58 protein-coding genes, 1 tRNA gene and 1 riboswitch (1 of these 60 cut by a window edge) are annotated in these 55,807 nt (G+C 71.8%); of the genes, 20 read left to right on the top strand and 39 right to left on the bottom strand.

Annotation, left to right across the window (positions count from 1 at the left end):
- Positions 1-431, bottom strand: partial view of a PaaI family thioesterase gene (locus KAG51_RS10670; protein ID WP_290583453.1) — the 5' portion only. Its footprint begins 28 nt before the window's first position; only the first 431 of its 459 coding nucleotides appear in the window; its start codon is at positions 429-431; its stop codon lies off the left edge, out of view.
- Positions 432-485: 54 nt separating this feature from the next.
- Between KAG51_RS10670 and KAG51_RS10665 the strand changes: the two genes are divergently transcribed.
- Positions 486-959, top strand: coding sequence for a helix-turn-helix domain-containing protein (locus tag KAG51_RS10665; protein WP_290583451.1), 474 nt, complete (start codon positions 486-488; stop codon positions 957-959).
- A 36-nt stretch (positions 960-995) separates the two neighbouring features.
- Here the strand turns inward: KAG51_RS10665 and KAG51_RS10660 are convergent, their stop codons facing one another.
- The 9 genes from KAG51_RS10660 to KAG51_RS10620 form a co-directional block, all read right to left on the bottom strand.
- Positions 996-2,285: a GAF domain-containing protein gene (locus tag KAG51_RS10660; RefSeq protein WP_290583449.1), complete on the bottom strand. Its 1,290-nt coding sequence runs from the start codon at positions 2,283-2,285 to the stop codon at positions 996-998.
- 63 nt (positions 2,286-2,348) lie between these two features.
- The gene (locus KAG51_RS10655) at positions 2,349-2,900 is read right to left on the bottom strand and encodes a dihydrofolate reductase family protein (protein WP_290583447.1); all 552 of its coding nucleotides are present in this window, start codon (positions 2,898-2,900) and stop codon (positions 2,349-2,351) included.
- Positions 2,897-3,829, bottom strand: coding sequence for a helix-turn-helix domain-containing protein (locus KAG51_RS10650; protein WP_290583445.1), 933 nt, complete (start codon positions 3,827-3,829; stop codon positions 2,897-2,899). Before KAG51_RS10650 ends, KAG51_RS10655 begins: the two co-directional genes overlap by 4 nt.
- An 87-nt stretch (positions 3,830-3,916) precedes the next feature.
- Positions 3,917-4,618, bottom strand: coding sequence for a hypothetical protein (locus KAG51_RS10645; protein ID WP_290583443.1), 702 nt, complete (start codon positions 4,616-4,618; stop codon positions 3,917-3,919).
- Between the two features lie 27 nt (positions 4,619-4,645).
- Positions 4,646-5,830, bottom strand: a complete 1,185-nt coding sequence (locus KAG51_RS10640) for an ROK family protein (protein WP_290583441.1) — start codon at positions 5,828-5,830, stop codon at positions 4,646-4,648.
- Positions 5,831-5,840: 10 nt separating this feature from the next.
- Positions 5,841-7,115: an ABC transporter permease gene (locus tag KAG51_RS10635; RefSeq protein WP_290583439.1), complete on the bottom strand. Its 1,275-nt coding sequence runs from the start codon at positions 7,113-7,115 to the stop codon at positions 5,841-5,843.
- 34 nt (positions 7,116-7,149) lie between these two features.
- Positions 7,150-7,923, bottom strand: coding sequence for an ATP-binding cassette domain-containing protein (locus KAG51_RS10630; RefSeq protein ID WP_290583437.1), 774 nt, complete (start codon positions 7,921-7,923; stop codon positions 7,150-7,152).
- A 109-nt stretch (positions 7,924-8,032) separates the two neighbouring features.
- Positions 8,033-9,106, bottom strand: a complete 1,074-nt coding sequence (locus tag KAG51_RS10625) for a substrate-binding domain-containing protein (RefSeq protein WP_290583435.1) — start codon at positions 9,104-9,106, stop codon at positions 8,033-8,035.
- Between the two features lie 164 nt (positions 9,107-9,270).
- Positions 9,271-10,470, bottom strand: coding sequence for an ROK family transcriptional regulator (locus KAG51_RS10620; protein WP_290583433.1), 1,200 nt, complete (start codon positions 10,468-10,470; stop codon positions 9,271-9,273).
- Positions 10,471-10,534: 64 nt separating this feature from the next.
- Between KAG51_RS10620 and xylA the strand changes: the two genes are divergently transcribed.
- Together xylA and KAG51_RS10610 are read left to right on the top strand one after the other, a co-directional pair.
- Positions 10,535-11,716 (top strand): xylose isomerase, encoded by a 1,182-nt coding sequence (gene xylA / locus KAG51_RS10615; RefSeq protein WP_290583431.1) that lies wholly within the window; start codon positions 10,535-10,537, stop codon positions 11,714-11,716.
- 1 nt (position 11,717) lies between these two features.
- Entirely contained in the window at positions 11,718-13,124 is a 1,407-nt protein-coding gene (locus KAG51_RS10610; protein WP_290583429.1) for an FGGY family carbohydrate kinase, read from the top strand.
- Here the strand turns inward: KAG51_RS10610 and KAG51_RS10605 are convergent.
- From KAG51_RS10605 to KAG51_RS10550, 12 genes are all read right to left on the bottom strand, one after another.
- The gene (locus KAG51_RS10605; protein ID WP_290583427.1) at positions 13,076-13,969 is read right to left on the bottom strand and encodes an aldose epimerase family protein; all 894 of its coding nucleotides are present in this window, start codon (positions 13,967-13,969) and stop codon (positions 13,076-13,078) included. The two genes, KAG51_RS10610 and KAG51_RS10605, sit on opposite strands and share 49 nt — an antisense overlap.
- A gap of 10 nt (positions 13,970-13,979) precedes the next feature.
- Complete coding sequence (locus tag KAG51_RS10600) at positions 13,980-14,351, bottom strand: MmcQ/YjbR family DNA-binding protein (protein WP_290583425.1); 372 nt, start codon at positions 14,349-14,351, stop codon at positions 13,980-13,982.
- A gap of 282 nt (positions 14,352-14,633) precedes the next feature.
- Positions 14,634-16,265 carry a chaperonin GroEL gene (gene groL / locus KAG51_RS10595; RefSeq protein WP_290583423.1) on the bottom strand — a complete coding sequence of 544 codons (1,632 nt, stop codon included), beginning with the start codon at positions 16,263-16,265 and terminating at the stop codon, positions 14,634-14,636.
- Between the two features lie 224 nt (positions 16,266-16,489).
- Positions 16,490-17,755 carry a hypothetical protein gene (locus tag KAG51_RS10590; RefSeq protein WP_290583421.1) on the bottom strand — a complete coding sequence of 422 codons (1,266 nt, stop codon included), beginning with the start codon at positions 17,753-17,755 and terminating at the stop codon, positions 16,490-16,492.
- Between the two features lie 2 nt (positions 17,756-17,757).
- Complete coding sequence (locus tag KAG51_RS10585; RefSeq protein WP_290583419.1) at positions 17,758-18,177, bottom strand: hypothetical protein; 420 nt, start codon at positions 18,175-18,177, stop codon at positions 17,758-17,760.
- Positions 18,174-18,401 (bottom strand): hypothetical protein, encoded by a 228-nt coding sequence (locus tag KAG51_RS10580; RefSeq protein WP_290583417.1) that lies wholly within the window; start codon positions 18,399-18,401, stop codon positions 18,174-18,176. The genes KAG51_RS10585 and KAG51_RS10580 overlap by 4 nt, the downstream gene beginning before the upstream one ends.
- Positions 18,398-20,209 (bottom strand): hypothetical protein, encoded by a 1,812-nt coding sequence (locus KAG51_RS10575; protein WP_290583415.1) that lies wholly within the window; start codon positions 20,207-20,209, stop codon positions 18,398-18,400. The genes KAG51_RS10580 and KAG51_RS10575 overlap by 4 nt, the downstream gene beginning before the upstream one ends.
- Positions 20,210-20,400: 191 nt before the next feature.
- Positions 20,401-20,682 carry a ubiquitin-like small modifier protein 1 gene (locus KAG51_RS10570; RefSeq protein WP_290583413.1) on the bottom strand — a complete coding sequence of 94 codons (282 nt, stop codon included), beginning with the start codon at positions 20,680-20,682 and terminating at the stop codon, positions 20,401-20,403.
- A 28-nt stretch (positions 20,683-20,710) separates the two neighbouring features.
- Positions 20,711-21,994: a threonine synthase gene (thrC, locus tag KAG51_RS10565; protein ID WP_290583411.1), complete on the bottom strand. Its 1,284-nt coding sequence runs from the start codon at positions 21,992-21,994 to the stop codon at positions 20,711-20,713.
- Positions 21,995-22,004: 10 nt separating this feature from the next.
- Positions 22,005-22,112: riboswitch (SAM riboswitch) on the bottom strand.
- A gap of 109 nt (positions 22,113-22,221) precedes the next feature.
- Positions 22,222-23,031 (bottom strand): trehalose-phosphatase, encoded by an 810-nt coding sequence (gene otsB / locus KAG51_RS10560; protein ID WP_290583409.1) that lies wholly within the window; start codon positions 23,029-23,031, stop codon positions 22,222-22,224.
- On the bottom strand, positions 23,028-23,582 hold the full coding sequence (locus KAG51_RS10555; protein WP_290583407.1) for a LytR C-terminal domain-containing protein: 555 nt from the start codon (positions 23,580-23,582) through the stop codon (positions 23,028-23,030). Before KAG51_RS10555 ends, otsB begins: the two co-directional genes overlap by 4 nt.
- A gap of 4 nt (positions 23,583-23,586) precedes the next feature.
- Complete coding sequence (locus tag KAG51_RS10550) at positions 23,587-23,883, bottom strand: DUF3263 domain-containing protein (protein ID WP_290583405.1); 297 nt, start codon at positions 23,881-23,883, stop codon at positions 23,587-23,589.
- A 79-nt stretch (positions 23,884-23,962) separates the two neighbouring features.
- On the opposite strand from KAG51_RS10550, the gene KAG51_RS10545 reads away from it, so the two are divergent.
- Both KAG51_RS10545 and KAG51_RS10540 read left to right on the top strand, forming a co-directional pair.
- The gene (locus KAG51_RS10545; protein WP_290583403.1) at positions 23,963-25,399 is read left to right on the top strand and encodes a trehalose-6-phosphate synthase; all 1,437 of its coding nucleotides are present in this window, start codon (positions 23,963-23,965) and stop codon (positions 25,397-25,399) included.
- Positions 25,399-25,983 (top strand): GNAT family protein, encoded by a 585-nt coding sequence (locus tag KAG51_RS10540; protein WP_290583401.1) that lies wholly within the window; start codon positions 25,399-25,401, stop codon positions 25,981-25,983. Before KAG51_RS10545 ends, KAG51_RS10540 begins: the two co-directional genes overlap by 1 nt.
- Positions 25,984-26,124: 141 nt before the next feature.
- On the opposite strand, the gene KAG51_RS10535 is transcribed toward KAG51_RS10540, so the two are convergent.
- Positions 26,125-27,342, bottom strand: a complete 1,218-nt coding sequence (locus KAG51_RS10535; RefSeq protein WP_290583400.1) for an MFS transporter — start codon at positions 27,340-27,342, stop codon at positions 26,125-26,127.
- A 22-nt stretch (positions 27,343-27,364) separates the two neighbouring features.
- Here KAG51_RS10535 and KAG51_RS10530 point away from each other — a divergent pair, with 22 nt between their 5' ends.
- From KAG51_RS10530 to KAG51_RS10505, 6 genes are all read left to right on the top strand, one after another.
- Positions 27,365-28,063 (top strand): uracil-DNA glycosylase, encoded by a 699-nt coding sequence (locus tag KAG51_RS10530; RefSeq protein ID WP_290583398.1) that lies wholly within the window; start codon positions 27,365-27,367, stop codon positions 28,061-28,063.
- A gap of 9 nt (positions 28,064-28,072) precedes the next feature.
- Positions 28,073-29,266 (top strand): AI-2E family transporter, encoded by a 1,194-nt coding sequence (locus KAG51_RS10525; protein ID WP_290583396.1) that lies wholly within the window; start codon positions 28,073-28,075, stop codon positions 29,264-29,266.
- A complete protein-coding gene (gene folP / locus KAG51_RS10520; protein WP_290583393.1) occupies positions 29,263-30,135 on the top strand; it encodes a dihydropteroate synthase in 873 nt (290 codons plus the stop codon). The genes KAG51_RS10525 and folP overlap by 4 nt, the downstream gene beginning before the upstream one ends.
- Complete coding sequence (locus tag KAG51_RS10515) at positions 30,128-31,087, top strand: glucosyl-3-phosphoglycerate synthase (protein ID WP_290583392.1); 960 nt, start codon at positions 30,128-30,130, stop codon at positions 31,085-31,087. The genes folP and KAG51_RS10515 overlap by 8 nt, the downstream gene beginning before the upstream one ends.
- 52 nt (positions 31,088-31,139) lie before the next feature.
- Positions 31,140-31,943, top strand: a complete 804-nt coding sequence (locus tag KAG51_RS10510) for an enoyl-CoA hydratase-related protein (protein WP_290583391.1) — start codon at positions 31,140-31,142, stop codon at positions 31,941-31,943.
- A gap of 106 nt (positions 31,944-32,049) precedes the next feature.
- The gene (locus KAG51_RS10505; RefSeq protein ID WP_290583390.1) at positions 32,050-33,876 is read left to right on the top strand and encodes a phosphoenolpyruvate carboxykinase (GTP); all 1,827 of its coding nucleotides are present in this window, start codon (positions 32,050-32,052) and stop codon (positions 33,874-33,876) included.
- A 201-nt stretch (positions 33,877-34,077) separates the two neighbouring features.
- Here KAG51_RS10505 and KAG51_RS10500 read toward each other — a convergent pair whose 3' ends face one another.
- Positions 34,078-35,232 carry a serine hydrolase domain-containing protein gene (locus KAG51_RS10500; RefSeq protein ID WP_290583389.1) on the bottom strand — a complete coding sequence of 385 codons (1,155 nt, stop codon included), beginning with the start codon at positions 35,230-35,232 and terminating at the stop codon, positions 34,078-34,080.
- A 56-nt stretch (positions 35,233-35,288) separates the two neighbouring features.
- Between KAG51_RS10500 and KAG51_RS10495 the strand changes: the two genes are divergently transcribed.
- Entirely contained in the window at positions 35,289-35,705 is a 417-nt protein-coding gene (locus KAG51_RS10495) for a DUF6314 family protein (RefSeq protein ID WP_290583387.1), read from the top strand.
- A gap of 93 nt (positions 35,706-35,798) precedes the next feature.
- On the opposite strand, the gene egtD is transcribed toward KAG51_RS10495, so the two are convergent.
- The 3 genes from egtD to KAG51_RS10480 form a co-directional block, all read right to left on the bottom strand.
- Entirely contained in the window at positions 35,799-36,776 is a 978-nt protein-coding gene (egtD, locus tag KAG51_RS10490) for an L-histidine N(alpha)-methyltransferase (protein WP_290583385.1), read from the bottom strand.
- Positions 36,773-38,044 carry an ergothioneine biosynthesis protein EgtB gene (gene egtB / locus KAG51_RS10485; RefSeq protein WP_290583383.1) on the bottom strand — a complete coding sequence of 424 codons (1,272 nt, stop codon included), beginning with the start codon at positions 38,042-38,044 and terminating at the stop codon, positions 36,773-36,775. Before egtB ends, egtD begins: the two co-directional genes overlap by 4 nt.
- 165 nt (positions 38,045-38,209) lie before the next feature.
- Positions 38,210-38,285: transfer RNA gene (locus KAG51_RS10480), tRNA-Thr, on the bottom strand.
- 74 nt (positions 38,286-38,359) lie between these two features.
- On the opposite strand from KAG51_RS10480, the gene KAG51_RS10475 reads away from it, so the two are divergent.
- On the top strand, positions 38,360-39,520 hold the full coding sequence (locus KAG51_RS10475; RefSeq protein WP_290583381.1) for an amino acid deaminase/aldolase: 1,161 nt from the start codon (positions 38,360-38,362) through the stop codon (positions 39,518-39,520).
- Entirely contained in the window at positions 39,517-40,824 is a 1,308-nt protein-coding gene (locus tag KAG51_RS10470) for a D-arabinono-1,4-lactone oxidase (RefSeq protein ID WP_290583379.1), read from the top strand. The genes KAG51_RS10475 and KAG51_RS10470 overlap by 4 nt, the downstream gene beginning before the upstream one ends.
- A 13-nt stretch (positions 40,825-40,837) precedes the next feature.
- On the opposite strand, the gene KAG51_RS10465 is transcribed toward KAG51_RS10470, so the two are convergent.
- The 4 genes from KAG51_RS10465 to cysS are packed head-to-tail and all read right to left on the bottom strand — an operon-like array spanning position 40,838 to position 45,013.
- Entirely contained in the window at positions 40,838-42,082 is a 1,245-nt protein-coding gene (locus tag KAG51_RS10465; RefSeq protein WP_290583377.1) for a hypothetical protein, read from the bottom strand.
- Positions 42,083-42,140: 58 nt separating this feature from the next.
- Positions 42,141-42,620 (bottom strand): hypothetical protein, encoded by a 480-nt coding sequence (locus tag KAG51_RS10460; protein WP_290583375.1) that lies wholly within the window; start codon positions 42,618-42,620, stop codon positions 42,141-42,143.
- Positions 42,621-42,668: 48 nt separating this feature from the next.
- Positions 42,669-43,613 (bottom strand): 23S rRNA (guanosine(2251)-2'-O)-methyltransferase RlmB, encoded by a 945-nt coding sequence (gene rlmB, locus KAG51_RS10455; protein ID WP_290583373.1) that lies wholly within the window; start codon positions 43,611-43,613, stop codon positions 42,669-42,671.
- Positions 43,613-45,013: a cysteine--tRNA ligase gene (gene cysS / locus KAG51_RS10450; RefSeq protein ID WP_290583521.1), complete on the bottom strand. Its 1,401-nt coding sequence runs from the start codon at positions 45,011-45,013 to the stop codon at positions 43,613-43,615. Before cysS ends, rlmB begins: the two co-directional genes overlap by 1 nt.
- A gap of 81 nt (positions 45,014-45,094) precedes the next feature.
- Between cysS and ispF the strand changes: the two genes are divergently transcribed.
- A complete protein-coding gene (ispF, locus tag KAG51_RS10445; RefSeq protein ID WP_290583371.1) occupies positions 45,095-45,562 on the top strand; it encodes a 2-C-methyl-D-erythritol 2,4-cyclodiphosphate synthase in 468 nt (155 codons plus the stop codon).
- 187 nt (positions 45,563-45,749) lie between these two features.
- Here ispF and KAG51_RS10440 read toward each other — a convergent pair whose 3' ends face one another.
- On the bottom strand, positions 45,750-46,235 hold the full coding sequence (locus KAG51_RS10440) for a CarD family transcriptional regulator (RefSeq protein ID WP_290583369.1): 486 nt from the start codon (positions 46,233-46,235) through the stop codon (positions 45,750-45,752).
- Positions 46,236-46,443: 208 nt separating this feature from the next.
- On the opposite strand from KAG51_RS10440, the gene KAG51_RS10435 reads away from it, so the two are divergent.
- A complete protein-coding gene (locus tag KAG51_RS10435) occupies positions 46,444-47,004 on the top strand; it encodes a hypothetical protein (protein ID WP_290583367.1) in 561 nt (186 codons plus the stop codon).
- A 73-nt stretch (positions 47,005-47,077) separates the two neighbouring features.
- On the opposite strand, the gene phoU is transcribed toward KAG51_RS10435, so the two are convergent.
- On the bottom strand, positions 47,078-47,728 hold the full coding sequence (gene phoU, locus KAG51_RS10430) for a phosphate signaling complex protein PhoU (RefSeq protein ID WP_290583365.1): 651 nt from the start codon (positions 47,726-47,728) through the stop codon (positions 47,078-47,080).
- Positions 47,729-47,862: 134 nt separating this feature from the next.
- On the opposite strand from phoU, the gene KAG51_RS10425 reads away from it, so the two are divergent.
- Together KAG51_RS10425 and KAG51_RS10420 are read left to right on the top strand one after the other, a co-directional pair.
- Positions 47,863-48,999, top strand: a complete 1,137-nt coding sequence (locus tag KAG51_RS10425) for an ATP-binding protein (RefSeq protein ID WP_290583363.1) — start codon at positions 47,863-47,865, stop codon at positions 48,997-48,999.
- Entirely contained in the window at positions 49,000-49,680 is a 681-nt protein-coding gene (locus KAG51_RS10420) for a response regulator transcription factor (RefSeq protein ID WP_290583361.1), read from the top strand.
- On the opposite strand, the gene KAG51_RS14040 is transcribed toward KAG51_RS10420, so the two are convergent.
- The 3 genes from KAG51_RS14040 to KAG51_RS10410 all read right to left on the bottom strand — a co-directional run bounded on the left by KAG51_RS14040 (position 49,640) and on the right by KAG51_RS10410 (position 51,659).
- Positions 49,640-50,113 carry a TfoX/Sxy family protein gene (locus KAG51_RS14040; protein ID WP_363316163.1) on the bottom strand — a complete coding sequence of 158 codons (474 nt, stop codon included), beginning with the start codon at positions 50,111-50,113 and terminating at the stop codon, positions 49,640-49,642. The genes KAG51_RS10420 and KAG51_RS14040 overlap by 41 nt on opposite strands.
- 91 nt (positions 50,114-50,204) lie before the next feature.
- A complete protein-coding gene (locus KAG51_RS10415; RefSeq protein ID WP_290583359.1) occupies positions 50,205-50,951 on the bottom strand; it encodes a phosphoglyceromutase in 747 nt (248 codons plus the stop codon).
- A 27-nt stretch (positions 50,952-50,978) separates the two neighbouring features.
- On the bottom strand, positions 50,979-51,659 hold the full coding sequence (locus KAG51_RS10410; RefSeq protein WP_290583357.1) for a DsbA family protein: 681 nt from the start codon (positions 51,657-51,659) through the stop codon (positions 50,979-50,981).
- 89 nt (positions 51,660-51,748) lie between these two features.
- Between KAG51_RS10410 and KAG51_RS10405 the strand changes: the two genes are divergently transcribed.
- A complete protein-coding gene (locus tag KAG51_RS10405; RefSeq protein WP_290583355.1) occupies positions 51,749-52,285 on the top strand; it encodes a hypothetical protein in 537 nt (178 codons plus the stop codon).
- 61 nt (positions 52,286-52,346) lie between these two features.
- Here the strand turns inward: KAG51_RS10405 and KAG51_RS10400 are convergent, their stop codons facing one another.
- Positions 52,347-52,850, bottom strand: coding sequence for a YbjN domain-containing protein (locus KAG51_RS10400; protein ID WP_290583353.1), 504 nt, complete (start codon positions 52,848-52,850; stop codon positions 52,347-52,349).
- The gene (mshA, locus tag KAG51_RS10395; RefSeq protein WP_363316160.1) at positions 52,837-54,093 is read right to left on the bottom strand and encodes a D-inositol-3-phosphate glycosyltransferase; all 1,257 of its coding nucleotides are present in this window, start codon (positions 54,091-54,093) and stop codon (positions 52,837-52,839) included. Before mshA ends, KAG51_RS10400 begins: the two co-directional genes overlap by 14 nt.
- A gap of 140 nt (positions 54,094-54,233) precedes the next feature.
- Here mshA and KAG51_RS10390 point away from each other — a divergent pair, with 140 nt between their 5' ends.
- Positions 54,234-54,992: an SDR family NAD(P)-dependent oxidoreductase gene (locus KAG51_RS10390; protein ID WP_290583351.1), complete on the top strand. Its 759-nt coding sequence runs from the start codon at positions 54,234-54,236 to the stop codon at positions 54,990-54,992.
- A 22-nt stretch (positions 54,993-55,014) separates the two neighbouring features.
- Here KAG51_RS10390 and KAG51_RS10385 read toward each other — a convergent pair whose 3' ends face one another.
- The gene (locus tag KAG51_RS10385; protein WP_290583349.1) at positions 55,015-55,572 is read right to left on the bottom strand and encodes a TetR/AcrR family transcriptional regulator; all 558 of its coding nucleotides are present in this window, start codon (positions 55,570-55,572) and stop codon (positions 55,015-55,017) included.
- Positions 55,573-55,807 lie beyond the last annotated feature (235 nt).

Raw genomic sequence — 55,807 nt, 5'->3', positions numbered from 1 at the left:
GCGTGCGCCAGCAGGCGCCCCTCGGTGTCGAGGATCTGCGCCTCGGCCAGCGCCGTGCGCCGGCCTCGCTGCAGGACCGTGCCGCGCGCCTCGATGCGACCGGTCTGCGCCGTGACGGCACGCAGGAACTTCACGGTGAGGTCGAGCGAGGTGTATCTCTCCCCCACACCGAGCGTCGAGTGCACCGAGCAGCCCGCCGCGGTGTCGAGCAGGGTCGAGATGACTCCGCCGTGCACCGTGCCGAGCGGGTTGTAGTGACGCTGCTCGGGCACGAGGGCCACGCGCATCGCCCCGACCTCGCCGTCGAAGTCGATCATGCCGACCAGTGCGGAGATGGGCGCCGGCGGCATCCGGCCGTCGCGCATCGCGAGAAGCTGCTCGTAGCCGGTCATCGCGGCGGGGTCGAGGACGGGGTCCTGGGTGTCGGTCACGTCCTCAGCGTGGCGAACGCACCTGAGTCTGTCAAACAGACGTAGGGTGGCGCCATGAGCACGCCTGCAGCCCTCACGTGGTCCACCACCAACTGTCCGGTCGGCCGCGCGATGGACATCCTCGGCGAGTCGGGCACCGTCATCGTGCTGCGGGAGATCTTCAACGGCGTGCGCCGGTTCGACCTGATGCAGCGTCACAGCGGCCTCTCCCGCGCGGTCCTGAGCCACCGGCTGGCCCTGCTCGTCGAGCACGGCATCGTCCACCGCGTGGCCTACCGCGACCCGGGCGAGCGGGAGCGGCACGAGTACCGGCTCACGACCCGTGGTTTCGACCTGCAGCCCGTCATGGTGGCCTTGGCGGACTGGGGCGGGAAGCACCTCTCCGGTCCCGAGGGCCCCGCGGTCGAGGTCGAGCACCGCGACTGCGGCGCGCGCACCCACGTGGCCCTGGTCTGCGAGGAGGGCCACGTGATCGACCGCCTGCGGGACGTCCGCACCCGCCCGGGCCCCGGCGCGATGCCCACCTGAGAACCCGACCGGCGCGCGTGTGACGAGTCGCGCGCCTCAGCTCAGGGCGTCGTCGAGGCGGGCGACGTGGGTCTCGACCTGGGCGTAGCGGGGCGAGGAGACCGGGAGGATGTCGAGCGCGTGCTCCCACATCTCGAAGTCGTCGCGCCCGTGGGCGGTGTCGGCGAACGTGAGGATCGCATCGGCGTCGTCGCTGGCCAACAGGGACGACCGCACACGCAGGTGGAGCGCGTCGCGCAGCTCGACCACGGCGGGCGCGGTCGACTCCGGGAGCACGGGCCCGCGATAGGCCGCCACGGCCCGGCGCAGATGACCCGCCGACAGGTCGTCGCGCACCGCCGCGACGTCGGTGGCCACGGCGTTCGCGAGGCGGTACGGGCGCGATGCGAGCTCGACGGGCCCGAGCACGCCCCGCAGGCGGGAGATCTCGGCGCGAATCGTGACGTCAGCCTGCTCGTCGTCGCTCAGCGCGACGGCCAGCTCGCCGGCCCGCCAGCCCTCGAGCCGCTCGGTCAGCAGCAGGAACAGCTCGCTGTGGCGCAGACCGAGGCGCGACAGCGTGCTGCCGTGGCGGAAGGTCGCCCCTCGGGCGCCCAGGACCTCGAGCGTCGGCATCGTCCAACCCGCGCCGCTGACCGACGCGCTCGGCGCGGGCGGGCTGAGCCGCTGGATGCGCAGCTCGGCCTCGACCGCGGCGACCGTGGCGCGCACGAGCGACAGGCTCTGCACCGTGGCGACCTCCGCGGTTCCGGTCAGGTCGAGCACGCCCAGGACCGCCCCGGTGTCGGGATCGTGGATCGGCGCGGCCGAGCACGACCAGGGCGTGACGTTGCGCGAGAGGTGCTCGGGCCCGAAGATCTGCACCGGCTTGTCGAGGGCCAGGGCCGTGCCGGGCGCGTTGGTGCCCGCGCTGGCCTCGCTCCAGTCGGCGCCCGGCAGGAAGTGCATGCCCTCGGCGCGGGCCCGCAGGTCGTGCGACCCCTCGACCCACAGGAGCTGGCCCACGGCATCGCTGACCGCGACCAGATGACCGGCTTCTGCCGCCGACTCCACGAGCAGCTCGCGGATCACGGGCATCGCGATGGCGAGGGGGTGGGCGGCCCGGATCTCGGCGAGACGTTCGTCGTCGAGCACGATCGACGCCAGGGTGAACTCGGGGTCGATGCCTCCGGCGAGACTGCGCTGCCACGAGTCGTGGACCAGGGTGCGCAGGGCCGGATCGGCCAGGCCCGTCGAGACGAAGGCGTCGTGGGCGCGCGCGAGATACCGGGCGAGCTGCTCGGCATCGGCGCCGGGCGGCACCGCGAGGTCGTTGCTGCGTCCCATGCGCGAAGCGTACTCCGGCATGTGACGCGGGTCACGGGGCGAGCCTCGCTGCGTCGAGCGAGCTCAGGTGCGCCGCACGGCGAACCGCGCACACAGCATCTCCCCGTTGACCCCCGAGTCGAGCAGCTCGAGCTCGACGGGCCCGTCGAGCAGCGGCGCCCCCGAGCCGAGCGTGACCGGCGCGATCGAGACGACGACCTCGTCGAGCAGCCCGGCCGCGGCGAGGTCGGCTGCCACGCCCCCTCCCCCGACGACCCAGACGTCCGCGCCGTCGGCAGCCTCCACGAGCTCGCGGTGCACCTCGGTCACGTCGGCGCAGGTCGCACGCACGTCGGCGCCCTCCGGTGCGACCAGCTCGCGATGGGTCAGGACGAACGTCGGCTGCTCGTAGAACCACGGGTCACCCGACTGCGCGCGGTGCCGCTCGATCCAGTCGAACGTCGACCGGCCCATCACGAGGGAGCCCACGCCGGCCATGAAGCGGTCGTGCGACCACGGGCTGTCGTCGTCGAGCCGGCGCGACAGCAGCCAGTCCAGCGAGTGCTCCTCGGTCGCGATGAACCCGTCGAGGGACGTGGCGGTGACGTAGACGGTCCTGGTGCTGGTGCTGGTCATGGGCTGGGTGTGCTCCTTCGGGCGATCCACTCGAGGGGGTCACCCGCGTCGGCGGGAACCCCGGCGTCGCGCAGCATCGCGCGGACGAGCAGGCGGCGGTGGGCCGAGAACGTGAGGACGTGCGTCACGATGCCGCCGAGGACGAAGCTCTCCGGCGGGTCGCACAGCGCGTCGACGACCCGGTCTCCCCACGTCCCGGCCGACTCCGCGCTGCGGACCATCGCCAGCCAGCGTGCCGCAACCTCGTCGTGGTGGTCCAGCAGCTCCGGCACCTCTCGACGGACCTGGGCCGGCTGGTCGTCTCCCTCGATCGCGGCGAGCCAGACCTCCTTGGCCCAGACGATCGCTCGCAGCACCGCGTCGACCGACTCCTCAGGCCCGTCCCAGTCGAGGACAACCTGCCCGGGGTGGGAGTGGTTCGCGACCACCTCGGTCGGCAGCAGCGCGGCTCGCTCCAGCAGGGCTCGCGTGTCGGCCACGTCGTGGTGCACCTGCAGCTCGAGGACCTCGTGCCCGGCCGTGGCCGAACCGCCCTCGCTGATCCACAGGTGCATCGGCGGGTGGAAGTGCACGCCGTTCGGCGCCGGGAGCCGGTGCGGCGCACCTGCGGCCGTCGCGCCAGGTGGGTGCCCGAACGCTCGGGAGTAGGCGCGCGCGAATCCGTCGATGCTGTCGTAGCCCGCCTCGAACGCGACCTCGGTGACGCTCGCGCCCCGGCCGAGGCGCCACGCGGCGCGCTCCAGCAGGACTCGACGACGCAGCGACACCGGCGGCTCGCCGGCGCCTGCTGCCACCGAGCGGGAGAAGTGGAAGGGCGAGGAGTAGGCCGCTCCGGCCATCGCGTCGAGGCTCGAGCTCTCCTCGTCCAGGACGGCGTCCAGCAGCTCACGCAGGCGGTCGCGTGGCGGGGTCGGCGGCGGGGTCGTCACGGATCCAGTCTCACCGAGGCGGGCCCGTGACCGCCCGACCGTTCTTGCTCACCTGCCGCTCGCCGGGTCCAGCCGTTGACGGCCCGGTTACGGCGTGTCGTCGAAGCTCCAGGTCGTGCCCTCGCGGACCACGCGCGCAGGCACGCCCGCCACGACGGTGCCGGCCGGCACCTTCTGCCCCCGCACCAGGCTGCGCATCGCGACGCACGCGTCCTCGCCGATCTCCACGTGCCCCGTCACGACGGCCTCCCGACACAGCCAGACGTGACGGCCGATCCGGATCCGCGCCCCGAACGGGTTGATCCGGTCGCCCGTGGCGACGTCAGTCAGCCGGTGCATGTCGTCGGTCGCGAGGTACACGTCGGCCGCCCACAGCTGGTCGCCCTCGACGAGGACCGATCCCCCGTTGCGGGCGTCGATGACGGGCTGCCGCGTCGCCACGACGGGACCGTGGAGCACGACCTGCGAGTCGGCGCCGCAGTAGATCTCCCCGGCCGTCAGGACGACCCGCTCCCCGAGGAAGATCGTCGCGCGGTCACCGCCGGCCAGCAGCGAGGTCAGGTGCTCCATGGGCGACCCGATCGCGATCACGACGTCGCGCATCGGGAACAGCGTGAGCTGCTCCAGCACGCGGGGCGGCAGGTACGCGCCCGCGGCCAGGTACAGCGCGTTGTCGCAGTCGTGCCACCACGTCGGCAGGCCCTCGCCGAGCAGCCTCCAGGACTGCGCGTCGATGGCCTCCGCCCGGACGCCCGCCTCACGCAGTCGCTGCCGGTGTGCGTCCTTCATGACCGCATCATCGCGCACGGGCTGCCGTCACCCGGCGAGCACTCCCGCCGGGTCGGCGAGCAGCGCCTCGAACGCCGCCTCGGCCGCGCCCAGCAGCACCGAGTCCCGGCCGAGCGCCGGGCGCGTGAGACGCACCTGGGCTCCGGGCGCCGCCATGACACCGCGGCGCATCGCCGTGAGGATCTGGGGCTCGACCAGCCGGTGCAGCGAGGCCAGGTAGCCCCCGAGCACGACGACCTCGGGATTCAGGAGGTTGACGACGTTCGCGAGCCCGTGACCGACGTGCCGGGCGATCTCGTGCAGCGACTCCGACGGGCCGTCGAACGCGTCCAGCACGACGTCGAGCGTCGGCACGACATCGGCCGGTGCGCCGATCGCCCGCGCGATGGCCACGGCACCGATCTCGGTCTCCCAGCAGCCGCGATTGCCGCAGTGGCAGTGCCGCCCGTTCGGGTCGTAGGACATGTGGCCCATCTCGCCCGCAAACCCGCCCGCACCACCCAGGGGTCGACCGGCGGTGATGACCCCGGCACCGACACCGACGTCGCCGGAGACGTACACCAGGTGGCCGACGTCGACGCCGGCACCGCGCACGTGCTCGGCGAGCGCGCCGAGATCGGCGTCGTTGGCCAGCACGTGGGCCACGTCGAGGTCGAGCCGTTCGCGCACCAGCTGCTCGAACGGCACCTCGTGCCAGCCCAGGTTCGGGGCGAACAGCACGACCCCGTCGGACTGACGGACCACGCCCGGGACGCTGATGCCGATGCCCACCAGCGAGGACTCCGGCGGCGCGTCCGCGCGCACCGTGGCCACGAGGTCGACGATCGTCTCGGCGACGTGTGCCGGAGCAGGCTCCGGGGGCAGGTTCACCCGGGTGCGCACCTCGACGTCGCAGCCGAGCCCGACCCGCCCGACGACGACCCGGTCGACCCCCACGTCGATCGCGAGGACGTACGCGCGGCGCGAGACGACCTCGAGCCCGGCCGACGGCCGGCCTGCGCCGCTGCGGGACGTCACGGGCCCGGAGCTGCGCACCAGCCCCAGCTCCTCGAGCGTGGCTGCCAGACCGCCGATCGTGCTGCGGTTGAGGGCCATCTGGGTCGTGAGCGACGCCCGGGTCGTGCGGCCGGTGCGGTGCACCGAGCGCAGGACCGTGCCGAGATTGTGACGCCGCACGGCCTCCTGGTTGGTCCCAGTGCCCGTGCGCGTCACGCCGGGCACGTTAGCCCACGCCGGCGGCCGAGCGCCGACGCCGGGACACCGCGTCGACCGCGGCCGCGAGCAGCAGGACCGACCCGGTGACCACGAAGTTGATGTAGCTCGGCTGGTCGAGCAGTCCCAGGCCGTTGGTGATCGTCGCGATCACGAGGCCACCGATCACGGCGTCACGGGCCTTGCCACGCCCCCCGAACAGGCTGGTGCCACCGATCACGGCGGCACCCACGGCGTACAGCAGCGTGTTGCTGCCGCCCGAGGACGCCGAGACCTTGCCGGCGTTGGAGGCGGCGATGATGCCGCTGATCGCCGCCATCGACGAACCGATCATGAATGCCTGGACCCGGATGCGATCGACCGCGATTCCGGCCCGGCGGGCTGCCTCACGGTTGCCGCCGACGGCGTACAGGTGCCGGCCGAACGTCGTCCGGGTCAGCACGTACGTCCAGAAGATCAGCAGGAAGCCGACCAGGGGCAGCACCCACGGGATGCCCTCGATCGGGAAGTTCGGGTTGCGGCTGCGGTTGGCGTTGAGCACGGCGGTCAGGCCAAGCACCACCACGGCGAGACCGACGATCTTGACGACCACGACGCTGAGCGGCAGGTGCTGCAGGCTCTGACGCACCTGGTGGCGGTGCCGCAGCAGCGACAGCGCGGCGTAGACGGCCACGACGCCGCCCGCCAGGGCCCAGCCGCCGACGACCGACACGTTGTCGATCGAGATGCCGCGGATGACGTCGTCGTCGACGCGGACCGATCCGCCCTCGCCGATCATGCGGAGCAGGGCGCCCTGCAGGCCCAGGAAGAACGCGAGCGTGACGACGAAGGAGGGAATCCCGAGCTTGGCGACCAGCAGGCCGATGACCAGGCCGATCACGGCACCGGCGGCGATGCCCGCGAGAACGGCCACGGGCCAGCCCTGACCCTGGTCGCGGATCATCAGCGCCATGACCGCCGCCCCCGTCGCACCGGTGAACCCGGCCGACAGGTCGATGTCGCCCAGGAGCAGCACGAAGACCAGGCCCATCGCGAGCACGCAAATCGCGCCCGCCTGGGTGATGAGGTTGGCGATGTTGAGCTCGGTGAGGAACGTGTCGCTCGCGAGGCTGAAGCCGATCACGAGGGTCAGGAGGCCGAGCGTCGCCGGGAGCGCGCCCATGTCGCCGCCGCGGAGGCGGGTCAGGTAGTCGCGGCCGGCCTCGCGCAACCCGGTGGCGCTGTGGGCGTCCGACGCGAAGTCGGACCCGGCGAGCCCGGAGGTCGGGGTCGTGTCGGTGGACATCTGGTTCCTGCTCTCGAGGTCGAGGGTGGGCGGATCAGGCGTGCGTGGCGGACGGGGCGAGACCGAGGTCGCCGCTGCGACCGGCCGTGATGAGCTCCACGACCTGCCCGTGCGTCACGTCCTTCGTGGCGACGTCGGCCGCGACGCGACCCAGGTAAAGCGCCGTGATGCGGTCGGCGACCTCGAACACGTCGTTCATGTTGTGCGAGATCAGCACGACACCCAGGCCCTGGTCGGCCAGCCGGCGCACGAGGTCGAGCACCTGGCGGGTCTGCGCCACTCCGAGAGCCGCCGTGGGCTCGTCGAGCAGCACGACCTTGGAGTTCCAGAGCACCGCCTTGGCGATCGCCACGGTCTGTCGCTGCCCGCCGGAGAGGCTGGCCACGCCCTGGCGCACCGACTTGACCGTGCGGACCGACAGCGAGGCGAGCGTCTCGCGGGCTCGCTGCTCCATCGTCGACTCGTCGAGCGCGGGACCCTTCGTGAGCTCGCGGCCCAGGAACATGTTCTCGACGATGTCGAGGTTGTCGCACAGGGCGAGGTCCTGGTAGACGACCTCGATGCCGAGCGCGGCGGCCGCCTTGGGGCTCGTGATGTGGACCCGCTTGCCCTCGAAGTACTGCTCGCCGGAGTCGGCGGCGTAGATGCCCGCGACGGTCTTGACCAGCGTCGACTTGCCGGCGCCGTTGTCGCCGACGAGAGCCGTGACCTGGCCGGGGTGGACGGCGAAGTTCACGTCGTGCAGGACGTGGACGGCGCCGAAGATCTTGTTGACGTTGCGCAGCTCCAGGAGCGGGGTGCCGGTCATGCGGGCCTCCGAGACGGGGGTCAGGGGTGGGGGCGAGGGGCGGGAAGGGCGCGAGGTGCTCCGTCCCCCGAGGCGCGCGTCGCGCCTCGGGGGACGGAGCGGGGTGACATCAGGAGATGCCGGCCGCCTCGCAGAGGGCGGCGAAGTCGCCCGCGCAGACGTCCTCGGCCTTGGCGCCGCCGTCGTCGATGACCGACTTCACGTTGTCCTTGGTGATGGACTCCGGCGTCAGCAGGATCGAGGGCACGTCACGGTCGCCCTCGGAGTCCTCGGTCGTGCCGTTGGTGTCGGCGTCCTCGCCCTTGACGAGCGCGATCGCCGCGTCGGCCAGCGCGCCCGCCTCGAGCTTGGCGGACTTGTAGACCGTCATGCACTGGGTGCCCGCGAGGATGTTCTGCAGACCCTCGACGGTGGCGTCCTGACCCGTGACGGGCACCTGGCCCGCCTGGCCGTTCTTCTCCAGGATCGAGATGACCGAGCCCGCGAGACCGTCGTTGGCCGCGTAGACGCCCTGGACGTTGCCGCCGGCCTGCGTGTACAGCTGCTCGAAGATCGTCACGGCCTGCTCGTTGTCCCAGTCCGGCACGGCCTGCTCGCCGACCTTGGTGTAGGACGTGATCGGGTCGAGCACGCTGTGCGCGCCGGCCGAGAACAGCGTCGCGTTGTTGTCGGTGGGGCTGCCGTTGAGGTAGACGATGTTGGCCGACTCGTCACCGAGGCAGTCCGCCAGTCCCTGACCCTGCAGCTCGCCGACCTTGGTGTTGTCGAACGAGACGTAGTAGTCGGCCGAGCCCCCGAGGGTCAGACGGTCGTAGTCGATCGTCTTGACGCCCTGCGAGGCCGCCTTCTCCTGGATCGCCGCACCGGAGTCGGAGTCGAGGTTGACGATCGCGAGGACCGTGACGCCGTCGGCGATCATGCCGTCGGCGATCGTGGCCATCTTCTCGGCGTCGCCCTCGGCATTCTGGATCGTGTAGTCGACGTCGGCGTCCTTGAACGCCGCCTCCAGCGCGGGCCGGTCGGCGCTCTCCCAGCGGACCGAGGACTTGGTGTCGGGCAGGATGACGCCGATCTTGCCGTTCGACGCGTCACCGCTCTCGCCGCCGTCGTCACTGCCGCAGGCCGCGAGCGACAGCGTCGCTGCCATCGCGACGGCCACCATGATGTTGCGCGTTCGCTTCATGCGGACGCCTCCTAGCTCTGTGGTGCGAGTGGGATGTCGGGCCCGCGGAACGGAGCTCGACGTGAATTGTTGTGTCGCACAACATATGCAGGTGATCGGGGTCACGTCCAGTGTTTCGGACACATTTCCTCCGCGAAGTTCCCCGCCGAGGCCCGCCGGGCCCGCTAGACCCAGGTCGCCGGGCGGGCCACGACATCGGCGAGCGCCCGGTGCGCGGCGCCCGTCGCGGCGGCGGCGTGGTCTCCTCGGGCGACCGTGACCTGCACGGGCTTCCAGCGCGACCCGATGACCCGCGCGTCCAGGCGCGCCCGGATGGCCTCGATCGTGGCCGGGTCGAGCGCGGCGAGGTGACCGCCCAGCACGACCGAGGAGATGCCCACGACGTTGACGACGCTCGCGAGGGCGACGCTGAGCGCGTGCGTGACCTGCTCGACCGCGGCGACACAGCGCGGGTCGCCGGCCGCCGCCCCGGCCGCGAGTCCGGTGGCGACCCGGTCGCGGGGCAGGCCCGACACCTCGGCCACGGCGCGCAGGCCCACGTACTGCTCCAGACATCCGGTCGACCCGCAGCCGCAGGCCGGGCCCGAGGGGTCGACGCACACGTGCCCCAGCTCCCCCGCGGCCCCGTGCTCACCCGCCACGACGCGGCCACCCGACACGATCGCGCCCCCGACCCCGACCGCGGCCGAGACGTGGACGAAGTCGGTCCACGGCCCGAGTCGCCCCGGCCGCGGCTCGGCCTCCACGAGGGCGGCCATGTCCGCCTCGTTCGCCACCAGCACGCGATGGCGACCCCCGACCGAGGCCAGGATCCCGGCGACGTCGACGTCGTTCCACCGCAGATTCGGGGCGCGCAGGAGACGACCGTCGTCGTCGACGATCCCCGGCAGCGCCACGCCGACGCCCACGAGGCGCCGCCCCTGGAGCCCGCGACGCACCTCCCGGGCCTGGTGGGCCAGAGCGTCGAGCACGGACTCGGCGTCCCCCGCACTGGAGCCCACGACGCGTTCACCCACGACCCGGCCCCGCAGGTCGACCGCCCGGACGAGCAGCCGGTCGGTCTCGACCGCGAGACCGAGCCCCACGATCCCGGTGCCGGGCAGCAGCCCCTTGGCCGGGCGGCCCCGTGCCCCCTGCGACCGGTCGACCTCGTCGACCACGCGGGCCGCCACGAGCTCGTCGACCAGGCGCCCGGCCGTCGCCCGCGTCATCGACAGCTCGGCGGCGAGGTCGGCCCGCGAGGGCGGGACCTCCGCACGGCAGACCGCCGCGACGATCGCCGCGAGATTGCGCTCCCGCAGGCTCGACTGGCGCACCGCGACGGGCGCGGGTGCGCTCCAGGGCGTGGCACCCGGCTCGACCATGCGTTGACAGTACCGGACCGAGCGACTTAAGTTCACTCATCAAACTAATCTCGAGGAGCTTCTCATGACGGTCCGCCGCCCCACCCCCGACGACCGCTTCTCCTTCGGTCTGTGGACCGTGGGCTGGACCGGCACCGACCCCTTCGGCTCGGCGACGCGGCCGGCGCTCGATCCCACCGAGTACGTCTCCCGGCTCGCTGATCTCGGCGCCTGGGGCATCACGTTCCACGACAACGACGTGTTCGCCTTCGACGCCGACGAGGCGGAGCGCGAGCGCGCCGTCAGCGCGGTCAAGGACGCGGCCGACGCCGCGGGCCTCGTGATCGAGATGGTCACCACCAACACGTTCAGCCACCCCGTGTTCAAGGACGGCGGGCTGACCTCCAACGACCGCGGCGTGCGGCGGTTCGGCCTGCGCAAGGTCCTGCGCGCGGTCGACATCGCCGCCTCCGTCGGCGCGTCGACCTTCGTCATGTGGGGCGGCCGCGAGGGCTCGGAGTACGACGGCTCGAAGGACGTCCACGCCGCCCACGAGCGGTACAAGGAGGGCCTCGACACTGTCGCGGGCTACATCAAGTCCCAGGGCTACGACCTGCGGATCGGCCTGGAGCCGAAGCCGAACGAGCCGCGCGGCGACATCTTCCTGCCGACCGCCGGCCACGCGTTGGCGCTCATCTCCGAGCTCGAGCACGGCGACATCGTGGGGCTCAACCCGGAGACGGGCCACGAGCAGATGGCGAACCTCAACTACACGCACACGCTGGGCCAGGCCCTCTGGCACGACAAGCTGTTCCACATCGACCTCAACGGCCAGCGCGGCCTCAAGTACGACCAGGACCTCGTGTTCGGCCACGGCGACCTGATCTCGGCCTTCTTCACGGTCGACCTGCTCGAGAACGGCTTCCCGGCCACCCCGGACGGTCCGCGCTACACGGGTCCGCGTCACTTCGACTACAAGCCGTCGCGCACCGAGCACATGGACGGCGTCTGGAAGTCGGCCGAGGCCTGCATGAGCACCTACATCGCCCTGGCCGAGAAGGCGACGGCGTTCCGGGCCGATCCGCGCGTCCAGGAGGCCATGGCGCACGCCGGGCTCTTCGAGCTCGCCGAGCCGACGATGGCGCCCGGCGAGACGGTGGCCGACCTGCTGGCCGGCGACGACGACTTCGACCCCGAGGTCGCGGCCGAGCGCGACTTCGGCTTCGTCGCGCTCCAGCAGCTCGCCGTCGAGCACCTCGTCGGCTGACGTGACGCTCGTCGCCGGCGTCGACTCCTCGACCCAGTCCTGCACCGTCGTCGTGGTCGACGCCGCGGACGGTCGGGTCCTGCGGACCGGCCGGGCGCCGCACCCGGACGGCACCGAGATCGACCCGGAGCACTGGTGGCAGGCCCTGACGGACGCGATCGCCGCGGCGGGGGGGCTCGACGACGTCGCGGCACTCTCGATCGGGGGCCAGCAGCACGGGCTCGTGGCGCTCGGCAGCGACGGCGCCGTGCTGCGCCCGGCCCTGCTCTGGAACGACACACGCTCTGGACAGGCGGCTGCCGATCTCGTGCGGGAGCGAGGTGCGCAGGCCTGGGCCGAGGACACCGGCACGGTGCCGGTCGCCTCGATCACCGCGACCAAGCTCCGGTGGATGGCCGATCACGAGCCAGAGCTCGCCGCGCAGATCGCGGCGGTGGCGCTCCCGCACGACTGGCTGACCTGGCGACTGCGCGGCACCGGCCGCCTCGACGACCTGACGACCGACCGGTCCGACGCCTCCGGCACGGGGTACGTCGACACCGCGGGCCACTACCGCCGCGACCTCCTGGCGCACGCCCTGCGCCGCGCCGATGCCGACGCGATCACGCTGCCCCGCATCCTGGCTCCGTCCGAGGGGCAGAGCGCCGGACGCCTCGTGCTGGGCCCCGGCTGTGGCGACAACGCCGGGGCCGCCCTCGGCCTGGGTCTGCGGCCGGGCGACACGAGCATCTCGATCGGGACGTCGGGCGTGGTCGCGACGGTCGCCGAGGACGCGACGCACGACGCGTCCGGGCTCGTGGCCGGGTTCGCCGATGCGACCGGCCGGCACCTCCCGCTCGCGGCCACGCTGAACGGCGCGCGGGTGCTCGATGCCACGGCGCGCCTGCTCGGGGTCGACCACGACGGCCTGACCGCCCTGGCCCTCGCCGCGGAGCCGGGCGCGGGCGGCCTCGTGCACGTCCCCTACCTCGAGGGCGAGCGGACCCCGAACCTGCCCGGGGCGTCCGGCTCGCTGCACGGCATGAGCCTGCGGTCGATGACGCGTGAGAACCTCGCTCGCGCCGCGGTCGAGGGACTCTGGTGCCTCCTGCACGGCGCGCTCGACGCCGTGCGGGCGCAGGGCATCACGATCGAGACCGTCACGCTCGTGGGTGGCGCCGCCCGCTCGGCCGCCGTCCGCGAGGTGGCACCGTCGGTGCTCGGCCTGCCCGTCACGGTGCCCCCGCCGGGCGAGTACGTCGCGATCGGCGCCGCACGCCAGGCCGCCTGGGTGCTGGCGGGCGGCGCCGAGCCCCCGGCCTGGGCCCTGGCCAGCACCACGGTCGTGACCGGCGAGCACCGGCCCGAGATCGCCGATCGCTACCGCGCGTCGGCCGCCGCGTACGTCCAGCGGGTCGAGGAACGATAGGTCTGCCCCGGTCGCAGGACGACGTCGACGCCCGGCCGGTGCGGCCCGTCGGGCACCTGCTGGGCCTCGATCGCCACCCCGCCGGCGGAGCCGCCGGTGTACACCTGCACGCTCGGCCGGTCGCTCAGGACCTCGACGCGCCGGGAGCCGTCGGCCGCGGCGAGGGACGCCATGACCCGGGCGTCGTGACCTGGCACGAGCCAGGCGTGGTCGAACCCGCTCTCGCGGCTGACGCTGACCCCTCCGCGCAGGTCGAACGGTGTGCCGTCGACGGGCGCCGATCCGGGCAGCGGGACGCCGCGCTCGTCGACCGGGAGGTACAGCTCCGCGGGCACCGTGACGACGGGCTCGGGCCCCAGGTCGAAGTACGGGTGACTGGCCAGGCTGACGACCGTCGGCGCGTCGGTGACGGCCGAGAGGACGACGTCGACCGATGCGTCGTGGAGCCGGTACTCGGCCGTGGCGACGAGCCGGCCGGGAAAGCCCTGGTCGCCGTCCGGGCTCTCCAGCCGCAGCACCAGCCGGTCGGGCGCGCGGTCGACGACCTCCCACGTGCGCCGGTCGAAGCCACCGGCTCCGCCGTGCAGCGTGGAGGAGCCCTCGTTCGCGTCGAGCCGGTGCTCCACGCCGTCGATCGTGACGACCGCGCCCGCGATGCGGTTGGCGTACCGGCCCACGACAACACCGCAGTACGGCGCCGCCGCGGCCACCCGGTCCGTCGGCGCCCGCGAGACCACGAGGCTCGCACCGGCGCCCGGAGCCGGCACCCAGGCGTCGACCGCCGCACCATGGTCGAGCACCGACATCCGGGCCCCGCCGGGACTGGTCAGCTCGAAGCGTTGCACGACCGCGACGCTACTCCCCCGGCCGGTCCACCAGCGCCGCGAGCGCGGCGGGCGCCTGGCGGCAGTAGGAGTCGGTCAGCAGCTCGGCGAGCTCGGCCAGGTCGGTGCCCTCGTCAAGGATGAGACCGACCGCGTCGGAACCCCAGCCACCCACCCGGAACCGAGGGCCGCCCAGGTGCACGAAGGCCGCGACCTCATCGGGATCGGCCCGGAACGTGACGCGCAGCAGCTGGTCCTCGCCGCCGAACACGTGGGCCACCGTGGCGCCCCGCACGCGCCACCGCGTGCCGGCCCAGGCCGCCTCGGCCACGCACTCGGGGAAGGCCGCGCAGATCGCGTCGATGCGCTCGACCCACTCGTCAGGGACCTCGGACCTCGCCACGGCTCCCACCCTGCCAGCGACCACCGACAGCGCGAAAGCGGGAGCCACCGTGTCCTCGCGGCCGCCACGTCTCAGCGCGGGGTCGAGGACACGCAGCCCGGACGACCCGGTCGGGAGGTGACCTGCTCGTCCATCGCGGGGCGGGAGGTGACCTACTCGTCGATCAGCACGATCGATGGACGAGTAGGTCACCGCTCGATGACCGCTCGCTGCCAGCGGGAGCGACGCAGGGCCCCGGACCTGTCGGTCCGGGGCCCTGCGTTCAGCGTCGGTGGCTGGGGCTCAGAAGCCCATGCCGCCCATGTCGCCCATGTCGGGCGCGCCGCCACCGGCGGGGACCGGCTCCGGCTTGTCGGCGACGACGGCCTCGGTCGTGAGGAACAGCGCCGCGATGGACGCCGCGTTCTGCAGCGCCGAGCGCGTGACCTTGGCCGGGTCGATGATGCCCGCGGCCAGCAGGTCGACGTACTCGCCCGTGGCAGCGTTCAGGCCGTGGCCCGGCTCCAGGTTGGCGACCTTCTCCGCGACGACGCCGCCCTCGAGACCGGCGTTGACCGCGATCTGCTTGAGCGGGGCCGACGACGCCTTGCGGACGATGTTCGCGCCCGTGGCCTCGTCACCCTCGAGGTCGAGCTTCTCGAACGCGACCTTGGTGGCCTGGACGAGCGCGACGCCGCCACCGGCGACGATGCCCTCCTCGACGGCCGCCTTGGCGTTGCGCACGGCGTCCTCGATGCGGTGCTTGCGCTCCTTGAGCTCGACCTCCGTGGCCGCGCCGACCTTGATGACGGCCACGCCGCCGGCCAGCTTGGCGAGACGCTCCTGGAGCTTCTCGCGGTCGTAGTCGGAGTCGGAGTTCTCGATCTCGGCCCGGATCTGGCTGACCCGGCCGGCGATCTGCGCCTCGTCGCCGCCGCCCTCGACGATCGTCGTCTCGTCCTTCGTGGTGACGACCTTGCGCGCGGTGCCGAGCAGCGTGATGTCGGCGTTCTCGAGCTTGAGACCGACCTCCTCGCTGATGACCTCGCCACCGGTGAGGATCGCGATGTCGGTCAGCATCGCCTTGCGGCGGTCACCGAAGCCGGGGGCCTTGACGGCGACCGACTTGAAGGTGCCGCGCATCTTGTTGACGATCAGCGTCGCGAGGGCCTCGCCCTCGACGTCCTCGGCGATGATGACGAGCGGCTTGCCCGACTGCATGACCTTCTCCAGGACCGGCACGAGGTCCTTGATCGAGCTGATCTTGCTGTTGACGATGAGGATGTAGGGGTCCTCCAGGACCGTCTCCATGCGCTCGGGGTCGGTCACGAAGTAGCCCGACAGGTGACCCTTGTCGAAGCGCATGCCCTCGGTGAGCTCCAGGTCGAGGCCGAACGTGTTCGACTCCTCGACCGTGATGACGCCCTCCTTGCCGACCTTGTCCATGGCCTCGGCGATGATGTCGCCGACCGTGGTGTCGGCGGCCGAGATGGACGCGGTGGAGGCGATCTGCTCCTTGGTCTCGACGTCGACGGCCATCGCGAGCAGCTGCTCGCTGACGGCGGCCACGGCGGCCTCGATGCCCTTCTTCAGGCCCATCGGGTTGGCGCCGGCGGCGACGTTGCGCAGACCCTCGCGCACGAGCGCCTGGGCCAGGACGGTGGCCGTGGTGGTGCCGTCACCCGCGACGTCGTCGGTCTTCTTGGCGACCTCCTTGACGAGCTCGGCGCCGATCTTCTCGTAGGGATCCTCGAGCTCGATCTCCTTGGCGATGGAGACGCCGTCGTTCGTGATCGTGGGGGCGCCCCACTTCTTCTCCAGGACGACGTTGCGACCCTTGGGGCCGAGCGTGACCTTGACGGCGTCGGCGAGCTGGTTCATACCGCGCTCGAGGCCGCGCCGGGCTTCCTCGTTGAATGCAATGGACTTGGCCATGGTGCTGTCTCTCCGCGTCAGTTGCGTGGATGGGGATCGGTCGGGGGTGCCCGCGACGGACGGTCTCCGGCGGTCGGGGAACCCTGCTCCCCTGCGGCGGCGACCTCACCGGTCCGACCGATGGGTTCTGGCACTCTCAGCATACGAGTGCCAATGTCGAAGTTAGCACTCGCCCCGGGCGAGTGCAAAGGGGTGGGGCAAGGGCGGGCCGGCGGGCGCGCACCTCACACGCTGAAGAGCAACCAGAGGCCCGTGAAGGTGAACGCGATCATGACGAACAGCATCGCGAGCTGACCGCTCAGGCGGTGGCTGCGCGGCAGCACCACGAGGGCGCGGTCGTGCGCGGCCAGCACCGCGAGGATGTGCCCCACGACGACCGCCGTGACCTTGAGCGAGGCCAGGAGCTCGGGATCGCGCGACAGGATGTACGACGCGCTCAGCTCGCCGAAGGGTTGCCAGCCTCGACCGAAGGGATCGAGCAGGAGGATCAGGGTCTCCTGCCCCTTCTCGACCAGGTACGTCGCGTAGTGCGCCACGATGTAGCCCACGACGATCGGCACGAGGGTGTGGGCGAGCTGGCCCGGCAGGGCCCGGCGCTCGGCCGTCGACACGCCGCCCGTGGCCGCGGCCGCGGCGGCGAACAGGCCGCCGGCGACCAGGCAGAAGCCGACGAGCACGGCGGTCTGCTCGAGGTCGCCGACGTCGCGGCGCTGCCAGAGCGGGGACGCCGAGAACGAGTCGAAGGCCGTCGATCCCAGCAGCACGCCGAGCACCGCGACCAGGCCCGGGGCCACCGGCACCTGCGTCAGGCTCCGCATCGGGTTGTGGAGCTTCCACCGCCCGTCCAGCACGAACGGCGAGAGCCGTGCGACGACGGCGCTGTAGACGTCGAACGGGTCGGCGCGGTCGAACCACGTCGGCCCCACGACGACCCCGCCGACGATCATGGCGGCGCCGTAGACCCCCACCCACCAGCGCACGGCCTCGACGCTGCCGGGATCCGGGGACGCCAGCTCGAGCCACACGAAGGCGAGCAGGCCGAGCGCCGCCGGCCAGTAGCCGAGCCGGGCGGGCCAGGCCACGAAGCCCTCCGGTCGACCGAGCGCACGACCCACCAGGGCCTGGATCGTGCGCCAGGGCGACAGGTCGCGCCAGACGTGGCCGAACATCAGCGCCAGCGGCACGAGCCCGACCCACACCCAGACGTACGTGCCGCCCAGGCCACCGTTGGAGGCATCGCTCGGGCCGGCGAACAGGGCGGTCAGCACCCAGACGGTGAGCAGCAGGCCGAGCACGGCGAGCCAGGGGCGTCGCGGCGGTGGCTGTGCCGCCGGGCCGCCGGCCTGGAGCCGCGGCTCCTTCCACGCCAGGGCCAGGACGGCGAACGAGATCGTCAGGGCCCACGACGCACCGATGACCGCCGCGGTGAACGGGATGGGCAGATCGGTCGCCCCACCGATGCCATGGGCCGGGAGGACGACGGCGGCCACGCTCACGAGACGACGAGCTGCACGATGACCGCGTCGGCGTGGTGCGACTCCACGGCGACCTGACCGGGACGGTCGACCGTGAACTCCAGCTCGCCCGAGGCCCCCGCGGGGACGTCGAGCGAGTGCTCGGGGTCGGAGTGGACGTGCACCTCGTCGGCCTCGCTCGACCGGTTCGACACGACGAGCCGCACCGGCTGGCCGATCTCCACCTCGACGCGGTCGCCACGCGGCGTGGGGCCGTCATCGGCCAGCGTCACCTCCACGACGACCGTGTCGTCAGCCGGTTCCGCGGTGCCGCTCGCCGGGGTGCTCGGACTCGGGGCCGGATCGGCGCTGGCCCCGGCGTCCCTGTCCCCGCCGTCGCCGCAGGCCCCCAGGACCAGCACCAGCGTGGTGACGGCCGCAACGGCGATCGTCCTCATCGGTCCCCCTGCTCGTCGTCGATGTTCTTCAGGTCGTCCGGGATCTCGTCGAGACCGCGCTCGAGGAGCTCCTGCTCACGACGTTCGTCGAGGCGGTCCTTGCGTGCCACGTAGACCACGACCCCGACCACGACGATCGCCGGCACGAACGCCGGGATCGCCAGGAGCAGCGGGTGGTGAGCCCGGTCCACGACCTCCGCGGCGAGCTCGAGCGATCCGGTCATCCCGAGACGGTGTCATGAGCCGCCGCCTCGGCCGCCGCCCGCTCGCGCAGCCGGGACGAGAAGCGCGAGACCGAGACGCAGATGCCGATCAGCACCGCGAGGCTCGTGACCAGCACGACGAGGTTCGCGACACCCCACAACCAGGCGGGAGCACTGAAGTCGCGCTCGCGCTGCAGGATCTCGATCTCGGGCACGAACTGGACCGGCTCGCCGTCGGTGGCGCTGAACTCCTCGGCGTCGATCGCCTCGTCGGGCGCCAGGTAGATCGGCGCCGCCGTGAGGGTGCGGCCGTCCTGCACGCGCAGCAGCGTCTTCCAGGTGCCGCCCACCGGGACCGGGATCGTGGACTCGTAGGTGTTGTCGCCGACCTTCGCGAGGTTGTCGGTGACAACGCCCTCGCCGCCGCCCTGCCACGCCGTGATCTGGACCCAGGTCGGGTCGCCGTCGACCAGGCCGTCCGACAGCGTGGCGGTGACCGTCATGACGTCGCCCGCAGGCGTCGACATCCGTGTCGTCTCGAACGTGGCCGTGGCGTCGTCGGGAACCGTGGCCCACAGGCCGTTGGCGACGGCCGCCGACGTCACGAGGACCGAGGCCGTGACGATCGTGCGACCCACCGCGCGTGACGGGAGACGTCCCTGCAGCCCGAGCGCGAACAGCGCGCCGCACAGCCCCGACCCGATCGCGACGGGAACGGTCATCGCCAGGCCCTCGAGCCACATGTCCTGGGTCCAGGCGAACGGGAAGACCTGGTCGTTCCAGACCTTCTCGATCGCGGTGCCGACCGTGCCGATCAGCAGACCGGCGACGGCACCGAAGGCGAGGTAGTGGCGCCGCAGTGCCGTGAGGGCGAGCAGCTCGACCAGCAGCGCGCTGCCGAGGTAGAGCGGGAAGACGTGATCGGCCTGCCCGAAGACCGGCCCCACGATGAAGGAGACGAGCCCGCGCATGCCGAGGAAGAACGACGCCGCGAACAGGGCGGCGCCGGGGCCGACGAACAGCCGGGCCGCGACGAGCGTCAGACCGGCGGCCGCCGCGATCATCATCGGGGCGAAGACCATGCGGAACTGGGCGATGCCGAAGTCGAACTCCGCCTGGAAGACCGACAGGCCGATCAGGAGACCACCGAAGGCCGCGCCGTAGGTGAGGAACCGGGCCAGACCACCGCGGTCCTGGTGCTCGGCCGAGAACTCGCCCTCGCGGCGCAGGAGGATGATGCCGGCGGTCGACAGGCCGGCGCCGCCGATCAGCATCAGGTGGGTGGGGCCCCAGAGGGTGACGTCCTGACCGAAGAGGCGGTGCCACACGTCGTCAAGCGGGAAGCCGATCAACGCGTAGAGGCCGCACGCCGCGATGTAGATGCCGGCGACCGGGGCGTACCACTGACGGGTGATCTTGACCGACGCGATGCCGGGCTTGATCCCGTCGCGCGGCCACACGACGGCACTCATGCCGGCGATGAACAGCGCAAAGAGCCCGTAGAGGATCAGGTAGTGCGCCGGGTTGGCCAGCGGACCCTCGTCGCGTCCGCGTCCGGCGTGCAGGCTCACGTCCCAGAGGAACCCGAGCAGGGCCACGATCAGCGAGCTCGCGACGAAGGCCGTCGCAATGGCCGACCAGCCCGGTTCGCCCAGACGCCGATTGAGCTCCTCGCCGAGCTTCTGGAACCACTCGATGCGGTGCGTGCGATGCGCCCACGCGATCCACAGCAGCACGAGCGAGACGACACCCGCCGCGACGGAGAGCCCGAAGACCTGGTCGAGCGCGGCGCCGCCGACGGGTGCGGTGTCCTGTGCCTGGAGAACCATACCGGGAGTATGGCGTTTCGGATGTGACATGGCAACTGTTTCGTCACACTCCCGTCACGCGGGCTCGGTCACACGACTCGACAGCCGTCATCGTGACGATGTCGCGCGTCACGCGGACCCCGAGCGGTGACCTGGCGACCGTTCCGCTGTCTCGAACGGAGGCAGAGGCACCGCTCGCTGTCGCGCACGGCTCAGCGGTAGCCGCCTGCCACGGCGGGAATGATCGAGATCTGGGTGCCGTCGGGGGTCGTGGTGTCGAGGCCCTGCGCGAAGCGCACGTCCTCCTCCGCGACGTAGATGTTGACGAAGCGGCGCAGCTTGCCGTCCTCGTCGACGACGCGCGCCTTGAGGCCCGGGTAGCTCGACTCCAGCGAGTCGAGCACCTCGGCGAGGGTCGCCCCCTCGGCCGTGACCTGAGAGGAGTCCCCGGTGTACGAGCGGAGGATCGTGGGGATGCGGACGGAAACGGACACGGGATGCTCCTCGGAACTGGTGGGGCGCTCAGGCGAGCTGGGCGGCGACGAAGGCGTCGTAGGTCGGGGCGATCGTGGCGGCCGGACCCACGGCGCCCGACACGGCGTCGAGCGTCTTGAGGCCATGACCGGTGTTGATGAAGACGGTCTCGAGCTCGGGGTCGAGCTGACCGGTCTCGACGAGCTTCTTGAGCACCGCGAGCGTCGTGCCGCCGGCGGTCTCGGTGAAGATGCCCTCCGTGCGAGCGAGCAGCACGATCGCGTCCCGGATCGCGTCGTCGTCGACCTGCTCAACGCCGCCGCCGGTGGACCGGGCGATGTCGAGGACGTAGATGCCGTCGGCCGGGTTGCCGATCGCGAGCGACTTGGCGATCGTGTCGGGCTTGACCGGACGGATCGCGTCGTGCCCCTCGGCGAACGCCGTCGCGACCGGGTTGCAGCCCGCCGCCTGGGCGCCGAAGACCTTGTAGGGCTTGTCCTCGACCAGGCCGAGCTTGATGAGCTCCTGGAACGCCTTGTGCACCTTGGTGAGCTGCGAACCGGACGCGACCGGGATCACGATCTGGTCGGGCAGCCGCCACCCGAGCTGCTCGGCGATCTCGTAGCCGAGGGTCTTGGAGCCCTCGGCGTAGAACGGGCGGACGTTGACGTTGACGAAGGCCCACCCGTCCTCCTCGCCCGCGATCTCGCTCGCGAGCTTGTTGACGTCGTCGTAGGTGCCGTCGACCGCGACCAGGTTGTCGGTGAAGACCGCGGAGTTGACCTGCTTCGGGGTCTCGAGGTTGCTGGGGATGAAGACCACGGTGCGGATGCCGGCTCGCGCCCCGGCCGCGGCGACCGCATTGGCCAGGTTGCCCGTGGACGGGCAGGCGAAGACCTTGCTGCCGAGCTCACGGGCGGCGCTCAGCGCGCACGCGACGACGCGGTCCTTGAAGGAGTTCGTGGGGTTGGTGCTGTCGTCCTTGACCCAGAGCTTGGCGATGCCGAGCTCCGCGGCCAGGTTGCGAGCCTCGAGCAGCCGCGTGAAGCCCGGCTCGAGGTTGGGGCTGGACTCGATGTCGTCGGGCACCGGCAGGAGCGCCTTGTAGCGCCAGATGTTGGCCGGACCGGCCTCGATCTGCTCCCGGGTCACGTCGCCGAACTGGTAGGCGATCTCGAGCGGACCGAAGCATTCGTGGCACACGTAGTGCGGGCCGAGCTCACGGGTCGCGCCGCACTCGCGACAGACCAGCCCTACGGCGGGACCGAAGGCACCTTCGCGCAGGCGGGGCGCGCTGTCGGTGGCGGGCGGAGTGGGGGCAATGATGCTCATGGAGCCTCCTCGTTCATCTTCCCCGGATGCGAGCCGGGCCGGACGGAGCACCTGGTCGAGATCCGACTGGTTGCTGGGGCTTCGGCGGGCCGTGTCCCTCCACCCCTCATGATGAGTGGGACAAGCCTACGAACGCGTCTCGCGATGTGTCCAATCGGTCCGGATGGTGGACGTCCTGACGGCGTCACCATCTGCCCTGCCCTGTTTCGCCGGCGGAGCGGCGAACCTCAGGCCGGAGGGTCGACGAGGTCGGCGAGCGCGACGAGCCAGTCGGCGATGCCCTCGGGTCCGTCGAGGACCAGGTCAGAGCGCGCCACCAGGGCGTCCTGCTCGCTGGAGGCCGAGCACACCTTGACCGTCGCGACGCCCCGGCTGGCCAGCTCGTCGAGAGCGTCGAACGCCGGCAGGTCTCCGAGGTCGTCACCGGCGAACACGACGGTGTGCACCGCGAGCCCGCCGACGACGTCACGCAGCGCCTCGCCCTTGGTGATGGAGGCGGCGCGGAGCTCGAACACCTGACGGCCCGGCTCGAAGGTCAGGTCGAGCGAGGTCGCCAGGTCGCGCAGCGGCCCGACGACGGCCTCGGCCGCCGACGGGGCCAGGCCGCGGGTGTGCACCGCGACCGCGAGACCCTTGTCCTCCACCAGCGCTCCCGGCGCGCCCCACGCGTCGAGCAGGCCCGGCAGGTCGGCGACGAGCCGGTCGACGACCTCGTGGCGGTCGGCTCCCTCGACGACCCCGGTCTCCGGCGTCCACCGCTCCGCGCCGTACTGACCGCGCACCTCGAGCGACTTCAGGCCCGGGCGCGTGTCGAAGTGGCCCAGCTCCCGCACCTGGGCCACGGGGCGACCCGTGATGATCGCCAGGCCCCCCAGGCGGGGTCCGAGCCGGTCGAGCGCGGCGATCGAGCGCGGGTGCACGGCAGCCGCGGCGGGGTCGTCGACGATCGGCGCGAGCGTGCCGTCGAAGTCCAGGGCGAGCAGGACTCCGGCGGGGTCGTCCGCGACGATCTGGAGCAGGTCGTCGGCAGTGGTCACGACAACGATGATGGACGACTGATCAGCACGGCCGTCAGCCGGTCGTCCCGCATGCCGTCGACGCTCGGTCGAATGCGCGTGATCCCGAGGTCCTGCGCGAGCGTCTGCGCCTGCGCCTCGAGCTGCGGCGGGTAGTAGACGGTGTTCTCCGGATACGTGCCGCGGGTGTCGCCCGTGCGCAGGTCGTCCCAGCCGAGGTCGCCGAGCAGATCGGCCGCATCGCCCGCCAGGCCGTTGACGCCCGAGCCGTTCAGGATCGAGACACCGGGCGACCGGTCGGCCACCGGCTCGGGCTCGGGCTCGGCGGAGGGCGGCGGGGCCACCGTGGTGGGTGCCGCGGTGGTGGGTTCGGAGCTCGTGGCGGCGGGGGTCGGCGTGGCGGAGGCCGACTCGCTCGCCGAGGCGACCGACTCCGGGTCCGACCCTTGTGTGGCGTCCCAGGCCAGCCAGCCGAGACCCGCGGCGCCGACCACGATCGCGATGAGGGCCACGACGATCAGCCAGACCGGTGGGACGAACGCCCGACGGCCGACCGTGCGACGGTGGTCCATGACCTCAGACGTCGATGCCGAGCCGCCGCGCCGTGCGCGACCGCGCCCGGTCGGCCCGCAGCCGGCGCAGCCGCTTGACCAGCAGCGGGTCGAACGCCAGGGCGTCCTCACGGTCGAGGAGGGCGTTCAGGACCTGGTAGTACCGCGTGGCCGACATGTCGAACTTCTCGCGGATGGCCTGCTCCTTGGCACCGGCGTACTTCCACCAGGTGCGCTCGAGATCGAGGATCTCGCGTTCGCGATCATCGAGGGACCCGGCGGGCGTGCCGTGGCTCTCCTGGGATCGGGGCGCAGCGCTCATGCCGCCATCGTAGCGGCGAATCACACGCGTGTCATTCGTTCCGAGCGCGTCTCGCCCGAGGTCTCGCTAGGGTGGCTGCATGGCCTCCGGCAGCAGGACCTTCGGCACCGCGGAGTTCGTCGTGATCGCCAACCGTCTGCCGGTCGACCGCGTCAAGGCCCCGGACGGCACCACGACGTGGCGCACCTCGCCTGGCGGCCTCGTCACCGCGCTCGAGCCCGTCATGCGGCGCAAGGGTGGCGCCTGGATCGGCTGGCACGGCGCCCCGGACGAAAAGCTCCGCCCGTTCACGCACCAGGGCCTCAAGCTCGTGCCGGTGCACCTGTCGGAGTCGGAGGTCGTCGAGTACTACGAGGGCTTCTCCAACGGCACCCTGTGGCCGCTGTACCACGACGTCATCGCCCCGCCGGCGTTCCACCGCGAGTGGTGGGACGCCTACGTCACGGTCAACCGCCGCTTCGCCGAGCGAGCCGCCAAGGTCGCCGCCGAGGGCGCGATCGTGTGGGTGCAGGACTATCAGCTCCAGCTCGTGCCGGCGATGCTGCGCGAGCTGCGACCCGACGTCAAGATCGGCTTCTTCCTGCACATCCCCTTCCCGCCCACCGAGCTGTTCCAGCAGCTGCCGTGGCGGCGCGAGATCCTCGAGGGCCTGCTCGGGGCCGACCTCGTGGGCTTCCAGCTCAACGGCGCGTCGGGCAACTTCATCCGCCTCGTCCGCCAGCGCGTGGGACACAAGACCCACCGCGACTCCGTCTACCTGCCCGACGGCCGTGTGGTCCGGGCCAAGGCCTACCCCATCTCGATCGACGCGAAGGGCTTCGAGGAGCTCGCCCGCGACCCGGCCGTCGTGGCCCGTGCGGCCGAGATCCGCGAGAGCCTCGGCAACCCCGCCACGATCGTGCTGGGCATCGACCGGCTCGACTACACCAAGGGCCTGCGCCAGCGCATCCGCGCGTTCGGTGAGCTCATCACGGCCGGGTCGGTGCACCCTGACGACGCGGTCTTCGTGCAGGTGGCCACGCCGTCGCGCGAGCGCGTCGACCAGTACCGGCTCCTGCGCGACGACGTCGAGCGACTCGTGGGCCGCATCAACGGCGACGTCGGGCGCATCGGACGCCAGGCCATCACCTACCTCCACGCGTCCTACCCCCGCGAGGAGATGGCGGCGCTGTACCGCGCCGCCGACGTCATGGTCGTCACGCCCCTGCGCGACGGCATGAACCTGGTCGCCAAGGAGTACATCGCCTGCCGCTACGACGAGCGCGGCTCGCTCGTGCTGAGCGAGTTCGCGGGTGCCTCGGGCGAGCTCAAGCAGGCGTACCTGGTCAACCCGTACGACATCAACGGCATGAAGGCCGCGATGCTCGAGGCGATCAAGGCCGGTCCGAAGGAGCAGGGGCGCCGCATGAAAGCGCTGCGCAAGCAGGTCATGGAGAACGACATCGACCAGTGGGCCAACGACTTCCTCGTCGACCTGGCGCCCGAGACCCACACCAAGCGCACGCGACCGGTCTGATGTCCGACGCCCCCTGGCGCGATCGGCCCGTCCTCGCCGGTGAGCAGGTCACGCTGGTGCCGCTGCAGCCCGAGCACGCCGGCGGCCTCCTGGCGGCGGCCGACGACGACGAGGTCTTCCGCTGGCTGCCGGTGCGCCGACCGGGCGACATCGGTCAGATGCGCGCCCTGGTCGCCGAGATGCTCTCCCGCGATCCCGCCCAGCTCGCCTGGACCCAGACCGCGACCGCCACGGGCGAGATCACCGGCTTCACGACCTACTACGACATCGACCCCGCGCAGCGCACCGTCGCGATCGGCTGGACCTGGCTCGGCAGCCGCTTCTGGCGCACCGGCCTCAACACCGAGGCCAAGCTGCTCCTGCTGGGGCGGGCCTTCGACGACCTGGGCTGCGTGCGGGTCGTGTGGCACACCGACGTCAACAACGAGCGCTCCCAGGCCGCGATCGCCCGGCTCGGCGCCACCCGCGAGGGCCTGCTCCGCAAGCACAAGCGCCGCCCCGACGGCTCCTGGCGCGACACCGTCCTCTACTCGATGCTCGACTCCGAGTGGCCGTCAGCCCGAGAGCGCCTCCTGCGCCGCTGACCCCCACCCCTCCCGTGCCGCTCGCGAGAGACTTTGTTGGTGCCGACGAGAGACTTTGTTGGTGCCGAGGAGCGAGTGTGTTGGGGCTCGGGCCAACAAAGTCTCTCCTGACCACCAACAAACTCTCTCGGCAGCGGTAATTCAGGTGCGGCGGGTGCGGGCGAGGAGGATCAGGGAGACCGCGAGGGCCAGCACGGTCGCGGTGAAGGTCACGGCGAACGCCGGGGTGTGACCTCCGTCCGGGGCGATGCCGGGCACGCCGTCGGCCAGACGGCCCGCGAGCGACGAGCCGAGGGCGTAGCCCACGCCAGTCGCCCCGGCGAGAAGTGTCATCGCGGTGCCCACCCGGTCCGGGGCCACGATCTGGCCGGCCGTCGCGAAGGTGCTGATCATGAACGGCGCCACCGCGAACCCGAGCAGGGCGATGACCGCCACGAGCTGGCCCACGGTCTCGACGAGCAGCAGGGGCGCCGAGAGCACCACGAGGCCGGTCGCCGCCGCCACGAGCCGCTGCGGGTAGCCGATCTGCTCTGGAAGGGCCGCGACCGCGAGGCCCGCGATCGCGCTGCCGATCCCGAGCGTCGCGTGGATGACGCCGGCCAGGCCCGGTTGCCCCTCGGCCGTCGCGAGCACGGTCGACCCGGTCTGGGTGGCGCCGAACAGCATCCCGATCAGGAGCTGAGCGGCCGCCAGAATCAGCAGCAGACCCGTGAGGAGTCGGCCCGTGGAGGCCACGGCGCTCGGGTCGGGCCGGGTCAGCGCCGCGGTCGGGTGGAGCGCGAACGCCGAGCCGAACAGCGCCAGCACGACCGCCGCCAGCAGGAGCGCCTCGGACGGATCGACGAGCACCGCGAGCAGCCCGACCGTGGCCGGTCCCAGCACGAAGGAGAGCTCGTCCGCGGCACCCTCGTACGAGAACGCGGCGTCGAGGAGCCTGCGCCGGTCGCGCGTGCCCACGAGGACCGGCCCCCAGCGCACCCGGGCCAGCGGACCGATCTGCGGGATCGCGAGACCCGCGAGCGCCGAGGTCGCGATCACCAGCGGCGACGGGGCGTCGCTGACCGCCACGAGCACCAGCAGCACGAGCCCGGCACCCCCGACGAGCGACTGCCCCAGCACGACGGGCCGCTGGCCCGTGCGGTCGGCCAACGAGCCGAACACCGGCGCCCCTACGGCGTTCGCCACCGCGAGCGCACCCGCGGCGCCGCCCGCGACGGCGTAGCTCCCGGTCGTGTCGCTCACCAGCAGCAACGTGCCCATCTGGCTCATCGCGAGCGGGACGCGTCCGAGGAAGGCGATCGCGACGTACACCGGTCCCACGGTCCGGACCAGCAGGCGGTAGGACTGCAGCGCACTCACGGACCGAGGCTACGCTGCCGACGTGCCCCGCCCGCTCGCCGACATCATCGCGCCCGACTGGGCCGAGGCGCTCGCCCCCGTCGTCGACGACGTCGCGGCGATGGGCGAGTACCTCCGCCAGGAGATCGCCAAGGGGCGGCGCTACCTGCCGGACGGCGAGCACGTGCTGCGCGCGTTCACCCGACCGCTCGCCGACGTGCGTGTCCTCGTCACGGGCCAGGACCCGTACCCCACCCCAGGCCACCCGATCGGGCTGAGCTTCGCGGTGGCCCCCGACGTGCGCCCCCTCCCCCGGAGCCTGCAGAACATCTACACCGAGCTGCAGAGCGACCTCGGCGTGCCGCCCGCCGCCCACGGCGACCTCACCGCGTGGGCCGAACAGGGCGTCCTGCTCCTGAACCGGGTGCTCACGGTGCGGCCCGGCAATCCGGGCAGCCACCGGGGCAAGGGTTGGGAGCGCGTCACCGAGCAGGCCATCCGCGCCCTCGTCGCCCGGGGCGGGCCGCTCGTGGCGATCCTGTGGGGCCGCGACGCGCAGAGTCTCGCCCCGATGCTGGGCGAGGTCCCCCAGATCACCTCCTCTCACCCCAGTCCGCTATCGGCGTCACGCGGATTCTTCGGCTCGCGACCGTTCAGCCGCGCCAATGAGCTCCTGGAGGCCCAGGGCGCCAGCCCGATCGACTGGCGCCTCGACCGAGGGACCTCGCCGCCTGCCAACTAGGCTGAGCGCATGACCGACCGCGCGCCGTCCTCCCGTCCTGTCAAGGACCGCGCCGTCGTGATCGACCGCGGCTTCGCGATCTTCCAGCGTTGGGCCCTGCGCGCCGTCGTGATCGCTGCCGCCGCGTACGTTCTGGGGTGGGTCATCGGCCACACGTGGATGATCTGGTTCCCGGTCGCCCTGGCGCTCGTGATCTCCACGGTCCTGGCCCCGCCCGTCACGTGGTTGCGCCGGCGCCGCGTGCCCTCAGGGCTTGCCGCGGCTGCCGTCATGATCGGGTTCATCGGCATCATCAGCACGACGATCGCGATCCTGGCCCCCCAGGTCGCCGGTCAGGCGCCGGACATCGCCGACAAGGCCGTCAGTGGCCTGTCCGAGGTCCGCGACTGGCTGCGCAACGGCCCGTTCGAGGTCACCGACAACCAGATCACCAACGCCATCTCCGCCGTGCAGGAGCAGATCCGCACGAGCGCGTCCGCCATCAGCGCCGGCGTGTTCTCCACGATCGGGGTCGCCACGGGCGTCGTCCTCAACATCGTCGTCACCTTGATCCTGACCTTCCTGTTCATCAAGGACGGCCACCGGTTCCTCCCGTGGGTCGGCGCGCTCGCGGGCCAGCGCGCCGGCGTCCACACCGTCGCGGTGCTGGGACGGGCCTGGGACACGCTCGGCGGATTCATCCGCACGCAGACCTTGGTCTCCCTCATCGATGCCGTCATCATCGGCATCGGCCTCCTGATCGTGGGCGTGCCGCTCTGGGTCCCCCTGGCGGTCATCACGTTCTTCGGCGGGTTCATCCCGATCATCGGCGCCTTCGTCTCCGGCGCGCTGGCGGTGCTGGTGACGCTCGTGACCAACTCGCCGCAGGACGCCCTCATCGTCCTGCTCATCGTCTTCGCGGTACAGCAGCTGGAGGGCAACGTGCTCTCGCCCTGGCTGCAGGGCAAGACGATGAACCTGCACGCCGCCGTCGTCCTGCTGTCGGTGCTGGCCGGCGGCTCCCTGTTCGGCATCACCGGCGCCTTCCTCGCGGTGCCGGTCGTGGCCACGGTGGCCACGGTGCTGCGCTACGTCAACGAGCAGATCGACGCCAACGTCGACATCGCCGCACCGCCGGGAGACTCCGCGGCCTCGGCGCGCAGGCACCAGGACGACGAGGACGTCGAGCCTGCTCACGACGTCGCCGACGCCGGCCGACCGTGACCCTGCCCCACCTGACCGTCCGCGGGCGGTCCCTGCGACGTGACCGCGCGCTGATCATGGCGATCATCAACCGCACCCCCGACTCCTTCTACGACCGCGGCGCGAACTTCGCCGACGACGCCGCCCTCGAGGCCGTGCGCCGCGCGGTCGCGGAGGGAGCCGACGTGCTCGACGTCGGCGGGGTCAAGGCTGGCCCCGGTGACGACGTCGACGCGACCGAGGAGCTGCGCCGCACCGCCGGCTTCATCGGGGCCGTCCGCGAGGAGCACCCGGACGTCGTCCTCAGCATCGACACGTGGCGGGCCGAGGTGGCCCGCCGGTGCCTGGAGGCCGGGGCCGACCTGGTCAACGACACGTGGGCCGGCGCCGATCCCCGCCTGCGCGACGTCGCGGCCGAGCACGGCGCGGGATTCGTCTGCTCGCACACCGGAGGCGCCGTGCCCCGCACCCGCCCGCACCGCGTGCACTACGACGACGTCGTGGCCGACGTCATCAGCACCACGACCCGGGCGGCGCAGGACCTCGTCGCGGCCGGGGTCCCGCGCGAGGGCATCCTGATCGACCCGACCCACGACTTCGGCAAGAACACCTGGCACAGCCTCGAGCTCGTGCGGCGCACCGATGCGCTCGTCGCCACGGGGTGGCCGGTGCTCATGGCGCTGAGCCGGAAGGACTTCATCGGCGAGACGCTCGACCTGCCCCCTGAGGAGCGGCTCGAGGGAACCCTGGCGGCCACCGCCTGGGCGGCCCAGGCGGGTGCGGCGATGTTCCGCACGCACGACGTCGCGGCCACCCGCCGGGTCCTGGAGACCGTGGCGACGATCGCCGGGGACCGGCGTCCGACGAGGACGGTGCGCGGTCTTGCCTGAACACGAACGACCGGGCCCCACGGCCGTCGACGACTGGTTCGCCCGGCGCACCCTGGCGGCCACCGAGCACGACCCCGCCGAGCTGGCCGCCCGCAAGGACGGTCTCCGGGTCGCCGCGGTGCTGCCGGCCCGCGACGAGGAGGCCACCGTCGGTGACATCGTCCGCGCCCTCGGGGCAGGCCCGCTCGACCGGCACGGACTTCTCGACGAGATCGTGGTCGTCGACTCGCACTCGCGTGACGCCACGGCAGACGTCGCCGCGGCGGCGGGGGCACGCGTCGTGCGGTGCACGGCCGATCCGCAGGACGGCAAGGGCGGAGCGATCCGCAGCGGCCTGGCCGGGACCGACGCCGATCTCGTCGTGTTCCTCGACGCCGACGTCGAGTCCTTCCGCGAGGGCTACGTCACGGGGCTCCTGGCTCCCCTGCTCGACGACCCGACGCTCGCGCTCGCCAAGGCGTTCTACGACCGTCCGTTCCGGCCCGAGGCCGCCCGTGGCGTCGGCGACGGCGCGTCAGGGGGCCAGCGCGCCAACGGAGGCGGCCGGGTCACCGAGCTGGTGGCACGCCCCTCGATCGCCGAGCGCGCCCCCGAGCTGGCCGGCTTCGCCCAGCCGCTGGCCGGGGAGTACGCGGTGCGCCGGCGGGCCGTGGCCGGGCAACCCGTCGTCTCGGGCTACGGCGTCGACCTGGGGCACCTGCTGCTGACCTGGCGCGCACACGGGCTCGACGCGATGTGCCAGGTCGATCTCGGGCACCGGACGCACCGCCACCACGACCTCGACGCGCTCGGGCGCATGGCGGCCCAGGTCCGCGCGGCGTTCCTGCTCTGCCTCGACGGTCAGCGTGAGGTCCGGACCTCCCACACGCGCTTCGCGCGCGACGCCCAGGACCGCCTGGTCCGGACGCGGGAGACGGTGACGACCCGGCTCCTGGCCCCCGTCGGCCGCTGAGGCCGGCCCGATCAGCCCGTACGGTCACCCCTGACTGCGTTAGGGTGCCAGCATGACCGACCTCACTCCAGGCACGCGTTCGGGCGACTCGATCGGCTGGGCCGTCGACCATGGGGTCCTGACCCTGTGGCTGCGTCGCGCCACCACCTTGAACGCGATCGACGGCGCGATGCTGGAGGACCTCGCCGACGTCGTGGAGCAGGCCACCGACCACGGTGCCTCCGTGATCGCTCTGCGCGCCGAGGGCCGCGGCTTCTGCTCGGGGGCCGACATCGGGGGCGACCCGACTGCTGACGACGGTCCGGCCAAGACCGACACGATCGTCGCCGGCGAGCGCCTCGTGCGCGCCATGACGACCTCCCCGCTGCCGGTCGTGTCGGCCGTCCACGGCCCGTGCGCCGGCATCGGCGTTCCGCTCGCGCTCGCGGCGGACCTCACCCTGGCCAGCGACCAGGCGTTCTTCATGCTCGCGTTCACCCGGATCGGCCTGATGCCCGACGGCGGGGCCACGGCGCTCGTGGCGGCCGCGGTCGGCCGCGCCACCGCGATGCGCATGGCGTTGCTGGCCGAGCGCATCACGGCGGCAGACGCCGCCGCGCAGGGGCTCATCGCCTCGGTCTCGCGCGCCGACACCTTCGACGCCCACGTCAACGACGTCCTCGCACGGCTGGCGGCCGGCCCGTCGGTCGCGTACGCCCTGACCAAGCAGGCCGTGAACGACGCGACCCTCGCCAGCCTCGACCACGCGTTCGAGGTCGAGCTCGAGGGTCAGGCGGGGCTGCTGGTCGCCGCCGACTTCGTCGAAGGCACGACGGCGTTCCGCGAGAAGCGCGCCGCGGTGTTCACGGATCGCTGACGGCAGACCCCCCGACGCTGCCGGACGCCGCGTCGCCGGGATGTGGCACGATGCCCTGCAAGGTGCCCGAGGATGGCGCCGCGCCAACGAGAGGAACCCACGGGCGATGACCGACGTCGACGCAACTCTGGACGCTGCCGGACTCACCAACACGCACGTCCGCGAGTACGTGAAGCACTGGTTCGAGATCACGGGCGCCGAGCGCCTGGAGGTCGTCAACGCCAGTGACGACGACCGCCTCGTCGCCGAGGCGGTCGAGGCCGGGGAGCTCCTGCCGGTCGGCCAGGGCCGCTACTACTCGCGTTCCTACTACAAGGACACCGCGCGTGCCGAGGAGCGCACGATCGTCGCCACGAGCGACGAGGGCGACAAGGGCGTCTACAACAACTGGCGTCCCGCCGCCGAGATGAAGGACAAGCTCGTCGGCCTCATGACCGGCGCGTCCGCCGGCAAGACGATGTACGTCATCCCCTACCTGATGGCGCCCCCCGGCTCGCCGCTGGAGAACTTCGCCGCCGGCGTCGAGCTCACCGACAACCGCAACGTCGTCATGCAGATGATCCGCATGGCCCGCGTCGGCGTCGACCACATCAACGATCTCGGCGACTCCTTCGTGCGCGCCGTGCACGTCACGGGCGACCTGCCGAACCTCGGTCAGGGCACCCCGGACGACCAGCGCTACTTCGTCACGGTCGCCGACGAGCGCACGATCCTGCACTACGGCTCCTCCTACGGCGGCAACGCCCTCCTGGGCAAGATCGCCCACGGTCTGCGTCAGGGCGCCTACGACGGCTGGAAGAACGGCTTCCTGGTCGAGCAGTTCATGCTGCTGGGCGTCGTCGACAAGGAGACGGGCAAGAAGTACCACATCTGTGGCGGCTTCCCGTCGGCCTCGGGCAAGACCAACCTCGCCATGACGCTGGCGCCCGACGCCCTGGGCGACCGCTACTACGTCGAGTTCTACGGCGACGACATCGCGTGGCTCTGGGTCGGCGACGACGGCAAGCTCTACGGCATGAACCCCGAGAACGGGGTCTTCGGCGTCGCCAAGGACACCAACGAGAAGACCAACCCCACGGCCGTCGACTCGATCGTCGAGGGCACGGGCGCGATCTTCACCAACGTCGCCTACAACGCCAAGACCCAGGAGGTCTGGTGGGAGGGCAAGGGCCCCAAGCCCACCGACCTGGACGGCTGGGAGGACTGGAAGGGCGATCTCATCGCCGACCGCTCGGGCGAGGAGGTCGACGCCCCGTGGGCGCACCCCAACAGCCGGTTCACCACGACGCTCGCCAACGTCCCCAACGTCGCGAAGGACTTCGAGGACCCGGCCGGTGTCGAGATCCACGGCGTCATCTTCGGTGGCCGCACGCGTGACCGCGAGCCGCTCGTGCGCGCGATCACCGACGTCGCCGAGGGCGTGTACGACGGCCTGACGCTGGGCGCCGAGGCCACGGCCGCGGCCGACGGCCTGGAGGGCGTGCTCCGCTACGACCCGATGTCGATGCGTCCGTTCATGTCGTACGCCGAGGCCGACTACGCGGCGCACTGGCTCGAGGTCTTCAGCCGCACCACGACCAAGCCGATCTTCGCGCACGTCAACTGGTTCCAGCGCGGCGACGACGGCCGCTTCCTGTGGCCCGGCTACCGCGAGAACCTGCGCCCGCTCGTGTGGCTCATGCAGTACAAGAACGGCGAGGTCGAGGGTGTCGAGACGCCCGTCGGCGTCATCCCGAAGCGCGAGGAGCTGCTGCTCGACGGGCTCGACGAGCAGGCGCTGGCCGATCTCGACACGGTGCTCACGATCGACACCGACCGCTGGAAGCAGGAGATGGGCCACCGCGAGAAGCACCTGGCCCAGTTCGACGGTCTGCCCGAGGAGATCTGGGAGGCGCACCGCCGCGTCGCCGCCGCCCTCGAGGCCTCCGAGTAGGCAGCGCACTCAGCACCGACGCCGTGGGGCGGGCCCGTTGATCGGGTCCGCCCCACGGCGTTCTGCCGTCCTCTGGCGGTGAGTCAGCAACCTCTCGCGGGCATGAGCGGTTGCCAGCCCACCGCTCCGCGACGCGGGCGGTGAGCCGGCAACCTGGTGAGACCGGTGAAGGTTGCCTGCTCACCGCCCGGCCACGACGCGTCAGACCGCGTGCACCGCGGCGAAGAACGCCTCCACGTAGTCGGCACCGGTCGTGCCGCCCATCCCGTGCTGGGTCAGGATCGCGGCGCCGACCCCCGCGCTCGGGTCGACCCAGAGGGAGGCGCCCGTGCCACCGTGCCAGCCGAACCGACCCGCGTGAGATCCCGGGAACCGGGGCTCGAGATCGATGGCGACACCGTGGCCCCATCCCAGTGTGGGCCCGAGGTCGGCCACCGCCATCGGTCGCGCCCCCGCTCCGAGGCGGTCCTGGCCCAGGTGCCGCACGGCTGCCGCGGGCAGCACTCGGCCACCCGGGGCGTCCCCCTCGTCGAGCAGCAGCTCGATGAATCGCGCCAGGTCCGCGGCCGTCGAGAGCAGCCCGGTGGCCGACGACCGGAAGGCGGGGAGCTCGACCAGGCTCGGATCGGCGGGCGGAGCGACCTCGACCCGTTCGCCGACCCGGTTGGGGAAGTACTGCGCGGGCACCCGGCCCAGCTGAGCCGGACCCACGCTCCATCCGGTCTCGGTCATGCCGGCCGGCGTGAGCAGGCGATCGCGCAACAGCTCGTCCAGCGGGGTCGCCGTGGCCCGCTCCAGCACGACGGTCAGCAGGTCGTACGACATCTGGTAGAGCCATCCCTCCCCCGGCTGGTGCGCCATCGGCACCGAGGCCAGGCGTCGCACCCACTCGTCGGGGTTCACGGGGCTCGGCAGCCACGTCGACTCCAGCTGCTGCTCGGCCTGGGCCCGCTGGAGCGGCGTGCCCTCGAGCACCGGTCCCCACCCGAGGCCGGCACCCATCTCCAGCACGTCGCTCACGGTCAGGGACCTGGCCGGCGGCACGACATCGTCCAGCTCGGCGTCGGGTGCGCGCAGGACCTGCCGGCCGGCGAGCTCCGGGACCCAGCGCTCCACCGGGTCGTCCAGGCCCAGCACGCCGTCGCAGGCGAGGGCCGCGGTCAGCACCGCCACGATCGGCTTGGTCAGCGAGGCGACCCGGAAGATCGAGTCGTCGGCGTAGCGGCCGAGGGACTCGACGTGCACGGTCCGGTCGTCGCCGGAGCCACGCACGATCGCCCAGGTGGCGCCCGGGATGTCGTGGTTGGCGGTGAGCTCGGCCACCCTGCTTCGGACACGGTCCTCGAGGTCGGTCATGGCTCCATCGTGGCAGTGACTTGACCGCGGCGCGTCGCAGCCAGCAGGCTCGGCGGGTGGCTGTCACTGATCCGCGCGAGCGCGTGGGCACCTGGCGCTTCGATCGCGACATCGAGGACCGTCTCGGCCCGGCGCGCCACGTCGTCGGCACGACCGAGCTCGCCGTAGGCGAGGACGGGCGCGTCCGCTGGAGCGAGACCGGGACCATGACGTGGGACGGCGGCGAGACTCCGGTCTTCCGGAACCTGTTCGTGGAGCGGCGGCCCGACGGCTGGTGGGTCACGTTCGAGGACGGCCGCGACTTCCACCCGTGGTCCGTGGGCCAGACGGTCGTGCACCCGTGCGGCGCCGACACCTATGAGGGGCGGATCCAGATCGACCGGCCGGACGACTGGACCGTGGTCTGGAACGTCTCGGGCCCGGCGAAGGACTACACCATGACGACCCGACTGACCCGCGAGGTGAAGCGGTAGCGCCCGACCGACGAGATGTGGACACTTCGGCACGCAGCGGGGGCCGAAACTCGTGCGGACGTGTCCACATCCAGGCGGTGAGGTAAAGCGACCTTAGCCGTCGCGGCGGGCGAGGGTCAGGGCGAAGTCGCCGTCGGTCCAGAGGTGCTCCACCGTGAATCCACCGTCGGCGAGCTCGCGGCGCAGCTTCTCGGGGCGGAACTTGGTGGAGATCTCGACCCGGATCTCCTCACCGGCCGCGAGGTCGACGACCAGGTCGGCTCCGGGAAGCGTGACCCGCTGCGGCGACTCGGCCCGCAGACGCATGTCGATGCGCTCCATCGCCGGGTCCCAGAACGGGACGTAGCTGAAGGCCTCGAGGTCGAAGTCGGCGCCCAGCTCGCGGTTGAGCACGACGAGGCTGTTGAGGATGAACTGCTCCGTGATGCCCGCGGAGTCGTGATAGGCCGCGACCAGGCGGTCGGCCTCCTTGACGACGTCGGTGCCGAGCAGCAGCCAGTCACCCGGGGCGAGCGAGTCGGCGAGGGCGCCGAGGAACGCCGCCCGCTCCTCGACGTAGAAGTTGCCGATCGTGCCACCCAGGAACGCCACGAGCTTGCGGTCGCCCGTGGGCAGGTGGCTCAGGTGCAGCGTGAAGTCGCCGGCCAGGGGCTCGACCGAAAGGCCCGGGTAACGCTGCGCGAGCATGACGGCCGCCTCGCGCAGCGTGGACTCGCTGACGTCGACCGGCACGAAGCGGCGCAGCGATCCGCCGGCGTCGAACGCGTCGAGCAGGGTGCGGGTCTTGTCGCTCGTGCCGCTGCCGAGCTCGACGACCGTGGAGGCACCTGTGACGCTCGCGACCTCGGCCGCGTGCTCCTCGAGCAGGCGGCGCTCGGCCTCGGTCGGGTAGTACTCGGGGAGCCGGGTGATCTGGTCGAACAGGTCTGAGCCGCGGTCGTCGTAGAGCCACTTGGGCGGGAGGGTGCGCGGCACCGAGCCCAGCCCTCGTCGGACGTCGGCGACCAGGCTCCCCGAGGCACGCTCCGGGTCGAGCACGACGCGCACGGCCGGTTCAGGACGCTGACTCATGCCCGCACCCCACCGTCGGCCAACCGGACCCCGGTCATGGGCCATCGGGCACCCGCCGGGAAGAAGTTGCGGTACGTGTGCCGCGCGTGACCCGGGGGCGTGAGCGCGGATCCGCCGCGCAGCACCATCTGGCCCGACATGAACTTGCCGTTGTACTCGCCGATGGCGCCGTCGGGGGCCGAGAACCCGGGGTAGGGCAGATAGGCCGACGAGGTCCACTGCCAGGCGTCGCCGTGCACCTGGCGCAGGTGGCCCGTGGCCGGACCCGCGGCGGTGGCGTGCAGCGACGGCGCGCCGTCCGCCGCAGGCGGTGTGCCGTCGGCCACGACGGCGTGCTCCCACTCGGGCTCGGTGGGCAGGCGCATGCCGCGCCACGTGGCGTAGGCGTCGGCCTCGTAGTGGCTGACGTGCGTGACGGGCAGGCCGGGATCGACCGGATGGGTGCCGTGCAGCGTGTGCTCGGACCAGACCCCGTCGTCGTCGCGCCAGTAGAAGGGCGAGCGCCACTGCTCACCCGTGACCTTGGCCCAGCCGTCGGAGAGCCAGAGCTCGTGCCGCTGGTAGCCGCCGTCGGCCATGAACTCCATCCACTCGCCGTTGGTGACGAGGCGGTCGGCGATGCGGTACGGCTCGAGCCAGGCACGGTGCCGCGGGAGCTCGTTGTCGAAGCTGAAGCCGCTGCCCTCGTGGCCGACCTCGACCAGGCCGCCCTCGACGTCGATCCAGCCCATCTGGTCGGGCTCGGACCGGGGCGAGGGGCTGCCGGCGTAGACCGGCCGCAACGGATTGACCGACAGCACGTGCTTGATGTCCATGAGCAACAGCTCCTGGTGCTGCTGCTCGTGGTGGAAGCCCAGCTCGATCGTGGAGCCGAGCTTGTCGAGCGTGCCGTCGTCGAGCGTGCTGATGAGGTCGCGGACCCGGGCGTCGACGTTCTGGCGGTACAGCCCGACGTCGTGCGCACCCGGCCGCGTGATGGCGCCGCGCTCGGCGCGCGTGTACCGCGGACCGACGGCCTCGTAGTAGCTGTTGAACAGGAACCAGTACTGGTCCTGGAAGGGCGCGAACCCCGGCTCGACCTCGGCCAGCAGGAAGGTCTCGAAGAACCAGGTGACGTGCGCCCGGTGCCACTTGGTGGGCGAGACGTCGGGCATCGTCTGGACCGTCTGGTCCTCGGGGGACAGTGGTTTGGCCAACGCCTCGGTGTGGGCGCGCACCTGGGCGAAGCGCGCCTCCAGCTCGGCCGGGTCCCAGCGTGGTTCCGACATCCTCGACTCCTCGTCTCGGTTGCGTTCCACGATAGGTGGGGCCACCGACAGTCGCACGGGACCTGACACCGCCACGCGAGAAGTTCACCGAGTTCTCACGTGCGTCGCCGAAGGAAGGGGCGCGACGTCGACCCCGAGAGTCGTGGCGCGAGAGAAGCACCCTGCTGGAGCCACCGACAGGAGTCGAACCCGCGACATCTTCTTTACAAGAGAAGCGCTCTACCAACTGAGCTACAGGGGCGCGTGGCCGAGCCACCCGACCAGGCTAGTGCATGAACCTGCCGCGACGGCTCGGTCCGTGGGCATACTGAGACCGTGACCGACCCCGCCCACCTCCTGCACGCGACGCGCGAGCTCCCAGCGCCGCTGGCCCTCCTGGACGGGGCCGCGCTCGAGGCGAACCTGGCCGATCTCGCCCGCCGCGCCCACGGGGTGCCGGTGCGGGTCGCGACCAAGTCGGTCCGGGTGCGCGCGGTGATCGACCAGGCCCTGGCGCACGAGGCGTTCCAGGGGCTCATGACGTACTCGCTCGCCGAGAGCCTGTGGCTCGCCGACCTCGGGCACGACGACATCCTGCTGGCCTACCCCAGCGTCAACGCCCCGGCGCTGCGCGACCTCGCCGCCGAGCAGCACCGGCGCGACGCGATCACGGTCATGGTCGACTCGCTCGACTCCCTGGACGCGATCGACGGCGTCCTCGGGGTCCGGCACCCCACGATCCGCGTCTGCCTCGACGTCGACGCGTCGCTGCGGCTCGGACCGATCCACCTCGGCGTGCGCCGCTCCCCCGTGCACACCGCGAAGCAGGCCCGTCGGGTCGCCGAGGCGATCGCCCGCCGGCCCGGCTTCGAGCTCGTCGGCGTCATGTTCTACGACGCGCAGATCGCGGGACTGCCGGACACCTCACCGGCGGTGCGCCTCGTGAAGAAGCGTTCCGCCGCGGAGCTCGCCGAGCGCAGGTCCGCGGTCGTCGAGACGGTTCGTGCCGTGGCCGACCTCGAGCTCGTCAACGCGGGCGGCACCGGCAGCCTCGAGGTCACCGGTCAGGACCCGGCGATCACCGAGCTCACGGCCGGATCCGGCCTCTTCTGCCCGACCCTGTTCGACGGCTACGACGCGTTCGAGGCCCGCCCCGCGGCCTTCTTCGCCCTCGACGTCGTCCGCCGTCCGGCGCGCGGGATCGCGACCTGCTTCAGCGGCGGCTACATCGCCTCCGGGCCGGCCGGCGACGCTCGCGTGCCCACCCCGGTCTTCCCCGAGGGCCTGACCCTGATCGGCACCGAGGGCACGGGCGAGGTCCAGACGCCGCTCACGGGCAAGGCCGCCCGCATGCTGCGGCCCGGCGACCGCGTGCTCTTTCGCCACGCCAAGGCCGGCGAGATGTGCGAGCGCTTCGACGCGATCCACGTCGTCGACGCCGCAGGCCCGGTCACGTCACATGCCACCTACCGCGGCGAGGGGAAGAACTTCGGATGAGCCCATCGACACCCACGTGGACCAACTGGGCGGGCAACGTCCGCAGCGCTCCGGTCGCCCTGGAGCACCCGACGACGACAGCCGAGGTGCAGGCGATCGTCGCCCGCGCGGCTCGCGACGGCCGCACGGTCAAGGCCCACGGCGCGGGCCACTCGTTCACCCCGATCGCCGCGACCGACGGCATCGCCCTGAGCCTGGCCCGCATGAACCGCGTGCTCGACCACGACGTCACGACTGGCCTCGTCCGGGTCCAGGCCGGCATCTCGTTGCACGAGCTCAATCCACAGCTCGCGGCGTTGGGGCTGGCCCTGCCCAATCTCGGCGACGTCGACCCGCAGTCGGTGGCCGGCGCGATCTCCACCGGCACCCACGGCACCGGCGGCCGGCTGCAGGGCATCGCCGCCGCGGTGGCCGGTCTCCAGCTCGTGACTGGCGACGGCGACCTCCTCGAGGTCGATGCCGAGCACCCGTGGGCCACGGCCATCCCGGTCAGCCTCGGCGCACTCGGCATCGTCACCGAGGTCACGCTGCGGTGCGTGCCGGCCTTCCTGCTGCAGGCCCGCGAGGAGCCGGCGAGCCTGCCCGATCTCGTCGGGCGGCTCGACGAGCTCGCTGACGACTACGACCACGCCGAGTTCTACTGGTTCCCGCACACCGAGAAGGCCCTGCTCAAGCGCAACACCCGCGTGCCCCACGGCACCGCTGCGGCGCCGCTCGGGCGCCTGCGCCACTGGTGGGACGACGAGTTCCTGTCGAACACCGTGTACGAGCGTGTGCAGCGCGTCGCCGCGCGACGCCCCGGTCTCGTGCCGCACATCAACGCGATCTCCGGGTCGATGCTGGGCGCCCGTACCTACACCGCCGACTCCTTCGACGTGTTCGTCTCACCACGCCGGGTGCGGTTCCGCGAGTCGGAGTTCGCGGTGCCCCGGGCCGCTCTGGCGCCGGTGATCGAGGAGCTGCAGACCTGGTTCGCGGCCCGCCACGAGCTCGTGTCGTTCCCGATCGAGGTGCGGTTCACCGGTGCCGACGACGTCTGGATGTCGACCGGGCACGAGCGCGACAACGCCTACGTCGCGGTGCACCAGTACCACCGGACCGACCCCACGGCCTACTTCGCGGCAGCGCAGGACATCTTCACCGCGCACGAGGGTCGGCCCCACTGGGGCAAGATGCACACCCTCGGCGCGGACTACCTGGCGACGCGGTACCGCCGCTTCGAGGACTTCCTCGCGATCCGCGAGGACGTCGACCCGAAGCGGCGGTTCACCAACGCCTACCTGGACCGGGTGCTGGGCACCTGATCCTGCCGGGAGGTCAGTGCGAGTGACCCTCGGTGGCCGAGGCACCCACGACGACCAGACGGCCGGGCTTGCCGTCTACCTCGACGGTCTCGAGCGTGCTCGTGGCGAGGTCGAGCGTGTGGATCGCTCCGGCGAACGGGTCGGTGATCCAGAGGGTGTCGCCCGCGACGGCGAGGTACGGACGGTCCTCCTTCCAGTCCTCGGTCTTGTCCCACTCCGCGATGGCGGGGACGGTCGAGACCGCACCCGTGGCCAGGTCGACGACCCGCAGGGCGCCGTCCGTGCCGATCACGATCGCGCGTCCCTCGCTCACGACGATGTTGCTGAACGCGGCGCCCAGCTCGACGACGCTGGCGGTGTCGGCCGCGGTGTCGTACAGCGCGAGGCGGGTCTCGAGCTCCGGCTGGTCCTCGGCCGACAGCGTGCCCGCGACGACCGGACTCTCGTGGTCGGACGCGAGCGTGCCCGTGCCAGCACCCTCGACGGGTGAGGCGATCGAGCGCGCCTGCCCACCGTCCACGACCAGGATGCCCGTGTCACAGCCGAAGGCGTAGCCCGTCTCGCCGACGTGGGTCTCGCCGTGCAGGCCCGGGCAGGTCTCGAATCGGTTCGTCTCGGTGCCCGTCGCATCCAGCACGGCCACACCGGTGGCGTCGCCGTCGACCGCGACCGTCGCGAGGAAGCCGCCGTCGGAGGTCGGCACCGCGACCCCGTGGTGCGGCTCGCCGAGCTCGAAGACCTGCGGCTCGATCGTCCCGCCCTCGAGCTCGTCGTGGTCCAGCACGCCGAAGGAGCCCTGGTCGTCGTACCAGATCACGCTGCGCTCGTCGTCGCTGACGGCGTGGTACGAGAGGTGGTCGAGCTCGAGCTCGGTCTCGGTCGGCTCGGTCGTGAAGAAGTGGCCGTGGTCGCCGTGCGCCTCGACCCACGTGCCGGCGTCGATCAGGCCGATCTTCTCGTCCTGGTGCGCGAGCGTGAAGACGTGGCGGCCGTCGGCGGCGGTCTGCACGTAGGGGGCGGAGTCGGTCGCGATCGTGCCCTCGGAGGTGATCGTGGTGGCGTCGAAGACCTCGACGTGGTCCGCGTAGGCGACGACGAGGCGCGGCGTGGCCTGGTCGACCTCGACGGGCTCGGCGGCGGCCGACGACTCGTCGGCGGCGTCGGTCTCGGAGCCGCAGGCGGCCAGGCCCAGGGCCAGCGCGCCGAGCACGGCCGCGTGGCGGCGGCGAAGGGGGTGGCGAGATGAAGAAGTGATCATGGGGCGACACTTCATCAGTTGGTGAGAACGATTGTCAAATTCATTCTCAGGGACGCAGTCAGGTGTCGAGCTGTTCCGCTCCGAGACGCTCGAGCAAGGCCGCCGAGAACCCCTTCCCCATCGACGCGAGCACGCCCTGGATCGTCGACGTGACGGCCGGACGTGCGAGCCGCGGGAGCGGCAGGTCGACGCGCACCCCGAGCTCGATCCGCAGGTGCGTGCCCTCCGCCACCTCGATCAGGTCGTAGACACCGTCCACGCCTGCACGCTCGTGCCGACCCTCCGGCGGGTCGTGGACGAACTCGATCCGGTGCGGTTCGTCGGTCTCCAGCCGCGCGGTGAACGCCGGCGCCAGGCTGACGCCCAGCCCCGGAACGGTCTGCAGCTGCCAGTGCCAGTGATCGCCGTCGGCCTCGATCCGCTCCACCAGCGGCGTCATCGACGCGATCGCGTCGGGATCGACCAGCGCGTCCCACACCGCGCTGCGCTGCGCCGTCACGACGGCCTCGGACGTCCTGCTCGCCTCGAACCAGGTCATGGACCCATCCTCACCGCGGCGGCACGCCCGTGCGCGGCGAGGACGACCTCAGCGCTGCTGGGAGATCGCGTACAGCGCGATGCCGGCGGCGACGCCGGCGTTGAGCGACTCCAGGTCGGACGCCATCGGGATGCTGACGAGCTGGTCGCAGTTCTCGGCCACCAGACGCGAGATGCCCTTGCCCTCGCTGCCGATCACGACCACGAGCGGCCCGTCGGCGAGCTCGAGGTCGGGCAGCGAGACGTCGCCGTCGGCGGCCAGGCCGACGACCATGACGCCCGCCTCCTGGTACGCCTTGATCTGCCGCGTGAGGTTGGTCGCGCGGGCGACGCGCACGCGCGCTGCGGCACCGGCGGAGGTCTTCCACGCCGACGCGGTCATCTGGGCCGAGCGTCGCTCCGGGATCACGACGCCGTGGGCGCCGAAGCCGGAAGCCGACCGCACGACGGCGCCGAGGTTGCGGGGGTCCGTGACGCCGTCGAGGACGACGATGAGCGGGTCCTCGCCGCGCTCGGCGGCCAGGTCGAGCAGGTCGTCGGGGTGGGCGTACTCGTAGGCGTTGAGCTTGGCCGCGATGCCCTGGTGGACCGCACCGGTCGTGAGCCGGTCGAGCTCGCCGCGCGTGATCTCCAGCATCGGCACGTGGTGCTCCGACGACAGCCGGAAGATCTCACGGAGCCGCTCGTCGCGCTCGATGCCCTCGGCGATGTACAGACCCGCCACGGGCACCTTCGCGCGCAGCAGCTCGACGACCGAGTTGCGGCCGGCGACCCACTCCGGCCCGCCGTCACTGCCCTTGCGCTTGGGCCGGGCGGCCTGGCGCTTGTCGGCGGCCTTGGCCATCTTGTAGGCCTTGTGGTTCGGACGCTCCTCGGCGCGCGGCGTGGGCCCCTTGCCCTCCAGGCCCTGGCGGCGACGCCCTCCCGATCCGGCCGTGGGATTGCCCTTGCCGGACTTCTTGATGGCGCCTCGGCGCTGGCTGTTGCCTGGCATTACTGTCCCTTCACCGTCCACCGAGGTCCGTGGGGGGTGTCCTCGATCTCGATCCCGGCGGCCGTGAGCTGATCGCGCACCCGGTCGGCTGCCGCGAAGTCCTTGTCAGCGCGCGCGGTCGCGCGCTGGTCCAGCAGGTCACCGATCAGGCTGTCGAGCGCCGCGTCGGCGCCCGATGCGCCACCGCGGGCGACCCAGACCGGAGACAGCGGGTCGACGCCGAGCACGTCGAGCATGCCCCGCACCTCGGCGAGCGTGGCCGCCAGCTCCGGTCCCCCGGTGGCGAGCTGCCCGTTGCCCCGGGTGACCGACCCGTTCAGGATCGCGAGCGCCGCCGGCACCGCGAGGTCGTCGTCCATCGCGGCCGCGAACTCCGCTGGGACCTCGCCCGGCTCGCCCGGGCCCACGAGCTCGGCCGCGCGGGTCACGAAACCGGTGATCCGCTCGACGGCCACGGCGGTCTCGGCCAGGGCCTCCTCGGAGTACTCGATGACCGAGCGGTAGTGCGCCGCGAGCAGGTAGTAGCGCACCGCGATGGCCGGGAAGCGCTTGACGACCTCGCTGACCGACAGCGTGTTGCCGACGCTCTTGGACATCTTGGCGCCGCCGAGGTTAAGCATCGCGTTGTGCATCCAGCGCCGGGCGAACGCCTGCCCCGCGGCCGAGGACTGGGCCAGCTCGTTCTCGTGGTGCGGGAAGCGCAGGTCGAGCCCGCCGCCGTGGATGTCGAACTCGTGGCCGAGGTACTTCGCGGCCATGGCCGAGCACTCCAGGTGCCAGCCGGGGCGCCCGCGACCCCAGGGGGTGGGCCAGCTTGCGGTCTCAGGCTCCCCCGCCTTGCTGCCCTTCCAGAGCGCGAAGTCGCGGGGGTCGCGCTTGCCCTCGGGCGGCGCGTCCTCGGCGGCCTGCATTTCGTCGACCTTCTGGTTGCTGAGCGCGCCGTAGGCGGGCCACGAGCGCACGTCGAAGTAGACGTCGCCCGAACCGTCGTCGGCCGCGTACGCGTGGCCGCGCTCGATCAGCGTCTGCATCATCTCGATCATCTCGGGCACGTGCCCCGTGGCGCGCGGCTCGTAGGTGGGCGCTGTGCAGCCCAGCACCTCGTACGCCGCGTGCAGCGCCCGCTCGTTCTCGTAGGCGACCGCGTACCAGGGGCGCCCCTGCTCGCGGCCCTTCGCGATGATCTTGTCGTCGACGTCGGTGACGTTGGCGATGATCGTGACCTCGTAGCCGGCCCGCTCGAGCCAGCGCCGCAGGACGTCGAAGACGACCTCCTTGCGGATGTGGCCCAGGTGCGGAGGGCCCTGCACCGTGAGACCGCAGTGGTAGATGCTCACCTGCCCGGGCACCACCGGCACGAGGTCGGTCGTCTCCCGGGTCGCAGAGTCGTACAGGCGCACCGTCACACGCACGAGTCTATCGGCCCGGCGCCCTCTCCCCGTCCCCCGCGGGGGGCGGGGAGCGTACGGCATGATCGAGCCATGAGAACCGGGATCGGCACCGACGTGCACCGGCTCGTCGACGGCCGCCCGTTGTGGGTCGCCGGCCTGCTCTGGCCGGACGCGCCCCGGGGCCTCGACGGACACTCCGACGGCGACTGCGCGGCCCACGCCATGGTCGACGCGCTGCTCAGCGCCGCCGGGCTCGGCGACATCGGCTCGGTCTTCGGGGTCGACGATCCGCGCCGCTCCGGAGCCTCCGGGGTGGAGTTCCTGGACGAGACCGCCAACCGGGTCCGGGCCGCCGGTTTCGAGATCGCCAACGTCGCGGTCCAGGTCATCGGCAACCAGCCACGGGTGGGCTCACGCCGCGACGAGGCCCAACAGGTGCTCGGCCAGGCGATCGGCGCCCCCGTGAGCGTCTCGGGCACCACGACCGACGGCCTCGGCCTCACCGGCCGCGGCGAGGGGGTGGCCGCGATCGCGACCGCCCTGCTCACGCTCGCCTGAGCCCCCGACGACGGAGTCTGAGGGTTTGTGGCTGCTGCGCGACGCAGTCTGAGGGGTTGAGGGGGCCGGGACACCCGCATTCCCTCAGGTTCGGTCGAACCACGGCCGGGACCGCCGGCCGGGCCCCCACAAAAAACTCGACCACCGGCGGCGAACCGCACGGTGGTCGAGCTCTGCTGGCTGACGATCAGCTGGCGAGGACCTCGTCGAGGCGGGCCTCGGCCTTGTCCTCGTTGGTGTTCTCGGCGAGCGCGAGCTCGGAGACCAGGATCTGACGGGCCTTGGCGAGCATGCGCTTCTCGCCGGCGGAGAGGCCGCGGTCGTTGCCGCGGCGCCAGAGGTCGCGCACGACCTCCGAGACCTTCATGACGTCGCCGGAGTGCAGCTTCTCGAGGTTCGCCTTGTACCGGCGCGACCAGTTGGTCGGCTCCTCGACGTGCTCGGCACGCAGGACGCTGAAGACCCGCTCGAGGCCGTCGGCGTCGACGACGTCGCGCACCCCCACGAGATCGAGGTTGCAGGCGGGGACGCGGACGACGAGGTCGTTCTGCGCGATGATGCGCAGCACGAGGTAGTCACGATCCTCTCCCTTGATCTTCCTGGTCTCGATGTCCTCGATCACTGCCGCCCCGTGGTTCGGGTAGACCACCGTTTCGCCGACCGTAAAAGTCATAGAGAAAGCACCTTTCCTAGAAAGCCCAGTTTACCACGCGGAACTCAGGCCCTTCTTGGCCGTTTTTCATGCCGACGGCGACGATCGCCGGTCGGTGCGTGGCCGGATGCCGGAATTGGATAGGATCGGCCCCGTTGCCCGCCCCCCGCGAAAGGCCCTCGCCGTGCGTCTGCCCCGCCACCGCCGAACTCTCGTTGCGACCGCTGTCGTGGCCGCCGTGCTGTCCACCGGCGCCTGCGGCACCAGCTTCAACGCCCAGACGAACCAGCAGTACCAGGCGGCCGTGGGCGCCGACGACCGGGAGGCCGACATCCAGGTCCTGAACGCCCTGCTCGTGGTGAGCACCAACGGCGCCGCGACCCTCTCGGCCACCCTGGTCAACAAGACCGACAGCGACCAGCGCCTCACCTCGGCCACCCTCGTCGACGGCGAGGGCAACGAGCTCGAGCTGGTGAGCACCGACTCCGAGGATCTCGAGATCGTTCCCGGCCAGGCCCGCACGCTCGGCCAGACCGAGGAGGCGGCCCGCCAGTCGCCGAGCAAGGTCTACACGACCTCCGGCATCGACCTCATCGGCCTGTACTACACCTTGACGCTGACCTTCAACGGCGCCGACGACGTCGAGATCCGCATCCCGTCGGTCACGCGGACGTCGGTCTACGCCGACGTCGCACTGCCGCCGGGCGCCGACCCGGGCGGCAACCTCAAGCAGCCCGGCTTCGAGGCGACCCAGAAGAACGCCGAGCGGGAGGGCTCCTCGTCGCACTGACGTGACGCTCCCCGCAACGACGACGGGCCCCCACCGCGTGGTGGGGGCCCGTCGTCGTTCGATCGGCGGGTGATCACTCGTGCGAGGGGACCTCACCGGTGACCAGGTAGACGACGCGGCGCGCCATCGAGACCGCGTGGTCGCCGATGCGCTCGTAGTAGCGCCCGAGCAGCGCCAGGTCGATCGCCGGCTCCACCCCGTGGTCCCAGCTGTCGCCGAGGAGCACGCGGAAGAGCTCCTTGCGGAGCTTGTCCATCTCGTCGTCGGTGTCCTCGAGCTTCTCGGCGGCCACCAGGTCGCGGTTCGCCACGATGCGCGATGCGGCGTGGATCATCTGGTCGGCCACGGAGGCCATCGCCATGATGGTGGGCTGCAGGCTGGTCGGGACGGCGACCTCCGGCATGCGCAGGCGGGCGACCTTGGCCACGTGGACCGACAGGTCGCCCATGCGCTCCAGATCGGTGAGCATGCGCAAGGTCGCGACGAGCTGGCGCAGGTCGGTGGCGACCGGCTGCTGGGTGGCGAGGAGCAGGAGCGCGCGCTCCTCGATGCCCTCGATGGTCTCGTCGATGACCTTGTCGCCGTCGATGACCTGCTCGGCAAGCGGTGCGTCGGCGTTGAGGAGGGCGGCGGTGGCAGCGGCGACGGCGCGACGCACGGAGCCCGTGAGGGTCACCATGTCGTCGACGATCGCGTCGAGCTGCTCGTAGTAGAGATCACGCATGACCCTGAGGCTAGTCCGATGCGGTGAACGAGGAGCGACCCCCGGTGAACGAGACGTGAACGGCCGCCGAAAGACCCGCGATGACAGGGGTCGGCAAGCGATCTTGAGGTGAACGGCACCGTACGATCGCGCTTGTGGACACAGAAGTCGCCTGGGTGCTGTCCGGCGCCGCCGGACTCGTGCTCGGGGCCGCGATCACCTTCATCTGGAGGTTCGACGAACGACGACGCGAGGAACCGGAGGTCGTCGAGGCACCCCTGGTGCCGAGCGGCGCCGAGGCGGTGCTGCGCGTGCTGTCCTCCTCGGCCGTCATCGTCGACGTCGACGACCGGGTCGACCACGCCTCCGCACCGGCTGTGGCGCTCGGCATCGTCCGCGACGGTCATCTGCATCCTGAGGAGCTGCTCGCGCTCGTGCGTCAGGTGCGACGCGACGGTCAGATCCGCGATGCCGACGTCGAGGTGCCGATCCGGCGCTCGGCACCGCTCCAGGTGCACGTCCGCATCGCGCCGCTCACGTCCCGCCTCGTGCTGGTGCTGGCCGAGGACCGCACCGCCGCCCAGCGGCTCGACATGATCCGGCGCGACTTCGTCGCCAACGTCAGTCACGAGCTCAAGACTCCGATCGGCGCGATCAAGCTCCTCGCCGAGGCCGTGGCGGAGGCGACCGACGACCCCGAGGCCGTCGCCCACTTCTCGGCCCGCATGTCCGACGAGGCCGACCGCCTCACCCGCCTGGTGCAGCAGATCATCGACCTGTCCCGGCTGCAGGCCGACACCCTCAGCGAGGACGCCGTCACGATGAAGGTGGGCGAGCTCGTCGCCGAGGCCTGTGAGCACTCGCTGACCGAGGCCGAGGCCAAGCAGATCGACCTGCGCTCGACGGTCGACGGCGACCTCTACGTCCTCGGCGACCGCGCCCAGCTGCACGCCGCGGTCAGCAACCTGGTCGAGAACGCCGTGACCTACTCCCCCGAGGAGTCACGGGTCGCCGTCACGGCCAAGCGGGTCGACGACGACGTCAAGATCACGGTGTCGGACAACGGCGTGGGAATCCCCGCCTCCGAGCTCGAGCGGATCTTCGAGCGGTTCTACCGGGTCGATCCCGCACGGGCGCGGTCGACCGGAGGGACGGGCCTCGGCCTGTCCATCGTCAAGCACGTGGCCGCCAGCAACGGTGGCTCGGTCGAGGTCTGGAGCGAACCGGGACTCGGTTCGACGTTCACGTTGGTGCTCCCGGCCTTCGATCCCGAAGTCGATGAGGAGAAGTAAGTGACCAAGGTTCTGGTGGTCGAGGACGAGACCAGCTACAGCGAGGCCCTCTCCTACGTGCTCCGCAAGGAGGGCTTCGACGTGGCCGTCGCCGAGACGGGTCCCGACGCGCTGCTGGAGTTCGACCGCAACGGCGCCGACATCGTGCTGCTCGACCTGATGCTGCCCGGGCTCTCGGGCACCGAGGTGTGCCGACAGATCCGCCAGTCCTCGTCGGTGCCGATCATCATGGTCAGCGCCAAGGACACCGAGGTCGACAAGGTCGTGGGTCTGGAGCTGGGCGCCGACGACTACGTCACCAAGCCGTACTCGCCGCGCGAGCTCGTGGCCCGCATCCGCGCCGTGCTGCGCCGCGGCACGGTCGACGAGATCGACGACACCGCCTCCCTGGAGGTGGGCCGCATCCGCATGGACGTCGACCGTCACCTCGTGAGCGTCGACGGCACCGAGGTGCGGCTGCCGCTCAAGGAGTTCGAGCTGCTCGAGTTCTTCCTGCGCAACCCCGGGCGCGTGCTGACCCGCGGGCAGCTGATCGACCGGGTGTGGGGGGCCGACTACGTGGGCGACACCAAGACTCTCGACGTCCACGTCAAGCGGCTGCGCGCCAAGATCGAGCACGATCCGGCCAACCCCGTCACCCTCACGACCGTGCGCGGCCTCGGCTACAAGCTGGACGGGTAGGGCGCCTCGCTTCGCTCGTCCAGCGACTCGTTCCTCGTCGCTGCCGGGCTTCGCCCGGGCGCCTGCCTCGCTTCGCTCGGCCCATGGATCCGCGCGGGCCCTTAGGTCGGGGGAGGCTCCGGGCGTAGGTGAGGGCCAGGGACAGCCAACGAGCGAGATCGACGTCGTCGGTGACCGCTGCCGGTTCGATGTCGAGCCAGCCCTTCATCGGGCGGCCCCGCATCTCGGTCTGGACGACACCGGGCTCTGCGGCCAGCTGGTCGGTGGTGTCCGGGTCGCAGCGCACCATGAGCTCACCTCGCGAGTTCGCGCAGGCGGTCATGCGGCCCGCGTCGAGAAAGGCGTGCCCGCCGAACATGCGTCGTTCGTCGGTCACGCCGCGTTCGGCGAACCACTCACGCAGACGCTCCACGAGCTCCGGGTCGCTGGCCATGGCTCAATCCTGGCGCCGATCACGCACGAAGTCTCTCGTGACCACCAACGAAGTCTCTCGTGACCACCAACAAACTCTCTCGCGAGCGGTACTAGCGGCCCTGGTTGGCGACGGCGGCGATGGCGGCCTCCGCGGCGGAGGGGTCGAGGTAGGTGCCACCGGGCACCGTGGGGCGCAGGTCGGCGTCGAGCTCGTAGACCAGCGGGATGCCCGTGGGGATGTTGAGACCCACGACCTCGTCCTCGCCGAGCCCGTCGAGGTGCTTGACGAGCGCCCGCAAGGAGTTGCCGTGCGCCGTGACGAGCACCGTGCGGCCGTCGAGCAGGTCCGGCACGATCTCGTCGTACCAGTAGGGCAGCATCCGGTCGAGCACGTCGGCCAGGCACTCGGTACGCGGCAGGAGCTCGTCCGGCAGCGCGGCGTAGCGCGGGTCCTCGGCCTGGCTGAACTCCGAGTCGTCGGCCAGGGGCGGCGGCGGGGTCGTGTACGACCGGCGCCACGTCATGAACTGCTCCTCGCCGAACTCCTCCAGCGTGGCCTTCTTGTCCTTGCCCTGGAGCGCGCCGTAGTGACGCTCGTTGAGCCGCCAGGAGCGCTTGACCGGGATCCAGTGCCGGTCGATGCCGTCCAGGACGATCTGCGAGGTCCGGATGGCCCGGCGCAGCAGCGACGTGTGCGACACGTCCGGCGCGAGACCCGCATCGGCCAGGAGCGTGGCACCGCGGCCCGCCTCCTCGACGCCCTGCTCGTTGAGGTCGACGTCGACCCAACCGGTGAACAGGTTCTTGGCGTTCCACTCGCTGTGCCCGTGGCGCAGCAGGACGAGCGTGTAAGTCATGACCGCGAGCCTACCGATCCGGAAGGTCTAGCGGTTCTCCGGCCAGGGCTCGCCACGCTCGTTGCGGACCTTCTCGAGCGACTGCACGTAGTCGTGCTGGGAGTACACGCCCGAGAGCGACCACTCGTCGTCGACGACGATGGCCGGGAGCTGGTCGAATCCCACGTCGAGCGCACCGATCTCGAGCGAGGCGGCGTGCTGGGCGTGGACCGCGTCGGCGTACTCGGTGCTCGCCAGGAGCGCCTCCGCGGTCTCGAGGTCCAGGCCCACCAGCGCGGCCCGCGTGGCCAGCACGAGGTGGTCGGCGATGTCGGCTCCCTCGAGCAGGTGGGCCCGCCAGAGCTGCTGGGCCAGGTCGTACTGCACGCCGGGTCCGGCCTCGTCGGCCCATGTGAGCAGGCGCCAGGCGTCGAAGGAGTTCGCCTCGACGGCGTCCTCGAAGTTCAGGTCGATCCCGGTGATGCGTGCCGCTCCGGTGACCCGGATGTTCATGAGCTCGGCCTTGTCGGCGCCGCCGAGCCGCTCGGCCAGCGCCGTCATGAGCGGACGACCCTGGGACACGACGTCCGGCTCGAGCAGGTGCGCCCGCAGCGTCGTGCGGACGGGCTCACCGGTCAGGATCGTGTAGGTCGCCGCCGCCCGGGTGAACCGCGTGGCGCCGATGAACGACCACGGGTCGGTGACATCGACGAACAGCGTGGCCTTCATGGGTCCCACGCTACCGGCGGGGCGTGACGCCACGCGCCGCGCGGGCCGCGAGCGGCCTGGGAGAATGGGCCCGTGGACGAGGTCGACCGGTGACGGGGGTCGTGGTGCTCGTCGCCCTGGGGGCGTCGGCCCTCATCGTGCTGCTCGTCACGGTCTTCACGCTCTCGGCGACGCGGCGGACGCGGCCCGACCTCGGACCACGGCCTCCCGTGGGCCCCGGCCCCGCCCCGGACGGCTCGGTCGCGCCACCCCCACGACCTGGGGCGGTCGACGGCACGTGGGACGCCATGATCCCCGGCGGCGGCTTCCTGGGCGCGATGGGTGGCTCGCTCAACGCGACGTTCGGCCGGATCGACCTCGTCGGTGGCCGGTTGGCCTTCACGCGCGACGGTGCCGACGCCCCCGACTGGCAGGTGCCGTGCACGCACCTGCGGATCCGGCAGCTCAGCGCGCTCGCGCCCAAGGGCGACGTCGAGCTGAACGGACCCATGGGCCCGGTGCGCTGCACGGTCAGCCGGGAGCGCGTCAACCGGTTCACGCAGAACGGTTTCAAGGACCTGCGCGAGCAGGGCTACGCCCGTGAGTTCGTGCAGGCGGTGCTGACGAACGGCGCCGTGCACGGCTGAGCGAGTCACGCCGGTCACGCGGGTCGTGGCGGGAGCCTGCCCCGAGCGACGCCGGCGTCGGTCAGCTGCTGCTGTCGGGCCGCAGGTGCGTGAACGCCTCGAGATTGCGGGTCGACTCGCCGCGCGACTCGCGCCACGCCCACTCCTTGCGGATCGACGAGGCGAAGCCGAGCTCGAGGATCACGTTGAACGACTCGTCGGCGTAGGTCAGGACCGCGCCGAGCAGCCGGTCGATCTCGTCGGGCGTCACGGCGTGCAGCGGCAGCCGGCCGTCGAGGTAGATGTCACCCGCGGCGTCGACGGCGAAGGCCACCCCGAACAGCTTGAGGTTGCGCTCCAGGAGCCACCGGTAGACGCCCTCGTGGTTCTCGTCCGGACGCCGCGCGACGAAGGCGTGGATGCCGAGCGAGTGGCGTCCGACCTCGAGCCGGACGGAGGTCGTGAGCTTGCGCTCACCTGGCAGGTCGACGTCGAACACCCCGGGCGAGTGCTCGGTGTGATCGAGCTCGGCCTCGGTGAGCGCGTGGAGGATGACCTCGCGCGGTGACGGATCAGCTGGGGACACGGACGACTCCTTGGCTGGCGGCGGCGTAGGACGCGAGGGTGCTCTCGGCGGTCATGTCCCAGCTGAAGCCCTCGGCGTGCAGGACGGCCTTGGCCCCCATCGCGTCGCGCAGGCCCGGATCCAGCACGAACGGCCGCAGGGCGGCCGCGTAGGCGGCCGGGTCCTGACGATCGACGAGGACCCCGCTGACACCGTCGGCCACCGCGGTGGGGAGTCCCCCGACCCGCGCCGCCACGACCGGGGTGCCACACGCCTGGGCCTCGATCGCGACGAGACCGAACGACTCGTTGTGCGACGGCACGCACACCACCGTGGCCGCGGCGTACCAGTCGGCGAGCTCGGCCTGGGGCACCGTGGGCACGAACGACACGACATCGGTCAGCCCCAGCCGGTCGGTGAGATCGGCGAGCGAGGTGGGGCGCTCGAGCCCGGACCCGGAGGCACCACCCACGACGGCGACCTGCAGACGCGAGCGCAGGCCCGGGTCGTCGGCGAGCAGTCGGGCGGCCGCCCGCACGACGAGGTCGGGCGCCTTGAGCGGTTGGATCCGGCCGGCGAAGAGCACCAGAGCGACGTCGGGGGCGATGCCGAGCCGGCGGCGGGCCTCGGCCCGACGGCCCGCCCGGAAGCGGTCGAGGTCGACGCCGGGGTGCACGACGTCGACCCGCTCGGGATCGGCGTCGTACAGGCCGATGAGCTGCGCCCGCTCGTCGTCGGTGTTGGCCACGAGGCGGTCGGCGAGGCGGACGATCTCCTCCTCGCCGCGGACCCGTCCGAGGGGCTCGGGGGCGTCGCCGGAGGCGAGCAGCGCGTTCTTGACCTTGGCCATGGTGTGCATCGAGTGCACCAGCGGCAGGCCCCAGCGGTCGCGGACCACGGTGCCGACCTGGCCTGACAACCAGTAGTGCGAGTGCACGAGGTCGAAGTAGTCGGGACCGTGCTCGGCCTCGACCCGCAGCACGTCGCGGACGAAGGCGCACTGCTGCGCCGGGAGGTCCTCCTTGCGCAGGCCCTCGAACGGACCGGCGGCGACGTGACGCACCGTGATGCCCGGGGCCACCTGGGCCCACGACTCCTGGTGGCGCGAGGTCGCACGGGTGAACATCTCGACCTCGACGCCGCGGGCGGCGAGTCGGCGCGAGAGCTCCATGACGTAGACGTTCATGCCGCCGGCGTCACCGTCACCCGGCTGCGCGAGCGGTGAGGTGTGGGCCGACAGCATGGCCACCCGTCGAACACTCACCTGGCCATCATCTCCCACGCGCCGAAATCCGCTACCTGCGGCTCTCGCGGCCCGGGCGTCCCGGGCCTCCCGGCACGCTCGCGGACGCCGCGCGCTGACCCCGGCAGGCACCGGCCACGGCGGCGCGGCACGATGGTGACATGACCCGTCCCCGCACCGCCGTCGTCACCGGAGCCAGCAGCGGCATCGGCGCCGCCACCGCCCGCGAGCTCGCCGCCGCCGGCTTCCGCGTCTTCTGCGCAGCCCGTCGCGTGGACCGCCTCGAGGCCCTGGCCGCAGAGATCGGCGGCACGGCCGTCGCGTGCGACGTCACCGACGCCGCCGCCGTGGCCCGGCTCGCCGAGACCGTCGGCGACACGCTCGACGTACTCGTCAACAACGCCGGGGGCGCGCTCGGCGTCGACCCGGTCGCCGAGGCCGATGTCGACCAGTGGCGCCGCATGTACGAGATCAACGTGATCGGCATGGTCCAGGTCACCCGGGCGCTGGTGCCGGCCCTCGACGCCAGCGGCGCGGGCACGATCGTCAACGTCGGCTCGACGGCCGGCCACTGGGTGTACGAGGGCGGCGGCGGCTACGTCGCGGCCAAGCACGCCGTGGCCGCCGCCACCGAGACGCTTCGCCTGGAGCTCAACGGTCGTCCGGTCCGAGTCACCGAGATCGCCCCCGGCATGGTGCAGACCGAGGAGTTCTCCCTCGTGCGCCTGGGCTCGCAGGAGCGTGCCGACGCGGTCTACGAGGGCGTCGAGGACCCGCTGTCGGCCGAGGACATCGCCCAGACGATCGGCTGGGTCGTGGGTCGACCGGCGCACGTCAACGTCGACCTGCTCGTCGTGCGCCCGCTCGCGCAGGCCAGCAACAAGAAGGTCCACCGCGGGCCCCTGCTGCGCCGCTCCTGACGATCAGCGGGCCACGGGATCATCAGCTCGCCGGCTCGGCAAGGAAGTCGAGCAGTTGGTCGACGTCGGCCTCGGTGGGCTTGGGGAGCGTCGACTGCCCGTGGGCGAACCCGATGCCGGCATAGACCAGCAGGCCGGCCCTCGTGCGCGCCACCGTCGGGTCGTGACCGAGCTCAACGATGGCCCGCTCGACCAACTCGAAGACGTGTTGGTCGGACTCGCCGACGACCGCAGCGACCTGAGGGGTGCTCCGGGCCCACTCGCGCAGCGCGCGTTCGACGCTCCAGCTCGCATCGTCGATCAGGTGCAGTGTCATGATCCGGAGTCGCTCGCGTGGCGGCAGGCGGTCGAGCTCGGCCAACTGGTCGAGGCGCTCCCGAGTCTCTTCGCACCATCGCTCTGCGACCGCCGCCTCCAGCTCGGTGAGATCGGCGAAGTGCCAGTAGAAGCTGCCACGAGTCACTCCGAGGTCGGCGCAGAGTCGATTGATCTGCAGCGCGGCGACACCCTCGGCCATGAGCAGGTCGAGTGCTCCACGGGTCCAGTCCTGCGCGCTGAGCCGCGCGGTTCGCGGTGCCATCACCCTCCCCCATTCGGTCGCGGCCCAGCCTAGTCGGGACCGGCAGGGCCTTGCCCGACCACTGTGAGGGCTGTCACAATCCAAACCGTACACCTATGTATGGTTCATCGTGTCGGACACGAGGAGGTGCCGTGGCAGCAGGACCCGTGAGCCGTCGTTCACTGATCGACGCGGCCACTGCTCTCCACCCCGCCGACAATGCGGCCGTTCCACGACGCGCTCCCGATCCTGCCGG

The organism is Aeromicrobium sp. (assembly GCF_023146395.1).
GTDB lineage: Bacteria > Actinomycetota > Actinomycetes > Propionibacteriales > Nocardioidaceae > Aeromicrobium.
The sequence above is the reverse complement of the archived record's forward strand: the minus strand, read 5'-3'. Positions and strand labels throughout refer to the sequence as shown.

Excerpts from the sequence above, each read along its gene's own strand:
- KAG51_RS10620 (WP_290583433.1), bottom strand. The coding sequence starts at position 10,470 with ATGGTCGAGCCGGGTGCCACGCCCTGGAGCGCACCCGCGCCCGTCGCG.
- KAG51_RS10635 (WP_290583439.1), bottom strand. The coding sequence starts at position 7,115 with ATGTCCACCGACACGACCCCGACCTCCGGGCTCGCCGGGTCCGACTTC.
- KAG51_RS14040 (WP_363316163.1), bottom strand. The coding sequence starts at position 50,113 with ATGGCCAGCGACCCGGAGCTCGTGGAGCGTCTGCGTGAGTGGTTCGCC.
- KAG51_RS10505 (WP_290583390.1), top strand. The coding sequence starts at position 32,050 with ATGACCGACGTCGACGCAACTCTGGACGCTGCCGGACTCACCAACACG.
- KAG51_RS10665 (WP_290583451.1), top strand. The coding sequence starts at position 486 with ATGAGCACGCCTGCAGCCCTCACGTGGTCCACCACCAACTGTCCGGTC.
- ispF (WP_290583371.1), top strand. The coding sequence starts at position 45,095 with ATGAGAACCGGGATCGGCACCGACGTGCACCGGCTCGTCGACGGCCGC.
- KAG51_RS10550 (WP_290583405.1), bottom strand. The coding sequence starts at position 23,883 with ATGAGCGCTGCGCCCCGATCCCAGGAGAGCCACGGCACGCCCGCCGGG.
- KAG51_RS10575 (WP_290583415.1), bottom strand. The coding sequence starts at position 20,209 with ATGGTTCTCCAGGCACAGGACACCGCACCCGTCGGCGGCGCCGCGCTC.
- KAG51_RS10415 (WP_290583359.1), bottom strand. The coding sequence starts at position 50,951 with ATGACTTACACGCTCGTCCTGCTGCGCCACGGGCACAGCGAGTGGAAC.
- KAG51_RS10410 (WP_290583357.1), bottom strand. The coding sequence starts at position 51,659 with ATGAAGGCCACGCTGTTCGTCGATGTCACCGACCCGTGGTCGTTCATC.
- groL (WP_290583423.1), bottom strand. The coding sequence starts at position 16,265 with ATGGCCAAGTCCATTGCATTCAACGAGGAAGCCCGGCGCGGCCTCGAG.
- KAG51_RS10655 (WP_290583447.1), bottom strand. The coding sequence starts at position 2,900 with ATGACCAGCACCAGCACCAGGACCGTCTACGTCACCGCCACGTCCCTC.
- thrC (WP_290583411.1), bottom strand. The coding sequence starts at position 21,994 with ATGAGCATCATTGCCCCCACTCCGCCCGCCACCGACAGCGCGCCCCGC.
- KAG51_RS10660 (WP_290583449.1), bottom strand. The coding sequence starts at position 2,285 with ATGGGACGCAGCAACGACCTCGCGGTGCCGCCCGGCGCCGATGCCGAG.
- KAG51_RS10630 (WP_290583437.1), bottom strand. The coding sequence starts at position 7,923 with ATGACCGGCACCCCGCTCCTGGAGCTGCGCAACGTCAACAAGATCTTC.
- KAG51_RS10440 (WP_290583369.1), bottom strand. The coding sequence starts at position 46,235 with ATGACTTTTACGGTCGGCGAAACGGTGGTCTACCCGAACCACGGGGCG.
- KAG51_RS10500 (WP_290583389.1), bottom strand. The coding sequence starts at position 35,232 with ATGACCGACCTCGAGGACCGTGTCCGAAGCAGGGTGGCCGAGCTCACC.
- KAG51_RS10580 (WP_290583417.1), bottom strand. The coding sequence starts at position 18,401 with ATGACCGGATCGCTCGAGCTCGCCGCGGAGGTCGTGGACCGGGCTCAC.
- KAG51_RS10385 (WP_290583349.1), bottom strand. The coding sequence starts at position 55,572 with ATGGCACCGCGAACCGCGCGGCTCAGCGCGCAGGACTGGACCCGTGGA.
- KAG51_RS10460 (WP_290583375.1), bottom strand. The coding sequence starts at position 42,620 with ATGACCTGGTTCGAGGCGAGCAGGACGTCCGAGGCCGTCGTGACGGCG.
- KAG51_RS10390 (WP_290583351.1), top strand. The coding sequence starts at position 54,234 with ATGACCCGTCCCCGCACCGCCGTCGTCACCGGAGCCAGCAGCGGCATC.
- rlmB (WP_290583373.1), bottom strand. The coding sequence starts at position 43,613 with ATGCCAGGCAACAGCCAGCGCCGAGGCGCCATCAAGAAGTCCGGCAAG.
- phoU (WP_290583365.1), bottom strand. The coding sequence starts at position 47,728 with ATGCGTGATCTCTACTACGAGCAGCTCGACGCGATCGTCGACGACATG.
- KAG51_RS10470 (WP_290583379.1), top strand. The coding sequence starts at position 39,517 with ATGAGCCCATCGACACCCACGTGGACCAACTGGGCGGGCAACGTCCGC.
- xylA (WP_290583431.1), top strand. The coding sequence starts at position 10,535 with ATGACGGTCCGCCGCCCCACCCCCGACGACCGCTTCTCCTTCGGTCTG.
- KAG51_RS10585 (WP_290583419.1), bottom strand. The coding sequence starts at position 18,177 with ATGAGGACGATCGCCGTTGCGGCCGTCACCACGCTGGTGCTGGTCCTG.
- KAG51_RS10540 (WP_290583401.1), top strand. The coding sequence starts at position 25,399 with ATGTCCGACGCCCCCTGGCGCGATCGGCCCGTCCTCGCCGGTGAGCAG.
- KAG51_RS10525 (WP_290583396.1), top strand. The coding sequence starts at position 28,073 with ATGACCGACCGCGCGCCGTCCTCCCGTCCTGTCAAGGACCGCGCCGTC.
- KAG51_RS10545 (WP_290583403.1), top strand. The coding sequence starts at position 23,963 with ATGGCCTCCGGCAGCAGGACCTTCGGCACCGCGGAGTTCGTCGTGATC.
- egtB (WP_290583383.1), bottom strand. The coding sequence starts at position 38,044 with ATGTCGGAACCACGCTGGGACCCGGCCGAGCTGGAGGCGCGCTTCGCC.
- KAG51_RS10465 (WP_290583377.1), bottom strand. The coding sequence starts at position 42,082 with ATGATCACTTCTTCATCTCGCCACCCCCTTCGCCGCCGCCACGCGGCC.
- KAG51_RS10625 (WP_290583435.1), bottom strand. The coding sequence starts at position 9,106 with ATGAAGCGAACGCGCAACATCATGGTGGCCGTCGCGATGGCAGCGACG.
- KAG51_RS10510 (WP_290583391.1), top strand. The coding sequence starts at position 31,140 with ATGACCGACCTCACTCCAGGCACGCGTTCGGGCGACTCGATCGGCTGG.
- egtD (WP_290583385.1), bottom strand. The coding sequence starts at position 36,776 with ATGAGTCAGCGTCCTGAACCGGCCGTGCGCGTCGTGCTCGACCCGGAG.
- KAG51_RS10645 (WP_290583443.1), bottom strand. The coding sequence starts at position 4,618 with ATGAAGGACGCACACCGGCAGCGACTGCGTGAGGCGGGCGTCCGGGCG.
- KAG51_RS10555 (WP_290583407.1), bottom strand. The coding sequence starts at position 23,582 with ATGGACCACCGTCGCACGGTCGGCCGTCGGGCGTTCGTCCCACCGGTC.